The organism is Pseudomonas azerbaijanoccidentalis (assembly GCF_019145495.1).
Taxonomy (GTDB): domain Bacteria; phylum Pseudomonadota; class Gammaproteobacteria; order Pseudomonadales; family Pseudomonadaceae; genus Aquipseudomonas; species Aquipseudomonas azerbaijanoccidentalis.
The window spans coordinates 1-54,292 of sequence record NZ_JAHSTU010000008.1 but is presented as its reverse complement, the minus strand read 5'-3'; the positions used below and the strand labels follow the sequence as shown (position 1 = coordinate 54,292).

The 54,292-nt window shown below is 58.6% G+C and carries 59 protein-coding genes, 5 tRNA genes and 1 pseudogene (1 of these 65 cut by a window edge); 48 read left to right on the top strand and 17 right to left on the bottom strand.

From position 1 onward, the window contains the following. The 14 genes from KVG88_RS23210 to KVG88_RS23145 form a co-directional block, all read left to right on the top strand. A protein-coding gene (locus tag KVG88_RS23210; protein WP_150701206.1) for a phosphoribosylanthranilate isomerase crosses the window boundary here: on the top strand, positions 1 to 173 show its 3' portion. Its footprint begins 445 nt before the window's first position; the window shows 173 of its 618 coding nt (coding positions 446-618); its start codon lies off the left edge, out of view; the stop codon is at positions 171 to 173. Positions 174 to 378: 205 nt separating this feature from the next. Then, positions 379 to 1,299, top strand: a complete 921-nt coding sequence (accD, locus tag KVG88_RS23205; RefSeq protein ID WP_217872859.1) for an acetyl-CoA carboxylase, carboxyltransferase subunit beta — start codon at positions 379 to 381, stop codon at positions 1,297 to 1,299. After that, complete coding sequence (folC, locus tag KVG88_RS23200) at positions 1,296 to 2,603, top strand: bifunctional tetrahydrofolate synthase/dihydrofolate synthase (RefSeq protein ID WP_150701207.1); 1,308 nt, start codon at positions 1,296 to 1,298, stop codon at positions 2,601 to 2,603. Before accD ends, folC begins: the two co-directional genes overlap by 4 nt. Next, positions 2,587 to 3,246: an SPOR domain-containing protein gene (locus KVG88_RS23195; protein ID WP_150701208.1), complete on the top strand. Its 660-nt coding sequence runs from the start codon at positions 2,587 to 2,589 to the stop codon at positions 3,244 to 3,246. Before folC ends, KVG88_RS23195 begins: the two co-directional genes overlap by 17 nt. A 249-nt stretch (positions 3,247 to 3,495) precedes the next feature. Beyond that, positions 3,496 to 4,056: a CvpA family protein gene (locus tag KVG88_RS23190; RefSeq protein WP_150701209.1), complete on the top strand. Its 561-nt coding sequence runs from the start codon at positions 3,496 to 3,498 to the stop codon at positions 4,054 to 4,056. Between the two features lie 41 nt (positions 4,057 to 4,097). Then, positions 4,098 to 5,603, top strand: a complete 1,506-nt coding sequence (gene purF / locus KVG88_RS23185; RefSeq protein ID WP_034150926.1) for an amidophosphoribosyltransferase — start codon at positions 4,098 to 4,100, stop codon at positions 5,601 to 5,603. A 74-nt stretch (positions 5,604 to 5,677) separates the two neighbouring features. Continuing rightward, positions 5,678 to 6,889, top strand: coding sequence for an O-succinylhomoserine sulfhydrylase (locus tag KVG88_RS23180; protein WP_217872858.1), 1,212 nt, complete (start codon positions 5,678 to 5,680; stop codon positions 6,887 to 6,889). Next, positions 6,886 to 7,659, top strand: coding sequence for an SDR family oxidoreductase (locus KVG88_RS23175; RefSeq protein ID WP_150701211.1), 774 nt, complete (start codon positions 6,886 to 6,888; stop codon positions 7,657 to 7,659). Before KVG88_RS23180 ends, KVG88_RS23175 begins: the two co-directional genes overlap by 4 nt. Positions 7,660 to 7,788: 129 nt before the next feature. After that, positions 7,789 to 7,864 (top strand) — tRNA-Val (locus tag KVG88_RS23170). Positions 7,865 to 7,917: 53 nt separating this feature from the next. Further along, positions 7,918 to 7,994, top strand: a tRNA-Asp gene (locus KVG88_RS23165). 94 nt (positions 7,995 to 8,088) lie between these two features. Continuing rightward, positions 8,089 to 8,165 (top strand) — tRNA-Asp (locus tag KVG88_RS23160). Between the two features lie 246 nt (positions 8,166 to 8,411). Next, a complete protein-coding gene (locus tag KVG88_RS23155) occupies positions 8,412 to 8,921 on the top strand; it encodes a sigma-70 family RNA polymerase sigma factor (protein WP_150701212.1) in 510 nt (169 codons plus the stop codon). Beyond that, complete coding sequence (locus tag KVG88_RS23150; RefSeq protein WP_217872857.1) at positions 8,918 to 9,862, top strand: FecR domain-containing protein; 945 nt, start codon at positions 8,918 to 8,920, stop codon at positions 9,860 to 9,862. The genes KVG88_RS23155 and KVG88_RS23150 overlap by 4 nt, the downstream gene beginning before the upstream one ends. 66 nt (positions 9,863 to 9,928) lie before the next feature. After that, positions 9,929 to 12,352: a TonB-dependent receptor gene (locus KVG88_RS23145; RefSeq protein ID WP_217872856.1), complete on the top strand. Its 2,424-nt coding sequence runs from the start codon at positions 9,929 to 9,931 to the stop codon at positions 12,350 to 12,352. A gap of 180 nt (positions 12,353 to 12,532) precedes the next feature. On the opposite strand, the gene aldA is transcribed toward KVG88_RS23145, so the two are convergent. Genes aldA through KVG88_RS23125 form a run of 4 tightly spaced genes read right to left on the bottom strand, consistent with a single transcriptional unit; the run spans position 12,533 to position 17,314 of the window. After that, positions 12,533 to 13,966, bottom strand: coding sequence for an aldehyde dehydrogenase (gene aldA / locus KVG88_RS23140; RefSeq protein WP_150705504.1), 1,434 nt, complete (start codon positions 13,964 to 13,966; stop codon positions 12,533 to 12,535). A gap of 19 nt (positions 13,967 to 13,985) precedes the next feature. Then, entirely contained in the window at positions 13,986 to 14,786 is an 801-nt protein-coding gene (locus KVG88_RS23135; RefSeq protein WP_217872855.1) for an aldolase/citrate lyase family protein, read from the bottom strand. A 14-nt stretch (positions 14,787 to 14,800) separates the two neighbouring features. Beyond that, on the bottom strand, positions 14,801 to 15,985 hold the full coding sequence (gene rhmD / locus KVG88_RS23130) for an L-rhamnonate dehydratase (RefSeq protein WP_056853692.1): 1,185 nt from the start codon (positions 15,983 to 15,985) through the stop codon (positions 14,801 to 14,803). A 33-nt stretch (positions 15,986 to 16,018) separates the two neighbouring features. Then, positions 16,019 to 17,314, bottom strand: coding sequence for an MFS transporter (locus KVG88_RS23125; protein ID WP_150705502.1), 1,296 nt, complete (start codon positions 17,312 to 17,314; stop codon positions 16,019 to 16,021). A gap of 124 nt (positions 17,315 to 17,438) precedes the next feature. Between KVG88_RS23125 and KVG88_RS23120 the strand changes: the two genes are divergently transcribed. The 5 genes from KVG88_RS23120 to KVG88_RS23100 all read left to right on the top strand — a co-directional run bounded on the left by KVG88_RS23120 (position 17,439) and on the right by KVG88_RS23100 (position 24,133). Beyond that, entirely contained in the window at positions 17,439 to 18,380 is a 942-nt protein-coding gene (locus KVG88_RS23120) for a LysR family transcriptional regulator (protein ID WP_150705501.1), read from the top strand. Between the two features lie 175 nt (positions 18,381 to 18,555). Beyond that, complete coding sequence (locus KVG88_RS23115) at positions 18,556 to 21,387, top strand: xanthine dehydrogenase family protein molybdopterin-binding subunit (protein WP_217872854.1); 2,832 nt, start codon at positions 18,556 to 18,558, stop codon at positions 21,385 to 21,387. Next, positions 21,380 to 21,919 carry a (2Fe-2S)-binding protein gene (locus KVG88_RS23110; RefSeq protein ID WP_150705499.1) on the top strand — a complete coding sequence of 180 codons (540 nt, stop codon included), beginning with the start codon at positions 21,380 to 21,382 and terminating at the stop codon, positions 21,917 to 21,919. Before KVG88_RS23115 ends, KVG88_RS23110 begins: the two co-directional genes overlap by 8 nt. Positions 21,920 to 21,921: 2 nt before the next feature. Further along, the gene (locus tag KVG88_RS23105) at positions 21,922 to 23,160 is read left to right on the top strand and encodes a c-type cytochrome (protein ID WP_217872853.1); all 1,239 of its coding nucleotides are present in this window, start codon (positions 21,922 to 21,924) and stop codon (positions 23,158 to 23,160) included. Position 23,161: 1 nt separating this feature from the next. Beyond that, positions 23,162 to 24,133: an XdhC family protein gene (locus tag KVG88_RS23100; RefSeq protein ID WP_217872852.1), complete on the top strand. Its 972-nt coding sequence runs from the start codon at positions 23,162 to 23,164 to the stop codon at positions 24,131 to 24,133. Positions 24,134 to 24,222: 89 nt separating this feature from the next. Here the strand turns inward: KVG88_RS23100 and KVG88_RS23095 are convergent, their stop codons facing one another. Continuing rightward, entirely contained in the window at positions 24,223 to 25,506 is a 1,284-nt protein-coding gene (locus KVG88_RS23095) for an NAD(P)/FAD-dependent oxidoreductase (protein WP_217872851.1), read from the bottom strand. A 183-nt stretch (positions 25,507 to 25,689) separates the two neighbouring features. Between KVG88_RS23095 and KVG88_RS23090 the strand changes: the two genes are divergently transcribed. After that, positions 25,690 to 25,766, top strand: a tRNA-Val gene (locus tag KVG88_RS23090). Positions 25,767 to 25,966: 200 nt separating this feature from the next. Here the strand turns inward: KVG88_RS23090 and KVG88_RS23085 are convergent. Further along, the gene (locus KVG88_RS23085) at positions 25,967 to 26,161 is read right to left on the bottom strand and encodes a hypothetical protein (RefSeq protein WP_217872850.1); all 195 of its coding nucleotides are present in this window, start codon (positions 26,159 to 26,161) and stop codon (positions 25,967 to 25,969) included. An 842-nt stretch (positions 26,162 to 27,003) separates the two neighbouring features. Here KVG88_RS23085 and KVG88_RS23080 point away from each other — a divergent pair. Together KVG88_RS23080 and KVG88_RS23075 are read left to right on the top strand one after the other, a co-directional pair. After that, a complete protein-coding gene (locus tag KVG88_RS23080; RefSeq protein ID WP_217872849.1) occupies positions 27,004 to 27,198 on the top strand; it encodes a hypothetical protein in 195 nt (64 codons plus the stop codon). A gap of 195 nt (positions 27,199 to 27,393) precedes the next feature. After that, the gene (locus tag KVG88_RS23075; protein ID WP_150705177.1) at positions 27,394 to 27,849 is read left to right on the top strand and encodes a DUF2214 family protein; all 456 of its coding nucleotides are present in this window, start codon (positions 27,394 to 27,396) and stop codon (positions 27,847 to 27,849) included. Between the two features lie 115 nt (positions 27,850 to 27,964). Here KVG88_RS23075 and csrA read toward each other — a convergent pair whose 3' ends face one another. Then, complete coding sequence (gene csrA, locus KVG88_RS23070) at positions 27,965 to 28,159, bottom strand: carbon storage regulator CsrA (protein WP_007938114.1); 195 nt, start codon at positions 28,157 to 28,159, stop codon at positions 27,965 to 27,967. A 250-nt stretch (positions 28,160 to 28,409) separates the two neighbouring features. On the opposite strand from csrA, the gene KVG88_RS23065 reads away from it, so the two are divergent. Continuing rightward, positions 28,410 to 28,775 (top strand): SPOR domain-containing protein, encoded by a 366-nt coding sequence (locus KVG88_RS23065; RefSeq protein ID WP_217872848.1) that lies wholly within the window; start codon positions 28,410 to 28,412, stop codon positions 28,773 to 28,775. An 84-nt stretch (positions 28,776 to 28,859) separates the two neighbouring features. Here KVG88_RS23065 and KVG88_RS23060 read toward each other — a convergent pair whose 3' ends face one another. From KVG88_RS23060 to KVG88_RS23050, 3 genes are all read right to left on the bottom strand, one after another. Next, positions 28,860 to 29,549, bottom strand: coding sequence for an endonuclease (locus KVG88_RS23060; protein ID WP_217872847.1), 690 nt, complete (start codon positions 29,547 to 29,549; stop codon positions 28,860 to 28,862). A 4-nt stretch (positions 29,550 to 29,553) separates the two neighbouring features. After that, positions 29,554 to 29,823 carry a DUF1654 domain-containing protein gene (locus tag KVG88_RS23055; RefSeq protein ID WP_191630573.1) on the bottom strand — a complete coding sequence of 90 codons (270 nt, stop codon included), beginning with the start codon at positions 29,821 to 29,823 and terminating at the stop codon, positions 29,554 to 29,556. A 186-nt stretch (positions 29,824 to 30,009) separates the two neighbouring features. Further along, positions 30,010 to 31,098, bottom strand: coding sequence for an asparaginase (locus KVG88_RS23050; protein WP_217872846.1), 1,089 nt, complete (start codon positions 31,096 to 31,098; stop codon positions 30,010 to 30,012). A gap of 325 nt (positions 31,099 to 31,423) precedes the next feature. Between KVG88_RS23050 and KVG88_RS23045 the strand changes: the two genes are divergently transcribed. From KVG88_RS23045 to KVG88_RS23010, 8 genes are all read left to right on the top strand, one after another. Continuing rightward, the gene (locus tag KVG88_RS23045) at positions 31,424 to 31,864 is read left to right on the top strand and encodes a hypothetical protein (protein ID WP_150705182.1); all 441 of its coding nucleotides are present in this window, start codon (positions 31,424 to 31,426) and stop codon (positions 31,862 to 31,864) included. Positions 31,865 to 32,039: 175 nt separating this feature from the next. Beyond that, positions 32,040 to 32,999, top strand: coding sequence for a sugar ABC transporter substrate-binding protein (locus KVG88_RS23040; protein ID WP_150705183.1), 960 nt, complete (start codon positions 32,040 to 32,042; stop codon positions 32,997 to 32,999). Positions 33,000 to 33,054: 55 nt separating this feature from the next. Continuing rightward, complete coding sequence (locus KVG88_RS23035) at positions 33,055 to 34,608, top strand: sugar ABC transporter ATP-binding protein (protein WP_217872845.1); 1,554 nt, start codon at positions 33,055 to 33,057, stop codon at positions 34,606 to 34,608. Continuing rightward, the gene (locus KVG88_RS23030) at positions 34,605 to 35,582 is read left to right on the top strand and encodes an ABC transporter permease (RefSeq protein ID WP_150705185.1); all 978 of its coding nucleotides are present in this window, start codon (positions 34,605 to 34,607) and stop codon (positions 35,580 to 35,582) included. The genes KVG88_RS23035 and KVG88_RS23030 overlap by 4 nt, the downstream gene beginning before the upstream one ends. A 3-nt stretch (positions 35,583 to 35,585) precedes the next feature. Continuing rightward, complete coding sequence (locus tag KVG88_RS23025) at positions 35,586 to 36,605, top strand: LacI family DNA-binding transcriptional regulator (RefSeq protein ID WP_150705186.1); 1,020 nt, start codon at positions 35,586 to 35,588, stop codon at positions 36,603 to 36,605. A gap of 35 nt (positions 36,606 to 36,640) precedes the next feature. Beyond that, positions 36,641 to 37,558: a ribokinase gene (gene rbsK / locus KVG88_RS23020; protein WP_217872844.1), complete on the top strand. Its 918-nt coding sequence runs from the start codon at positions 36,641 to 36,643 to the stop codon at positions 37,556 to 37,558. After that, positions 37,555 to 37,959, top strand: a complete 405-nt coding sequence (rbsD, locus tag KVG88_RS23015; protein ID WP_217872843.1) for a D-ribose pyranase — start codon at positions 37,555 to 37,557, stop codon at positions 37,957 to 37,959. The genes rbsK and rbsD overlap by 4 nt, the downstream gene beginning before the upstream one ends. 43 nt (positions 37,960 to 38,002) lie before the next feature. Beyond that, on the top strand, positions 38,003 to 39,031 hold the full coding sequence (locus KVG88_RS23010) for a nucleoside hydrolase (protein WP_217872842.1): 1,029 nt from the start codon (positions 38,003 to 38,005) through the stop codon (positions 39,029 to 39,031). Between the two features lie 31 nt (positions 39,032 to 39,062). On the opposite strand, the gene KVG88_RS23005 is transcribed toward KVG88_RS23010, so the two are convergent. Further along, complete coding sequence (locus tag KVG88_RS23005) at positions 39,063 to 39,272, bottom strand: hypothetical protein (protein WP_150705190.1); 210 nt, start codon at positions 39,270 to 39,272, stop codon at positions 39,063 to 39,065. Positions 39,273 to 39,402: 130 nt separating this feature from the next. Between KVG88_RS23005 and KVG88_RS23000 the strand changes: the two genes are divergently transcribed. Continuing rightward, on the top strand, positions 39,403 to 39,708 hold the full coding sequence (locus KVG88_RS23000) for a hypothetical protein (RefSeq protein WP_150705191.1): 306 nt from the start codon (positions 39,403 to 39,405) through the stop codon (positions 39,706 to 39,708). Between the two features lie 165 nt (positions 39,709 to 39,873). Further along, positions 39,874 to 40,194: an I78 family peptidase inhibitor gene (locus tag KVG88_RS22995; protein WP_150705192.1), complete on the top strand. Its 321-nt coding sequence runs from the start codon at positions 39,874 to 39,876 to the stop codon at positions 40,192 to 40,194. 71 nt (positions 40,195 to 40,265) lie between these two features. Here KVG88_RS22995 and KVG88_RS22990 read toward each other — a convergent pair whose 3' ends face one another. Both KVG88_RS22990 and KVG88_RS22985 read right to left on the bottom strand, forming a co-directional pair. Further along, positions 40,266 to 40,478, bottom strand: coding sequence for a cold-shock protein (locus KVG88_RS22990; protein WP_003179963.1), 213 nt, complete (start codon positions 40,476 to 40,478; stop codon positions 40,266 to 40,268). Between the two features lie 292 nt (positions 40,479 to 40,770). After that, positions 40,771 to 41,070: a hypothetical protein gene (locus tag KVG88_RS22985; protein WP_217872841.1), complete on the bottom strand. Its 300-nt coding sequence runs from the start codon at positions 41,068 to 41,070 to the stop codon at positions 40,771 to 40,773. Positions 41,071 to 41,443: 373 nt separating this feature from the next. Between KVG88_RS22985 and thrS the strand changes: the two genes are divergently transcribed. The 9 genes from thrS (at position 41,444) to KVG88_RS22940 (ending at position 48,900) form a co-directional block, all read left to right on the top strand. Then, a complete protein-coding gene (gene thrS, locus KVG88_RS22980) occupies positions 41,444 to 43,366 on the top strand; it encodes a threonine--tRNA ligase (RefSeq protein WP_150705194.1) in 1,923 nt (640 codons plus the stop codon). Beyond that, complete coding sequence (gene infC / locus KVG88_RS22975) at positions 43,366 to 43,917, top strand: translation initiation factor IF-3 (RefSeq protein WP_169843736.1); 552 nt, start codon at positions 43,366 to 43,368, stop codon at positions 43,915 to 43,917. The genes thrS and infC overlap by 1 nt, the downstream gene beginning before the upstream one ends. 60 nt (positions 43,918 to 43,977) lie before the next feature. Beyond that, entirely contained in the window at positions 43,978 to 44,172 is a 195-nt protein-coding gene (rpmI, locus tag KVG88_RS22970) for a 50S ribosomal protein L35 (RefSeq protein WP_002553160.1), read from the top strand. A gap of 28 nt (positions 44,173 to 44,200) precedes the next feature. Beyond that, entirely contained in the window at positions 44,201 to 44,557 is a 357-nt protein-coding gene (gene rplT, locus KVG88_RS22965) for a 50S ribosomal protein L20 (RefSeq protein WP_007905879.1), read from the top strand. A 109-nt stretch (positions 44,558 to 44,666) separates the two neighbouring features. Further along, the gene (pheS, locus tag KVG88_RS22960; protein WP_056853666.1) at positions 44,667 to 45,683 is read left to right on the top strand and encodes a phenylalanine--tRNA ligase subunit alpha; all 1,017 of its coding nucleotides are present in this window, start codon (positions 44,667 to 44,669) and stop codon (positions 45,681 to 45,683) included. Between the two features lie 26 nt (positions 45,684 to 45,709). Then, a complete protein-coding gene (gene pheT / locus KVG88_RS22955) occupies positions 45,710 to 48,091 on the top strand; it encodes a phenylalanine--tRNA ligase subunit beta (protein WP_217872840.1) in 2,382 nt (793 codons plus the stop codon). Positions 48,092 to 48,094: 3 nt separating this feature from the next. Then, positions 48,095 to 48,397, top strand: a complete 303-nt coding sequence (gene ihfA / locus KVG88_RS22950) for an integration host factor subunit alpha (RefSeq protein ID WP_002553164.1) — start codon at positions 48,095 to 48,097, stop codon at positions 48,395 to 48,397. Further along, positions 48,378 to 48,734 (top strand): MerR family transcriptional regulator, encoded by a 357-nt coding sequence (locus KVG88_RS22945; RefSeq protein ID WP_003179985.1) that lies wholly within the window; start codon positions 48,378 to 48,380, stop codon positions 48,732 to 48,734. The genes ihfA and KVG88_RS22945 overlap by 20 nt, the downstream gene beginning before the upstream one ends. A gap of 89 nt (positions 48,735 to 48,823) precedes the next feature. Next, positions 48,824 to 48,900 (top strand) — tRNA-Pro (locus KVG88_RS22940). An 82-nt stretch (positions 48,901 to 48,982) separates the two neighbouring features. On the opposite strand, the gene KVG88_RS22935 is transcribed toward KVG88_RS22940, so the two are convergent. From KVG88_RS22935 to KVG88_RS22930, 3 genes are read right to left on the bottom strand one after another with little or no spacing between them, the layout of a single operon-like run. Next, positions 48,983 to 50,137 (bottom strand): tyrosine-type recombinase/integrase, encoded by a 1,155-nt coding sequence (locus KVG88_RS22935; RefSeq protein ID WP_225934129.1) that lies wholly within the window; start codon positions 50,135 to 50,137, stop codon positions 48,983 to 48,985. Further along, positions 50,038 to 50,439 (bottom strand): hypothetical protein, encoded by a 402-nt coding sequence (locus tag KVG88_RS31125; RefSeq protein ID WP_225934120.1) that lies wholly within the window; start codon positions 50,437 to 50,439, stop codon positions 50,038 to 50,040. Before KVG88_RS31125 ends, KVG88_RS22935 begins: the two co-directional genes overlap by 100 nt. Positions 50,440 to 50,442: 3 nt before the next feature. Then, positions 50,443 to 50,817, bottom strand: a complete 375-nt coding sequence (locus KVG88_RS22930; protein WP_217872838.1) for a hypothetical protein — start codon at positions 50,815 to 50,817, stop codon at positions 50,443 to 50,445. 592 nt (positions 50,818 to 51,409) lie between these two features. Between KVG88_RS22930 and KVG88_RS22925 the strand changes: the two genes are divergently transcribed. The 6 genes from KVG88_RS22925 to KVG88_RS22900 all read left to right on the top strand — a co-directional run bounded on the left by KVG88_RS22925 (position 51,410) and on the right by KVG88_RS22900 (position 53,864). Further along, positions 51,410 to 51,613: a hypothetical protein gene (locus KVG88_RS22925; protein WP_217872837.1), complete on the top strand. Its 204-nt coding sequence runs from the start codon at positions 51,410 to 51,412 to the stop codon at positions 51,611 to 51,613. Positions 51,614 to 51,751: 138 nt separating this feature from the next. After that, complete coding sequence (locus KVG88_RS22920; RefSeq protein WP_217872836.1) at positions 51,752 to 51,937, top strand: hypothetical protein; 186 nt, start codon at positions 51,752 to 51,754, stop codon at positions 51,935 to 51,937. Between the two features lie 11 nt (positions 51,938 to 51,948). Then, positions 51,949 to 52,380, top strand: coding sequence for a type II toxin-antitoxin system YafO family toxin (locus KVG88_RS22915; RefSeq protein WP_217872835.1), 432 nt, complete (start codon positions 51,949 to 51,951; stop codon positions 52,378 to 52,380). A 136-nt stretch (positions 52,381 to 52,516) separates the two neighbouring features. Beyond that, the gene (locus KVG88_RS22910; RefSeq protein ID WP_217872834.1) at positions 52,517 to 52,762 is read left to right on the top strand and encodes a hypothetical protein; all 246 of its coding nucleotides are present in this window, start codon (positions 52,517 to 52,519) and stop codon (positions 52,760 to 52,762) included. Positions 52,763 to 53,044: 282 nt separating this feature from the next. After that, positions 53,045 to 53,332 carry a hypothetical protein gene (locus KVG88_RS22905; RefSeq protein WP_217872833.1) on the top strand — a complete coding sequence of 96 codons (288 nt, stop codon included), beginning with the start codon at positions 53,045 to 53,047 and terminating at the stop codon, positions 53,330 to 53,332. 10 nt (positions 53,333 to 53,342) lie between these two features. Then, entirely contained in the window at positions 53,343 to 53,864 is a 522-nt protein-coding gene (locus KVG88_RS22900; RefSeq protein WP_217872832.1) for a hypothetical protein, read from the top strand. A 27-nt stretch (positions 53,865 to 53,891) separates the two neighbouring features. Here KVG88_RS22900 and KVG88_RS22895 read toward each other — a convergent pair. Beyond that, positions 53,892 to 54,292: pseudogene (locus KVG88_RS22895) on the bottom strand (hypothetical protein); the annotation flags it as partial.

Genomic DNA, 54,292 nt, shown 5'->3' with positions numbered 1-54,292 from the left:
AAGGTTTGAGCAAGCCGATTATCCTGGCCGGCGGACTGACCCCGGATAACGTTGCCGAGGCCGTGGCGCGGGTTCGTCCCTATGCCGTGGATGTCAGTGGCGGGGTAGAGGCGAGCAAGGGCATCAAGGATCACGCAAAGATTCACGCATTCATCAAGGCTGCAATCTGTTGATGTGACGGCTGGCACACTGCCGCCGTCTTTAACTTCACTTGCAAAAAGCAGGCATGGCTGAGGGTTTTTCGAAGGGTACGCAGGTCAAGTTTCGCGCTGACCGTGGCCATTCATTGACCATCGCCACACATATGAATTTAGCTCAAGGGCATACGCGGGGCTGCGAACCAGAGCGTTCGGGCCGCCGGTACTGGAGAAAGAAAGCATGAGCAACTGGTTAGTAGACAAACTGATCCCTTCGATCATGCGTTCCGAGGTCAAGAAGAGCTCGGTGCCTGAAGGTCTTTGGCACAAGTGCCCGTCTTGCGAGGCTGTGCTGTATCGTCCGGAGCTGGAAAAGACCCTGGACGTTTGCCCTAAGTGCAACCACCACATGCGTATCGGCGCTCGCGCCCGTATCGACATTTTCCTCGACGTCGAAGGCCGTACCGAGTTGGGTGCGGACCTGGAGCCGGTTGACCGTCTGAAATTCCGTGACGGCAAGAAGTACAAGGACCGCCTGACCGCTGCGCAAAAGCAAACCGGCGAAAAAGACGCACTGGTGTCCATGAGCGGTACGTTGCTGGGCATGCCGGTAGTGGTGTCGGCGTTCGAATTCTCCTTCATGGGTGGTTCGATGGGCGCCATCGTCGGTGAGCGCTTCGTGCGCGCCGCCAACTACGCCCTGGAAAAACGCTGCCCGATGATCTGCTTCTCCGCCTCCGGTGGTGCGCGGATGCAGGAAGCGCTGATCTCCCTGATGCAAATGGCCAAGACCTCTGCGGTGCTGGCGCGTCTGCGTGAAGAAGGCATTCCGTTCATCTCCGTACTGACCGACCCGGTCTACGGTGGTGTTTCCGCAAGCCTGGCGATGCTGGGTGACGTGATCGTCGGCGAGCCGAAAGCCCTGATCGGTTTCGCCGGTCCGCGCGTCATCGAACAAACCGTGCGCGAAAAACTGCCAGAAGGCTTCCAGCGCAGCGAGTTCCTGCTGGAGCACGGCGCAATCGACATGATCGTTCACCGTCAGGAGCTGCGTCCGCGCCTGGGCAACCTGCTGGCACAAATGATGGGCCTGCCGACGCCTAAGTTCGTCGCTGCGCCAATCGAGCCGATCGTCGTTCCGCCGGTGCCTGCCAACATATGACCCAACGTACCCTTGGCGAATGGCTCGCCTACCTTGAGCAGTTGCACCCTTCGGCCATCGACATGGGCCTTGAGCGCTCGCAACAGGTAGCGTCCCGCATGGGACTGGGCAAGCCGGCGCCTCGGGTAATCACAGTCACCGGCACCAACGGCAAGGGCTCCACCTGTGCGTTCGTGGCTTCATTGCTGCGCGCACAGGGCCTGAAAGTCGGTGTCTATAACTCCCCGCACCTGCTGCGCTACAACGAGCGGGTGCAGGTCAATGGCGTCGAAGCCACTGACGCCGAGCTGTGTCAGGCCTTCGCTGCCGTGGAGGCCGGGCGTGGCGACACGTCCCTGACTTACTTCGAAATGGGCACCCTGGCGGCGTTCTGGCTGTTTCAACAGTCCGCGCTCGATGCCGTGGTGCTGGAAGTCGGTCTGGGCGGGCGTCTGGACACGGTCAACGTGGTCGATGCCGACATGGCGCTGGTCACCAGCATTGGTGTCGATCACGCGGATTACCTGGGTGATACCCGTGAATCCGTGGCCTTCGAGAAGGCCGGCATCTTCCGCCAGGGAGCGCCTGCGCTCTGTGGCGATCTGAATCCTCCGCAACCCTTGCTGGACAAAGCGCGCGAGCTTGATTGCCCGTTTTTCCTGCGTGGGCGCGATTTCGACCTCGGTACCACCGACCACAACTGGCAATGGCGCGGCCTTGACGCCCAGGGCCGTGTGGTTGAATTGCGTGATTTGCCGCTGCTCGATCTGCCGATGGAAAACGCCGCGCTGGCCCTGCAGGCTTACCTGTTGCTCGGTTTGCCTTGGGTGGATTCGCAGATAATTCAGGCACTGCAAGCCACGCGGGTGGTCGGTCGTCTCGATCGCCGGCAGTTCAACTGGCAGGGCAAGCGTCTTAATTTGTTGCTGGATGTGGGGCACAACCCCCATGCGGCGGAGTATCTGGCCCGACGCCTGGCCAGTCGTCCGCCGGTCGGCAAGCGTCTGGCGGTGTTCGGATTGTTGGCCGACAAGGATCTGGATGGTGTTGTTGACGAGTTGAGTGCTAGTGTCGAGCACTGGGCCGTTGCACCACTGGATTCGCCGCGAGCACGGCCGGTTAACGATTTGCAGGAAGCGTTGCACAAGCGCGGCGCCTCAGTAACATCCTATGACAGCGTGGCTGCCGCCCTGGAAGGGCAGAGCGCGCTGGCAACGAGCGACGATGAAATATTGTTGTTCGGATCATTTTATTGTGTCGCCGAGGCCCTTGAGTGGCTGGCTCGGCGCTCCACGGAGGAAGCGGCAAATGGCATTGCTGGATAAGGCCTACAAACAGCGCATGGTTGGCGCGCTCGTACTCGTTGCACTGGCCGTGATTTTCCTGCCGATGCTGTTCTCCCGCCAGGATGAGCAGCGCCAGGTCACGGTCGAAGCCCCGGCGGCGCCTCAGGCACCGGCGATGCCACAGGTTCAGGTTGAACCGGTAGTGGTGCCTGAGCCGCAAGCCTTGCCGCAAGAGCCTGTGCCGAGCGACGACGAAATTGCCCAACAGGAAGCTCCGGCCGCACCGGTCGCTACGACGCCTGCAGCAAAACCGGTCACGCCCCCGCCTGCTCCGGCACCGGTTCCGGCATTGGCCGCTAAACCAGCGACGGCGCCATCCCAGCCAATCAGCGCCGCACCGGGCAAGCCGGATACCACTCAAAGCCGCGTCGACGCCAATGGCCTCTCGGTAAGCTGGTCGGTGCAATTGGCCAGCCTGGCCAACCGTGAAAGTGCGGAAAAACTGCAGAAGACCTTGCGCAGCCAGGGTTACAACGCCTACATCCGCACCGCCGATGGCAAGAATCGCGTGTTTGTCGGGCCGCTGATCGAGCGTGCCGAAGCCGATCGTCTGCGCGACTTGCTCAATCGCCAGCAGAACCTCAAAGGCTTTGTCGTGCGCTTTCAACCAGAGCGCGGCTGAATCCCCCCATTCTTTGTAGAAGCTGACGAGCCCGCGAGGCTGCGTTCGGTGGCGAAGCCGCCGCTATCGGTGCCCGCATTCACGACGGCTACGCCGCCGAACGCAGGCTTCGCCAGCGGCTACAAAGGCTGTATGCGGTCTCGGCAAAGAAAACTATCGCACCGATTTGAAATGCACTGACAATCGCAGCTTACCGATAAGCATGGGCTCTGCTAAAATGCGCCGCCTTATCCGTCTGTAGGCTGCACTGTGCCATTTACCTGGGTTGACTGGGCGATCGTTGCAATCGTCGCCATCTCCGCATTGATCAGTCTGAGCCGCGGCTTCGTCAAAGAAGCACTGTCGCTGCTGACCTGGATCATCGCAGGAGCCGTTGCCTGGATGTTTGGTGGCTCATTGTCCGAGTACCTCGCCGGATATATCCAGACACCATCGGCTCGCGTGATCGCGGGCTGTACCATCATGTTTGTCGCCACGTTGATCGTAGGCGCAATGATCAATTATCTGATCGGCGAATTGGTACGCGTCACCGGGTTGTCCGGGACCGATCGATTCCTCGGCATGGCCTTCGGCGCCGCGCGTGGCGTGTTGCTGGTGGTCGTGGCGGTCGGGCTGTTGAGCCTGGGGCCGGTACAGCAGGACGAGTGGTGGCAGCAGTCGCAACTCGTGCCAAAATTTCTATTGGTCGCCGACTGGTCCAAAAACCTGATCCTCGGGTGGAGCAGTCAGTGGCTTGCCAGCGGAATCAGCGTACCCGCTGATATTCCGTTCAAGGAGCACCTCTTGCCGACGGCCAAAACGCCTCAGTGAGTTGTGTTCAGTTCAGATCCATTAAGTAGGGGTTGCGTCGCATGTGTGGCATCGTCGGTATCGTCGGTAAGTCGAACGTCAATCAGGCGCTGTATGACGCGCTAACCGTCCTCCAGCACCGCGGCCAGGACGCTGCCGGTATCGTGACCAGCCATGATGGCCGGTTATTCCTGCGCAAGGACAACGGCCTGGTACGTGACGTGTTCCATCAGCGTCACATGCAGCGCCTGGTCGGTCACATGGGCATTGGCCATGTACGCTATCCGACCGCAGGTAGCTCGACTTCGGCCGAAGCTCAACCGTTTTACGTCAACTCGCCTTACGGCATCACCCTGGCGCACAACGGTAACCTGACCAACGTTGAACAACTGGCCAAGGAAATTTACGAATCTGACCTGCGCCACGTCAACACCAGCTCCGATTCGGAAGTGCTGCTCAACGTGTTCGCTCACGAGCTGGCCCAGCGCGGCAAGTTGCAGCCAACCGAAGAAGACGTTTTCGCTGCCGTTACTGACGTGCACAACCGTTGTGTCGGCGGCTACGCCGTCGTGGCGATGGTGACCGGCTACGGCATCGTCGGTTTCCGCGACCCGCACGGCATCCGCCCGATCGTGTTCGGCCAGCGTCACACCGACGAAGGCGTCGAGTACATGATCGCTTCCGAAAGCGTTTCCCTCGACGTGCTCGGTTTCACCCTGATTCGCGACCTGGCACCGGGCGAAGCGGTCTACATCACTGAAGACGGCAAGCTGCACACCCGTCAGTGCGCGACCAACCCGTCCCTGACGCCGTGCATCTTCGAACACGTCTACCTGGCGCGTCCGGACTCGATCATCGACGGCGTTTCGGTGTACAAGGCCCGTCTGCGCATGGGCGAGAAGCTCGCCGAGAAGATCCTGCGCGAACGTCCAGAGCATGACATCGACGTGGTCATCCCGATCCCGGACACCAGCCGCACCGCGGCCCTGGAGCTGGCGAACCACCTGGGCGTGAAATTCCGCGAAGGCTTCGTGAAGAACCGCTACATCGGCCGTACCTTCATCATGCCGGGCCAGGCTGCGCGGAAAAAATCCGTACGCCAGAAGCTCAACGCCATCGAGCTGGAATTCCGCGGCAAGAACGTGATGCTGGTGGACGACTCCATCGTTCGCGGCACCACGTGCAAGCAGATCATCCAGATGGCTCGCGAAGCCGGCGCCAAGAACGTTTACTTCTGCTCCGCAGCGCCAGCGGTGCGTTTCCCGAACGTCTACGGCATCGACATGCCGAGCGCCCACGAACTGATCGCCCACAACCGTTCGACCCAGGACGTGGCTGACCTGATCGGCGCTGACTGGTTGATCTATCAGGACTTGCCTGACTTGATCGAAGCGGTCGGTGGCGGCAAGATCAAGATCGACAAGTTCGATTGCGCGGTGTTCGACGGCCAGTACGTCACCGGCGACGTCGATGAGGCTTACCTGAACAAGATCGAGCAGGCACGCAACGATGCCTCCAAGGTCAAGACGCAGGCAGTCAGCGCGATCATCGATCTGTACAACAACTGAGTTTCTACCGGCCCTGAGGGGCCGGTTTTGTATCTGGCTTTTAATTGACGAGAATTAGGGAAAGGAGTGACAGCATGAGTCAGGATTGGGATGCCGGTCGGTTGGACAGCGACCTCGAAGGCGTAGCGTTCGACACCCTGGCCGTACGTGCCGGTCAGCACCGGACGCCGGAAGGCGAACACGGTGATCCGATGTTCTTCACTTCCAGCTACGTGTTCCGCACCGCTGCCGACGCCGCCGCGCGTTTTGCCGGGGAAGTGCCGGGCAACGTTTACTCGCGCTACACCAACCCGACCGTGCGCGCCTTCGAAGAGCGCATTGCCGCTCTGGAAAGCGCCGAGCAAGCCGTGGCCACTGCCACCGGCATGGCGGCAATCATGGCGGTGGTCATGAGCCTGTGCAGCGCTGGTGATCATGTGTTGGTGTCGCGCAGCGTCTTCGGTTCGACAATCAGCCTGTTCGAAAAGTACTTCAAGCGATTTGGCATCGAAGTCGATTACGTAGCCCTGGCGGATTTGTCCGGTTGGGATGCGGCGATCAAGGCCAACACCAAATTGCTGTTCGTCGAGTCGCCCTCCAACCCGCTGGCCGAGCTGGTCGACATCGCCGAACTGGCGAAAATCGCCCACGCCAAAAATGCGATGCTGGTGGTCGACAACTGCTTCTGCACGCCGGCGTTGCAGCAGCCGCTGAAAATGGGCGCGGACATCGTCGTGCACTCGGCGACCAAGTTCATCGACGGCCAGGGGCGTTGCATGGGCGGTGTGGTGGCCGGTCGCAGCGAGCAGATGAAAGAAGTGGTGGGTTTCCTCCGTACCGCCGGGCCGACCCTTAGCCCGTTCAACGCGTGGATCTTCCTCAAGGGCCTGGAAACCCTGAACCTGCGGATGAAGGCGCATTGTGCCAACGCTCAGCAACTGGCCGAGTGGCTGGAGCAGCAGGACGGCATCGAGAAGGTTCATTACGCCGGCCTCAAGAGCCACCCGCAGCACGAACTGGCGCTGCGTCAGCAAAAAGGTTTCGGCGCGGTGGTGAGTTTCGAGGTCAAGGGTGGCAAAGAGGGCGCCTGGCGCTTTATCGATGCGACTCGCCTGATTTCGATCACCGCCAACCTGGGTGACAGCAAAACCACCATCACGCACCCGAGCACCACCTCCCACGGCCGTCTGGCGCCACAAGAGCGTGAAGCCGCGGGCATTCGTGACAGCCTGATCCGCGTTGCGGTCGGTCTGGAAGACATAGCAGACCTGCAAGCCGACCTGGCGCGCGGGTTGGCTGCCTTGTGATCGAGCTGTCTACGCCAAGCGGCTCCAATGGCCGTGTAGCGCTGGTGACCGGCGCTGCGCGGGGCATTGGCCTGGGAATTGCGGCCTGGCTGATCAGCGAAGGCTGGCAGGTGGTGCTGACGGATCTGGATCGTGAACGCGGTTCGAAAGTGGCGAAGGTGCTCGGCGACAATGCCTGGTTCATCGCCATGGACGTCTCGAATGAAGGGCAGGTAGCACTCGGCGTGGCTGAAGTACTGGGGCAGTTCGGGAGACTGGATGCACTGGTGTGTAACGCGGCGGTAGCCGACCCGCATAACATCACTCTGGAAAGCCTCGATCTGGCCTACTGGAATCGGGTGTTGGCGGTGAATCTCAGTGGGCCGATGCTGTTGGCCAAGCACTGTGCGCCGTATCTGCGCGCCCACAATGGGTCGGTCGTCAATCTGGCCTCGACCCGTGCCGGGCAATCCGAACCCGATACCGAGGCTTACGCGGCGAGCAAGGGCGGCTTGCTGGCCCTGACTCATGCGCTGGCCATCAGCCTTGGCCCGGAGATCCGGGTCAACGCCGTCAGCCCCGGCTGGATCGATGCGCGTGACCCTTCGGTACGCCGTGCCGAACCGCTGACCGACGCCGATCATGCCCAGCATCCGGCGGGGAGGGTAGGGACGGTCGAGGACGTGGCGGCGATGGTGGCCTGGCTGCTATCGAAGAATGCCGGTTTTGTCACAGGGCAGGAGTTCGTGGTGGACGGTGGCATGACCAAGAAGATGATTTACAGCGAGTAACTCCAGCGGTCTGACTGTTGGCGGCATTGTCCGGATTGAAACGATTTTGTCTTTTTCAGAAAAACTTCAATCCTGCTATTGACTTAGGTTCGCTACCTGCGTAAATTTCGCGGCCTCGGAGATGCAAACGGGTGATTAGCTCAGCTGGGAGAGCGTCTGCCTTACAAGCAGAATGTCGGCGGTTCGATCCCGTCATCACCCACCACTCCCGAGAAACTTGCGAAAGCAAGAAGGAAGCTGAAATGCCTCCACCGACGCGCAGCGGTAGTTCAGTCGGTTAGAATACCGGCCTGTCACGCCGGGGGTCGCGGGTTCGAGTCCCGTCCGCTGCGCCATTATTTACGAAGCAGATTTTGGTCTGGTTCGCGATTGAAAAGCACCGAAGCTTTCAGTCAAACGAGTTACTTGGATGAAAGTCCAAAGCGATACGCAGCGGTAGTTCAGTCGGTTAGAATACCGGCCTGTCACGCCGGGGGTCGCGGGTTCGAGTCCCGTCCGCTGCGCCATATCTGCAACAAGGCCCACTGAACGCCTTGATGCTACGAAGAAACCACTGGTTTACTTCGCGTCGATAGCAAAGACCCTGGTCGAAAGACCGGGGTTTTTTGTGTCTGAAATTTGGCTTTTTTCTCCCTATCCACGCTTGTCGCCCAATCTTTCTGCACATCCGCTGCATAAAGCACTTGGTTCGCCGTCACAACATTAATTAGAATCACTCTCATTTACGATTCCTTGGCACAGGGCTTCTTGAGATGAGTGACGCAGCGATGCCGAAGGAGCAAACCCTTCACGAGCTGTACCGCGATCACCGTGGCTGGCTCGAAGGCTGGTTGAGGCGGCGCATGGGCAACGCGTGCGATGCGGCGGACCTGAGCCAGGATACGTTTCTGCGTTTGCTTGCCAGCTCTCAACGGATTGCGGATCTGCAAGAGCCCCGTGCCTATTTGCTGACAGTGGGCAAACGCCTGCTGAGCAACTTCTACAAACGCCGCAGTCTGGAACAGGCCTACCTGAGTGCGCTGGCAGCGTTGCCGGAGGAGTGCGTGCCATCCCCGGAACAGCGCTGGCTGCTGTTGGAAACCCTGCAAGCACTGGATGAGCTGCTCGACGGACTGCCGAGGGCGGTACGGCGGGCGTTTCTCTGGAGTCAGCTCGAAGGCTTGAGCTATCAGCAAATCGCCGAGCGCCTGTCGGTCTCCGAACGCACGATCAAACGCTACATGGCGCAAGCCTACGAGCATTGCCTGTTGGTGGAACTGTGAACAGCGCCGCGCCCGACGCCCGTCAGGTAGTGCGAGCGGCCGCGCAATGGCTGGCGTTGCTGGAGTCCGGCGGTGCCACCGAGCAGGATCGCGCGAACCTGCAACGATGGCGCGACACCTCGGCCAGTCACGAACACGCCTGGCAGAAGGCTCAGGCCTTGCGCCAGCGCTTTGCCGATCTGCCCTCAGCGTTGGCCCTGAGCAGTCTCGATCGCCCTGATCCCGGTCGGCGCGTGGTGCTCAAGCGTGCATTGGGTGCTGTTGCGTTGGTCCCCGCAGCCTGGCTGATCAGCCGGCAATTGCCGCTGGACGTTTGGCGTGCCGATTTGCACACCGCCACAGGCGAGCGCAAGCAGGTGCAACTGGCGGATGGCAGCTCCCTGCAACTGAATACCGCCAGCGCCGTTGATGTCGATTTGCCGAACCGTCGCGTGAAGCTGGTGGAGGGCGAAATGTCGCTGAAGGTGTCGGGCAACTCGCCACTGACCATCCAGACCCGCTTCGGCCAAGTGATGGTCAGCCAGAGCGAAGTCTGCGTGCGCCAGGATGCCGTTGGTTGCCGGGTATCGGTATTTAACGGCGCCGTGCAGTTGCAACCCTTGCAGGGTGTCGCACTGACGTTGCGCGCGGGGCAGCAGATCAATCTGCAAGCGGCAGGCGCCGGTGAGGTTCAGGCATTTGATGTACTGCAGCCCGGTTGGCGCGAAGGCGTGCTGATGGCAAATAACCAGCCGCTGGGGGATTTCCTGCGTGAACTCGACACCTATCGACCAGGTGTTTTGCGCTGGGAGCCGGAGCTTGAAGCGCTGCGCGTCACCGGCAGTTTCCGCCTGGACGATACCGATCGCATTCTCGCCTTGCTGGCCGCCAGCCTGCCGTTGGAGGTGCAAATGCGCACCCGCTATTGGGTAACGTTGCTGCCGCGTAAAAAAGTTGTCTGAAGTTTGTCCCCTTTTTTCGACTCGCTTGTCATTCAAGGCAACTGAACGCACAAGAGAGCTTTTTCAATGTCCGCAGTAAAGCCTTGCTGTCCACACCCGGCGTCGTCCGGTCTGCGCCCGTTGTTGCGCCTGAGCCTGATGCTGAGCCTCAGCGCCAGTCCGTTTTTCATCACCAACAGCTGGGCCGAAGACGCCACCCGTCGCAGCTACCAGGTGCCTGCCGGCAGCCTGAGCGATGCGTTGACACGGTTCGCAGGCTTGGCCGGGGTTAACTTGTCAGTGGATCCGGCACTGGTCAGCGGTCGCAGCAGTGCCGGGTTGTCCGGTGATTTCGGCGTGGAAGAGGGCTTTGCCCGGCTGCTGCAAAACTCCGGCCTGCAATTGCAGCCGGTGGGCGAACAGGCCTACATCCTGATGCCGGCGCCAAGTGGCGCCAGCCTGCAACTGGGCGCGACTTCGATTCTCGGTGCAGTCGATACCGAACATGGCGATCCGTATGCCGGTGGCCAGGTCGCGCGCCGTGGCTCGCAAGGTTTGCTGGGCTCGCAAGATTTCATGGAAACGCCGTTCAGCATGACGACTTACACCAGTGAAACGGTGAAAAACCAGCAGGCCCGTACTTTGGGCGACTTGGTCGCCAGCGATCCTTCGGTGCGCGCCACCAATCCGGCGGGCGGGCGTTACGAGCAATTCACCATTCGCGGGCTCAGCCTGTTCAACAGCGATGTTTCCTACAACGGCCTGTACGGCGTCTTGCCGACTTATACGATCGATATGGAAATGGCCGATCGCGTCGACATCCTCAAAGGCCCGAGCCAGTTGATCAACGGCATTTCGCCGCGAGGCAGCGTCGGCGGCGGCATCAACGTGGTGCCCAAGCGTGCGACCGATCAGCCGATCACCTCGTTCACTGGCAGCTACGCGTCCAATAATCAGCTCGGCGGTGCCATTGACGTCGGCCGGCGTTTTGGTGAGGGCGACATGTTCGGCATTCGATTCAACGGCGTGAAACAGTCCGGTGATACCGAATGGGATCACCAGAGTGTCGACCGTGAGATGGCCGTGCTGGGCCTGGATTTTCGCGGTGAGCGCCTGCGGCTTTCGACCGACATCGGCCACACCGAGCGCGATACCGACGCCCCGCAGGAGCGCGTGCAGGTTAACGCCAATGCGAAGGTGCCAAGCGCAAACGACGTCCGCCACAACTATGCGCAACCTTGGAGCCAGGCCCGGACCACGGACACGTTCGGCACGGTCAATGGCGAATTCGATGTCAGCGATTCGGTCATGCTGTACGGCGGCGTGGGGGCGCGCAAAAGTAATCATGACTTTCTTCGGCATGCCGTGGCCGTCACCAATGACGCTGGCGACTTCAGCGTGCAGCCGCGTGACTTCACCCGTGATGAAAATGTCCGCACGGCCACGGCGGGCGTGCGCAACTGGTTCCATACCGGCCCGGTGAGCCATCAGGTCAATCTGGCTGCCAGCTATTTCTACATGGACTTCGAAAATGGTGGCGCCCGTTATGCTGCGGCGCCCAGCAATCTCTATAACCCAAGGGAAACACCTACGCCTGTCCGGCCGACGCGTTTCGATCCAGAGGTCTACACCGAAAACCGCTTCAGCAGCGTGGCGTTGTCCGACACCCTGGGCTTCTTTGACGACCGTTTGTTGCTGACCCTCGGTGGTCGCTGGCAGCGGGTCCAGGTCGACGACTGGTCCGATGACATCAAGGGCGACACCACCTATGACGAGGAAAAGTTCTCGCCATCGGGCGGCATCCTGTTCAAGGCGACCGATAAGTTGTCGCTGTACGCCAACTACATGGAAGGTTTGAGTCAGGGGAAAATCGCGCCGTCGACTTCGGTGAACGAGGACGAAATCTTTCCGCCATTCATCAGCCGACAGGTTGAAGTCGGTGCCAAGTATGACGCTGGTGCATTTGCCGTCACTGCCGCCGTGTTCCGCATCAAGCAGCCAGCCTACGAGACCAACGCCACGACGCGGGTCTTTGGCCCGAACGGCAAGCGCAAGAACGAAGGGGTGGAGTTGAGCGTCTTCGGCGAACCGCTCAAAGGGTTTCGACTGCTGGGTGGTGTGATGTACATCGACAGCGAATTGACCGACACCACCAATGGCACGTTCGACGGCAACCGCGCGCCTGCTACGCCGAAATACAACGTCAATCTGGGCGCCGAGTGGGATGTGCCGACGGTGCAAGGCTTGACCCTGACCAGCCGTGGCATTTATTCCAGCTCGCAGTATCTGGATCAGTCCAACAACAAGGACATCGATTCGTGGGAACGTTTCGACGTGGGCGCACGCTATGCCTTCAGGGTCGACGAAAAGACCGTCACCGTGCGGGCCAACGTCGAGAACGTGGCGGACAAGCGCTACTGGAGTTCGGCGGGCGCTTCGGATGACAGCGAGCCAGGGCTGACGCTGTCGACGCCGCGGACTTACCTGCTTTCGGCGACAGTGGATTTTTGATCATCCTCTGTAGCAGCTGTCGAGCCCCAGCGAGGCTGCGTTCGGCTGCGCAGCAGTCGCAAACCGGACACCTCGGGCTTCCAGATGAACCCGCGTTGAATGGTTTTGGCGACTGCTTCGCAGCCGAACGCAGCCTCGCTGGGGCTCGACAGCTGCTACGGGTGGTACGTGCCTATTTGATCAGCCTTGGAGATACACCGCATGCGTATGGGTGTACTCATACAATCCATGCTTGCCATCCGCACCGCCAATTCCCGATTTACGCACGCCGGCATGGAAGCCTTGCATCGCTTCGAAGTTCTCGCGGTTGACGTAGGTTTCACCAAAATCCAGCTCGCGCATGGCGTGCAGGGTTTTGTTCAGGTCGCGAGTGTAGATTGATGAGGTCAGGCCATAGTCGCAGTCGTTGGCCAGGGCGATGGCTTCGTCGAGATCGTCGATGATCTGGATCGGCAGCACCGGGCCGAAAATCTCTTCGCGCATGATCTCCATGTCGGCGCGGCAACCGGCAAGCACCGTGGGCTGAAAGTGGAAACCGTTCGGCAGGTCAGCGATTTGCCCGCCACTGATCAGGCTTGCGCCCTGGCTCAACGCCGTGCGGACTTTACGATTGACGCTGTCCAGCCCCTGGCGGTTGATCAGTGGTCCCATCTCGACGTCAGGTTGGGCAATCGGGTCGCCATAACGGGTCGCGCTCATGGCCGCCGCAATGCGTTCGATAAATTGATCCGCGACCTTGCGCTCGACGTACACCCGCTCGGCGCAGTTGCACACCTGGCCACTGTTGATGATGCGCGAATCGCGGATGGCTTTGACGGCGAGATCGAGGTCGGCATCGGCCAGCACTATCGCTGGCGCCTTGCCGCCCAACTCCAGATTGAGCTTGGTGATGTTCGGTGCGGCGGCAGCCATGATTCGCGAACCGGTGGCGACGCTGCCGGTGAAGCTGATCATGTCCACGCCTTGGTGCGCGCTCAGTGCCGCGCCAACCTGGCCGTCACCGCAGACCACGTTGAACACGCCGGGCGGCAGATCGGTTTCAGCCACCAATCGGGCGAATTCGAAGCAGTTGTTCGGCGTCTCTTCGCTGGGCTTGATGACGATGGTGTTGCCGGTCAACAGCGCCGGGGCCATCTTGCGGGCGATCAGGAAAAACGGGAAATTCCACGGCAGGATCCCGGCCACCACGCCCAACGGTTTGCGGAACAGGAAGATGTTTTCGTTCTGGCGGTCGCTGGTGATGATTTCGCCTTCGATGCGCCGCGCCCATTCGGCCATGTAGTCGAGGTAGTCGGCGGTGAAGTTGACTTCGACTTCGGCCAGGCCGCTGATCTTGCCTTGTTCCAGCGTAATGGTGCGCGCCAGGTGTGGCGCGTTTTCCCGCAGCTTGGCGGCGATGCGGCGCAAGTAGCCGGCGCGATCATTCGCCGGCTTGCGCGCCCAATCCTTCTGCGCCGCTCGGGCAGCAGAGAGCGCGCGTTCGACGTCGTCGGCGGTCGAGGCCGGGACTTTCGACAACACGGCACCGGTGGCCGGGTTGATCACATCGAGGTGCGCAGCACTGGCCACGAACTGGCCGTTGATGAAGTTTTCGTAAACAGGCACGGACGGCATGGGACGACTCCTTGGCAGATCAATAAGTGCGTGACGGCGCTGGTGTGCTGGCCGGTTCGCGGTAGCGAGCGAGGGTGGCCATGGCGCTCTGGCGCAGCAGGCTGATGTCGATGGCCACGGCGATGAACTGGCAACCCCAGCTCTGGTAGCGACGGGCATCTTCTTCGTTGGGGGAGAGAATTCCGCAGGCCTTGCCCGCTGCGAGCGTGGCGTTCACGGCGTGATGAATCCGCTCCTGAACTTCCGGATGACCAGGATTACCGGCATGGCCCAGGCCAATCGACAAATCCGCTGGGCCGATAAACACCGCATCGACGCCTTCGACGGCGGCAATCGCTTCGACGTTTTCCACGCCGATGCGCGATTCCACCTGCACGATCAGACACAATTGTTCATGGGCGGTATTCAGGTAATCGGGCACACCGTCCCAGCGCGTGGCGCGGGTCAGGCCGCCACCGACACCGCGAATGCCGTGGGGCGGGTAGCGCATGGCACGCACCAGCGCCTGGGCCTGTTCGGCGGTTTCAACCATCGGGATCATCAGCGTCTGCGCGCCGATATCCAGCAGTTGCTTGATCAGGTTGGCGTCGCCATTTACCGCGCGCACGACTGGCGCGGTGGAGTAGGGCGCCACGGCCTGCAACTGCGCGAGTACGCCGGGCACGGTGTTCGGTGCGTGTTCACCGTCGATCAGCATCCAGTCGTAACCGGTGGTGGCGACGATTTCGGCGGCGTAGCCGGTGGCGAACCCGGCCCAGATGCCATATTGGGTCGCCGGTTTTTTCAGTGCGGCTTTGAAAGCGTTGTGCGGCATGTTCATGTCGAGCTCCTGTCTCAGCGGCTGTACGGCCGATGCAGTTGGCATTCCGGGTTGAGCGTCACGCCGAAGCCTGGCTGGTCCAGCTCGGACAGGCGCATGCGGCCATTGACCGGCACCGGTTCGCCGAGCAGTTGCGGATGGAACATCGGCACCACTTCGTCGGCTTTCGGCGCCATCATCAGGAATTCGGCGAACGGGCTGTTATGCCGGGTGGCGACAAAGTGATAGCTGTACACCGACGAGCCGTGGGGAATGACCAGCGCGTTGTGGGCATCGGCCAGGGCCGAGATCTTCACCAGTTCGGTGAGGCCGCCGCACCAGCCGACATCCGGCTGGATGATGTCGCAGCAACCCATTTCCAGCAGCATGCGGAAACCCCAGCGCGTGGCTTCGTGTTCGCCGGTAGTCACCAACATGCCTTTTGGCACGTTGTTGCGCAGGGCCGCGTAGCCCCAGTAATCATCCGGCGGCAGGGCCTCTTCGATCCATTTCAAGCCATGTTCGTGGGCACCGACCGCCAGTTTGGTGGCGTAGTTGAGGTCCAGGCTCATCCAGCAATCGAGCATCAACCAGAAGTCCGGGCCGACGCGTTCGCGCATGGTCGCCAGTTCTTCGAGGTTCTTGCGCAGGCCTTCTTCGCCTTCGGCGGGGCCGTGGTGCAGCGGCATCTTGCCGCCGATGAAACCCATTTTCTGCGCCAGGTCCGGACGGGCGCCGGTGGCGTAGAACTGCAATTCGTCGCGCACCGCACCGCCGAGCAGTTGGTGCACCGGTTCCTGGCGGATCTTGCCGAGCAAGTCCCACAGCGCCAGGTCAACGCCGGAGATCGTGTTGATCACGATACCCTTGCGCCCGTAATACAGGGTCGATTGGTACATCTGATCCCAGATCTTTTCGATGTCGGTGACGCGGGCACCTTCAAGGAAGCGCGCCAGATGTTTCTCGACGATGTAGGCGGCAGGTTCACCGCCGGTGGTCACGGCAAAACCGACCGTGCCATCGCTGGCTTCAATCTCTACCACCAGCGTGCCGAGCACGTTGATGCCGAAGGTGCGGCGACTCTGGCGGTACTCCGGGTATTTGCTCATCGGTGTGGCGATGTGGTCGTCGATCCAGTGGCCGTCGGCCTGGTCGTGATAATCCGCGCCGCCGCCTCGCAGAGTGAAAGCGCGGACGTGTTTGATGGTTGGAATGCCCATGGTGTGATTCCTTTTGTTAAACGGCAATCAGGTTTAAACGGTGGCCGGTTTGTTCGAGGCTTTATGGCCGGGGGCGCGTACGCCCAGCACCAGCAACGCGGCGATGACGGTGGTAGCGGACAGCACGTACAAGCCGGCTGCCGGTGAATGGAAGGCACCTTCGGCCCAGTTCTTCAGCACCGGCGCGATGAAGCCGCCGAGGGCGCCGAACGAGTTGATCAGGGCGATCCCGGCTGCAGCGGCGCTGCCGGCGAGGTAGCTGGAGGGGAAGGTCCAGAACACCGGTTGCACGGCGATGAACCCGGAGGCGGCGAAGCACAGGGCGATGATTCCCAGCAGCGGGTTGCTGAAGGTCACCGAGCAGGCGATCCCGGCAGCGGCCATGAGCAGCGTCAGGCACGCGGTGCGGCGGCGTTCGCCGGTGCGGTCGCTGTAGCCGGGGATCAGGTAGGCGGCGATCAAGGCGCAAATCCATGGAATCGCGGTGACCAGTCCGACCATCAGGCCGACCTTGGTGCCGAGCAGTCCGCCAACCTGGGTCGGCAGGTAGAACACCACGCCATAGACGCTGGCCTGGATCAGCAGGTAAATCAGGCACAGGTACAGCACCGAAGGTTGGCAAATCACGTTCAGCAGGCTGCGGCCGTGGTTCTGTTTATGGCTGTCTTCCTGATCGAGCAGGCTCTGCACTTGCTGGCGTTCCTCGACGGTCAGCCACTTGGCATCGGCCGGGCGATTGTCCAGGTACCAATAGGCCCAGATGCCCACCGCGGTCGCCATCAAACCTTCAACGGCGAACAGCCACTGCCAGCCGTGGAAGCCGGCAAAGCCATCCATTTCCAGCAGCAGGCCAGACAGCGGACTGCCGAAGATGAACGCCAGCGGCGCACCGAAATAGAAAAAACCCATGGCTTTGCCGCGTACGGCGCTGGGGAACCAGTAGGTGAGGTAGAGGATGACGCCGGGGAAGAAACCGGCTTCGGCCACGCCAAGCAAGAAGCGCAGGACGTAGAAGGTGGTTTCGTTGTGGGCGAAGACCATGGCCGCCGAGACGAGGCCCCAGGTGACCATGATCCGGCACATCCACAGACGGGCGCCGACGCGGTGCAGGATCAGGTTGCTAGGGACTTCGAGCAGCGCGTAACCGACGAAGAACACCCCGGCGCCGAAGGCGAAGGCGGCATCGCTGATATTGGTGTCGGCTTGGAAGGCTTGCTTGGCGAACCCGACGTTGGCGCGGTCGAGGAAGGCCATGATGTACATCAGAAGTAGAAACGGCAGCAGCCGCCAGGAAATTTTGGCGAGCAGAGGCGCAGGTAGAGTCTTCATCGCAGTTTTCCTTTGGTAGGGCATTTGTTCTTATGGGGAAGACTGTACGGCCGCTGAGCGATGCGTTACAAATCGAATCTAGCTCACAACTGATACCTTCAGGGTATCGATAAAAAGGCCCGCCATGACCACGCCGACCATCTCTCGTAGCTTGCTCAATCGCTTGCGCTACAAGCATCTGCACATGCTGGTGACACTCAGCACCAGCCAGAACCTGCACCGTGCTTCGCAAAGCCTGAACATGTCACAACCGGCCGCCACCCGCATGCTCCATGAGATTGAAGACATGTTTGGCTGCGACCTGTTCGAACGTTTGCCGCGCGGCATGCGCCCGACGGCGCTGGGCCAGGAGTTGATTCGTTTTGCCGAGTCGGCCCTCAGTGGTCTCGACCGTTGTGCCGAGGACCTGATGGCGCGCCAGCAGGGCGGTTATGGCTACCTGTCGATCGGTACCATCATGGGCGCGGCGCCGGATCTGGTGATGGATTCGATTGCCGAGATCAAGTCGCTTAATCCGCAACTGCGAATTCGCATCATGGGTGACACCAGCGACCAGGTGATCCAGTTGTTGGAGCAGGGCCGCATCGACCTCGCCATCGCCCGGCGCAATGCCGCCACCGACAGCGAGCATTACGTCTTCGAGCAACTGGGCAACGAACGCTTGCTGGTGGTGGTGCACGCCGGTCATCCGCTGGCGCGGCGCAAGAAGCTGGAAATGGCGGAACTGGTCAACGGCTGGCCGTGGATCCTGCAACCGGAAACCAGCCCGGCGCGCATCGGTCTCGATCAAGCCTTGCAGCGCCTGGCCTTGCCGCTGCCGGCGGACATCATCGAATGCAGCTCGGTGTATTCGATGCAGCAGCTGATTCAACTGACCGACGCGATCATGGTCCTGTCGGAAACCGCATTGCGCGACTACCTTAAAATGGGGCTGGTGGTGGCGCTTCCGGTGGAACTGGATGTGCAACTGGCGCCGTTCGGGCTGTTGTTGCGCAAGGGTGAGCACATAAGTCGCGAGCTGGGATTGTTCATCGATCTGCTGCGTCGAAAAGCCGCGGTTTTTTGATTTCCTGGTCAGTTTTTTGTTTTCCGCGAGCGCATAAACCTTTAAAGTTAACCTTTCGGTCAGCTTTGCACTGTCAACACAGCCCCTTGCATCGTCAAAAGGGGCTTCTGCAAGACTCGAGATTCCCAGTACATAACCAGAAGGGCGGACCCCATAACCGCCCAGAGGATGATCCATGTCCAACCGTGATATATCCCGGCGCTCGTTCCTTCAGGGCGGGCTGGTAGCGGGTGTGAGCGTAACGCTCACGCCATTGAGCAGCCAGGCGCTGGCCGCCTTGATGGAAAACAGCGTGACCGTGCCATCCGAGCAATGGCTCGGCAACAACGGCAAGGCGCGCGCCCGTAACGATGCCTTGTCCAAGGTCTGCGGCAGCAAGGTGTTTGCCCGCGACATCCGCGCCAAGGACATGCCGGGCTGGCCGCAACAGCAAGGCCACGCCATGCTGCTGAAAACCATCAAGGCCGATCACCTCTTCGCAGGCATCGACCTGGCCTGGCTTGGCGCCGAGCTGCAGCCGGACCGCATCGTCACGGCCGAAGACCTGGTCAAGGACGGTATCGTGTTCCCTGAAGAGCACGCGCCTGATCCGCTGCTGCCAGCCGGCAAGGTGCCGATGTTCATCGGCCACCCGGTGGCGATCCTGATCTGGAATGACTTCGAACGTTTCCGCAAAGCCAAGGCTCAACTCAAGTTCAACGACAAGGCGATCCGCTACGGCGAGAAAGTGCCGTTCTACGAAGGTGATCCTTACGGCAGCTTCCGCTACGTGCGCGTCGGCGGTGCGACCTCGGCAGACGAAGACGAGTTTGCCAGCCTCAAGGATTCGATCCTGTTCCCGATGCTGAAAAACCGTCGTCCGGTGTGGAACTCCCAGCCCAACCTGCACGGCAACCTGACCGAGCGCGGCCTGTTCTACGCCGAGCGCATGAAGCAGCAGATCGACACGCCGCCGGACAACTGGCTGGTGTTCGATGAGCGCTACAAGACGCCGTCGATCGAACCCGCCGCGATGGAGCCGGACAACGGTAACGGCTGGTACGACCCGGCGACCAAGACCCTGCATTTCGTGGTGGCGACACAGTGCCCACTGGAAACCGCGACCGAGACTGCGAAGATGATCGCGCCGTCGCGTTTTGGCCTGGCCAACCTGAACATGCACCCGGGCTACACCGTCGGCTACGGCTCGAAAGACCACAACATTTTCGTCTACTACGCCGCCCTTGCAGCGTTGTATGGCGCCGGTGTGCCGGTGCGTTTGGCCAACGACCGCTACGAGCAGTTCCAGAGCGGCATCAAGCGTCACCCGTTCGATATCCGCTACCAACTGGCGGTGGACAAGACCGATTACAGCTTCAAGATTTTCCGCGCCGAGATGAGCGTCGACGGTGGCGGCCGGGTCAACTACAGCCCGTCCGTGGCGGCGGTTGGCGCCACGGCGGCGCAGTCGATCTACTACATGCCGCAGAACGATTTGCAGGTGACGGCTTATCACTCCCGCGCCGTTGAAGCCGGGTCGATGCGTGGCTACGGCACCCTGCAAAGCATGGCGTCCACCGAGATGATGGTCGACGAAATCGCCGATCGCCTCGGTGTCGATGCCATCGACCTGCGCCGCAAAAACGCGCTGCGTTCGGGCATGAAAAACACCCAGGGCGCGGTGCCTGCCGGTGCCTTGCGCCTGCACGAGATTCTCGACAAAGCGGCCGTTCACGACACCTGGAAAAACCGCAACGCGATCAAGCAACAACGCGAAGCCGCCGACCCGGATAACTGGTACGGCATCGGTTTCGCCATCTGCCAGAAAGACTTCGGCACCGGTTCCGAAGCGCCGATGGCCAGCATCGAGTTCACCGCCGAAGGCCGCATCAATCTGCGCCACATTGGTATCGAAATCGGCACCGGCATGTCCACATCCCAAGCGATGGTGGTGGCCGATTTCCTCGGTAGCCCTGCGCACGAAGTGAAGACCGGCGAAACCGAATGGAAAGAGTTGCAGCTGATCAGCGGCGGCAACCCGTACATCATGAGCCAGGCCGAGCAGGACAACTTCCTGCGTAATCCGCGTTGGGTCGGCAAGGTCGCTTCGGCCTCCTCCGCGACCAACTCGGCTTACTACTTCAGCCATGCCACCCGTGAAGCGGCGCGCGTGTTGTTCAACCACGGCTTGTGGCCAGCGGCGCTGGAAATCTGGCGACAAGGTCCTTTTGGCGGCCAGGCCAACCCTTACGTGGTGCGCCGTGAAGACGCCCATTGGGTCGACGGCAAGCTCACCGCCAACGGCATGGAGCCATTGCCTTTCGCCGTGCTGGCCAAGCGTGCCCATGAGCGCGGCCTTGTGACTGGCGCGACCGTGCACGGTTTCAACCGCTGGAGCTGGGCCGAGGCCGAGTACAGCATCGACGGCGTGCGTGAGCGTTTGCCACTCGATGGCTTGGCCGTGAAGTACGGCGACGGTGCTCCGAGCGCCAAGAAAGCGCAGATGAACAGCGCCGGTTTCCATCTGCTGGACCGACAGAACATCGCCTACCCGGCGACCCAGTTGAACAACGCGGCGGTGACTTACTACAGCCCGGTCGCGACGCTGGTGGAAGTGAAGGTCAACAAAGGTTCGAACGAAGTGTCGGTGCTCAACCACCATTCGTGGGTCGAGTGCGGTCGGGTGCTGGTGCCGGAACTGGTCAAGGGCCAGCTCGAAGGTGGCATCGCCATGGGCATCGGCCATGCGCTGATGGAAGAAATGCCGTTGTACGAAGGTGGGCCGGGGGAGGGTGACTGGAACTTCAACCGTTACCGTTTGCCGATGGCGCGTCACGTTGCGGTGTGGAAACAGACTGCGGAAATCCTCCCGCCATTGTCGCCGAGTGACCCGTCCAAAGGCATCGCCGAAGTGGTGATGATCCCGGTGGTCGGCGCCATCGGCAACGCCGTGGCTCACGCCATCGGTAAACGTGTTCGCGACCTGCCTATCACTTCTGCACGCATCAAGGAGGCCCTCAATGGCTAACCGTCCGCTTCAACTGACCCTCAACGGTCAATCCGTCGGCCCGGTGGAGATCCCTGATGACCTGCCGATGATCGACTACCTGCACGAATACAAGAACCTCACCGGTTCGCGCCTGGGCTGCGGCCAGGGCATCTGCCACGCCTGCGTGGTGATCGTTGATAACCCGGACGGCACCAGCGAAGAAGTGCGCACCTGCATCACCGGCGCGCACTACTTCGAAGGCAAGAAAGTACGGACCATCGAAGGCCACGCGACCCGCGATGAGCAGGGCAAGGTCACCGAACTGAACCCGATCCAGCAGCGTTTCGTCGACGAATTCGCCTTCCAGTGCAGCTACTGCGCACCGGGTTTCGTCAACGCCGCGACGGTGCTGGTCGAGAAGCTGCAACGCCAGCCCATCGTCAAAAGCCAGCTGGAAAAAGTCATCGAGGACAGCCTCGGTCATCACATCTGCCGTTGCACCGGGTACGTGCGCTACTACAGCGCCACGCGCAACGTGCTGACCGATCTCGGCCTGGTCAAGGAGGGTTAAGCATGAAGCAACTACTTAGCCGTCTGGCATTGACGGTCGGCCTGGCTGCGCCTGTGTTGGCGGCTCATGCCGATGATGCGCAGGTCAAGCAAGGCGAATACCTCGCCCGCGCCGCTGACTGCATGGCCTGCCACACCGCACCGGGTGGCGCGCCGTACGCGGGCGGTCTGCCGATCGTCTCGCCGTTCGGCACGATCTATGGCACCAACATCACCCCGAGCAAAGAGCACGGCATTGGTTTGTACAACGATGACGAATTCTTCGCGGCGTTGACCGCCGGCAAGCGTCGTGATGGCGCGAACCTGTACCCGGCGATGCCCTACACCTCGTATCACCTGATGCCGCGCGCGGACTCCGATGCGATTCACGCGTACCTGAAAACCGTCGCGCCCATCGAACGCCCCGCGCCGGTCACCAGCCTGACTTTTCCGTTCAACGTGCGTCCGGGCCTGATCGGCTGGAACATGATGTACGGCAAAGACGTGAAGCTGGAGTCCGCCGAAGGCAAGAGTGAAGCCTGGAAGCGCGGCCAGTACATGGTCGACGTGCTCGGCCACTGCGGCGAATGCCACACGCCACGCGGCCTGCCTGGCGCGATGCAGATGGACAAGCGCATGACCGGCGGCATCCTCAATGGCTATCTGGCGCCAAGCCTGCTGGCCACTGACCTGGCGGCTCGCGGCTGGAATCATCAGGACCTGAGCTCGTTCCTCAAGCACGGCATGAGCGCCCAGGGCACGATGTTCAACGAGATGTTCCCGGTATTCCACAACAGCACCCAAGGCCTCACCGATCCGGACCTGGCCGCCATGGCGACCTTCCTGCTCGGCGATCAGCCGCCCGCAGCCAAAGTGCTTTCTGACGTGCCGTTGGACAAGCTCAGCGCCAGTGCCCAACGCGGTCGTCAGGATTATCTGAACGTCTGCGCCGGTTGCCACGCAGTGGGTGGCGAAGGCAAACCGCACATCGCCGTGGCCATGCGCGGTAACACGACGCTGCGTCTGGAAGATCCGCGCAACCTCGTACGGGTGATTGACGACGGGATCGGTGAGCAGAAATTCTCCGGGTTCGAGCACATGCAGCCAATGCCGGGTTTCGTCGAGAAACTCAGCGACGCACAGCTCACCGACCTGGTGAATTACCTGCGTCAGGGTTGGGGCGGTCTGCCGGGTGACCTGGCGGTGAGCGAAGTGCAGAAGCTGCGCGCAGATGCGCCGCCGCTTGAGCACAAGGTCCACTGATATGCAGCATCTGGATCTGCAAGTAGTGCGACGGGCGTTGGAGTGGTCCTTGGCTGGCCAGCGTGTCTGGCTGTGCACGGTCCTCGCTACCTACGGCTCGGCCCCTCGCGCGCCGGGTTCGTTGTTGGCGGTGAACGCCGATGGCCAGTGGATCGGTTCGCTGTCGGGCGGCTGTGTCGAAGAAGATTTTCTTGAGCGCGTCGCCGAAGGCGCGTTTGAGGAATCCGTCAGCGTTGTGCGTTACGGCGAAGGCGACGACCCGCGCTCGCGCGTCAGCCTGCCCTGTGGTGGCGTGCTCGATGTGCTGGTGGAGAAGCTTGAATCGGTTTGCGACGTGCAGGCGCATTTGCGAGCGCTGGAGTCGGCGCTGTTGGGCCGACGTCGGTTGATCCGTGAAGTCGATCTGGTCAGCGGTGCGCGCAGTCTGCTCGATGACCGCGAGCAGGGTGTGCGCGTCGAGCGCGAAATCGACCGGGTGCGGCTGCGCATCGGTGCCGCTCAGCGTTTGTTGTTGGCTGGATATTCCAGCGTGGCGCAAGCCTGCGCGGAGTTTGCCGTGGGCCTTGGGTTCGAGGTGATTCTTTGCGATCCACGGGACGATGTGCTGGAAGGCGTCGTGCTCGACAACGTGGAGATTCGTCGCCAACTGCCGTCGGTGTTCATCGCCGATGGCGGCTGCCACAGCGACACGGCCGTGGTGGCGCTGACCCACGACCCGCGCATCGACGATCTGGCGATGATGGAAGCAGTGCGCACCGAAGCGTTCTACATCGGCGTGATGGGCTCCATGCAGACCTCGCAAAAGCGCTTCGAGCGCTTGCGCCGTATCGGTGGTTTGGGCGATGCCGAACTGGCGCGGATTCATGCGCCGATCGGTCTGAACCTGGGCAGCAAGACACCGGCGGAGATTGCCTTGGCGGTGCTGGCGGACATTCTGCGGATCCGCAGCGGTATCCCACGGGATCGACTTTAAGATCAAAAGATCGCAGCCTTCGGCAGCTCCTACACGGATTGCGCATTTCTGTAGGCGCTGCCGAAGGCTGCGATCTTTTGTTTTATCGGTCAGTACCCAAACTTATCCCGCAACCCGTAATACCACGCACCCAACGCCGCAAACGGCGTGCGCAGCAACTGGCCGCCGGGGAACGGGTAGTGGGGCAGGTCGGCAAACGCATCGAAACGCTCGGCTTGGCCGCGCAACGCTTCAGCCAGGACCTTGCCCGCCAGATGCGTGTAAGTCACGCCGTGGCCACTGCATCCCTGGGAGTAGTAGATGTTATCGCCCAGTCGTCCGACTTGCGGCAGACGCGACAACGTCAGCAGGAAATTACCGGTCCAGGCGTAATCGATCTTCACATCCTTGAGCTGCGGGAAAGCCTTGAGCATCTTCGGTCGAATGATTGCTTCGATGTTCGCCGGATCCCGCGCGCCATACACCACGCCACCACCGAAGATCAGGCGTTTGTCGCCCGTCAGACGGTAGTAGTCGAGCAAGTAGTTGCAGTCTTCCACGCAATAATCCTGAGGCAGCAGGCATTTCGCCAACTCGTCGCCCAAAGGCTCGGTGGTGATCACCTGGGTGCCGCAAGGCATCGACTTGGCGGCCAGCTCGGGCACCAGATTGCCCAGATACGCATTGCCCGCCACGATAATAAACTTTGCCCGGACCTTGCCCTGCGGCGTGTGCACCACCGGACTCGCACCGCGCTCGATGCGCACCGCGGGTGACTGCTCATAGATGATGCCGCCCAACGACTCAACCGCTGCGGCTTCACCCAGCGCCAGGTTCAGCGGATGAATGTGGCCACCGCTCATGTCGAGCATGCCGCCGACATACTGATCACAAGCCACCACCTCGCGAATACGCCGCTGATCCAGCAGCTCCAACTGCGTATGGCCGAAACGTTCCCACAGGCGCTTCTGGGACTCGAGGTGACCCATCTGTTTGGCGGTGAGGGCGGCGAACACGCCACCGTCCTTCAATTCGCACTCAATGTTGTACTTGGCGACTCGCTCACGAATGATCCGCCCACCCTCGAACGCCATCTGCCCCAGCAACTGCGCTTGCTTGGGGCCGACACTGCGCTCGATCACGTCGATATCGCGGCTGTAACTGTTAACGATCTGGCCACCGTTGCGCCCGGACGCGCCAAAACCGACTTTGGCAGCTTCCAGCACCGTAACGTTGAAACCGTTCTCCAGCAAAAACAGGGCAGAGGACAGACCCGTGTAACCGGCGCCGATTACACAGACATCAGTCTCAACCTCATCCTGCAACGCCGGACGCGGCGGAACCGCATTGGCTGATGCGGCGTAGTAGGACTCTGGGTAGGGGGTGTTCGCCATCCTGCAGCCTCTGTTTAATATATTTTACGAGTGCATCGATCCTACCCGAGTTAAAAAACCACCGCCAGCCACCGGAAAATCTTCTTCGCAGCAGCAAAATTAAATATTTTGCATATTCATAGGGTTAGCGCGAAAAAAGGTGTTGACACCCCTCCGGAATTCCGTAGAATGCCGCCTCACAGCAGGCACGTAGCTCAGTTGGTTAGAGCACCACCTTGACATGGTGGGGGTCGTTGGTTCGAGTCCAATCGCGCCTACCAAACAAAATCCGCTCTGCTGGGCGGTCTAGAGGGGCTCACCGAAAGGTGAGCCCTTTTTTGTCGTCTGCGATTTGCAAAACTTTTGCAGAACGTCCCACCTCAGAACGCCAATCGGCGCCTACCTCCAGAGTGAACTCCGTGGACCGGTAGATCCAGCCATGTCTGTCGCCGGCGCTGATGCACCTGGTTGGTAATGCGCTTCACGAAGGCCCCTGGAACAGGATGTTGTTCTCGCAGGCGATGAGCCGGGCGCGTTTGGTTTCCATGCTCATGACCCTGGCCGCTTCGATGACTGTGCGTTCGGCTTCGGCGAAGTCTTCACGAGCGGCCTGGGTGCGAATCGACAGCACGCCGAGGGCGTCCCGGCGTTGTTGCAGCAATGGCTGCATATGCATGGCTGATCCCTAGGGTTTGATGTAACTCACCAGTGAATCATTGAACCGACTCACGGTCTTATCGCGGACTTTAGCTTTTAGGACGTTCAAATGAAGCGTGTAGTAATAATGTTCATGGCCATTTCAGGCTCTCTCCTGCTGGCAGGTTGCGGGCCTCACTGGCACGACGGAGATAGGTACGGTCGTGATCGAGGTTATGATCATGATCGTGGCTACGACCGAGGGCATGACGATGATCGAGAGCACTACCGCAGACATGATCGTCGCTACGATGATCACGGGTATGAGCGCAATCGCGATCGTGATGACGATAGAGACGACTAACTCGCTCTGATCCTACTATCCCTCCACCAAGTCTGATCTGTGAAAACCCCAGGCCAGCATCGCTTACCCTTCTTGGCTGCAGCGGCTTTTGGCTAACGTCCGCATCGGGGTGGTTCAGTTGTCATCCCGCTGCCCACTCAGTGAAGGGGCAGAAGGTTGAGTCAGGGCTTTTTGATCAGTGGCCAGATCAGCAGCAAGATCAGCAACACGTCTCAGCGAGCGTGCCTGCACGCCGAATGCAAATCATTTTCACTGAAGGTTGAACTATCCCCGCTGAGCCAAATCCAACCAGAACAGTTGGCTCAGGCGACTGTTCTGGGTCATGAGGCAGGAGATGATGGATGGGGAGGCGAACGATGATGCGGTTTTTTGCGGCTTATTTGTCCATTTGCCTTCTGCTTCAATGGACTGTGGTTGAAGCCTCGCCCTGGATTGCCACGCATGTACTTCTGAGATGGATCCTGTAAAGCAGTGCTCAAGCCTGAGTCGGCACTGCACCTGATCTAAAGGAGTCGTCTATGATCTCCGACCAAGCGAACGAGCAGTCATCGGTAAACAAGGCTGTCTGGGATCAATATTTTTGCGCTGCGTTGATTGCCGAGAGCAATCTGACGGCACCTGTTGTCGGTGGAGCTACGCACGACGACAGGCAGAATCTGTTGATCGAAAGGGCAAAGGCCCTCGCCGATAAAATGATGGAAAACAGAAAGTGACCAGAGCCCAGCCATTGCGCTGGGCTCTTCGTATTTGGTGTTTACAGTCTGATTCAGGCAATCAGTTCGACTTCGCCGTTCGCCAGGCGATCGATGCCGCCGACTATTTTCAGTTTTCTCTTTGCGAGTGCAATCCATTGATTGATGGGCTACTACTGACAGGTTGATTCAACTCGTCCTGACAGGAGTTTCTCGATGCTGATTCACTGGTTTCTTGCGGCAGTTCATCTTCTAGTGGTTGTGCTGGGGTTCTGGGCGGTATTGGTGCGCGGTACTAACTTTCGACGTTTGGCGGCTGGCACGGGCGAAGTTCGTAGCGTGTTGATCGCGGATAACCTTTGGGGGATTTCGGCGCTCATTTTGTTGGTAACCGGCGGGATGCGAGCGTTTGGCGGATTTGAAAAGGGTACGGATTACTACCTGCAACAGCCGTTGTTCCATTTGAAGATGACGCTGTTTGTGCTGATTCTGCTACTGGAAGTGGCGCCCATGGTGACGCTGATCAAATGGCGGATAGCGCTCGCACGCGGCACGGCTATCGACACAGGGCGAGCGAAGCTGTTTGCACGCATCAGTCATGTTGAAGGGTTGTTGATGCTGCTGATGGTCATCGCGGCCACTGGCATGGCGCGTGGCGTGACGTTTGGATAGCGAGTGCACTTCAAGAAGTGTAGAGACGGGTGAGCGAACGGCGGTGCGGTGCGAGAATCTTTAGCCAGCCGTCGTTCCGGGGAGTGAACGGGCTGGCTACTGACTGCAGCAGGATTCAGGGAGTCTGCGGTTTGTCCGGAGCGGTCAGGCCAGCCTGAATGCGCTGATAAATCTCTTCGCGATGCACCGCAACGTCTTTCGGGGCGTTGATGCCAATTCTGACTTGTTGGCCGCTTACGCCGAGGATGGTGATCGTAATGTCGTCACCAATGTTTATGCTTTCACCGACTTTGCGGGTGAGTATCAGCATGGTCTTCTCCTTGATTGCTTTCTGGGGCACCTGATTCGGACAGTGCAGAGGTCGGTGGTATGTATAGATTAGTGCGAAGTCTCACGGTTTGGGTGCCTCTTTCTGACGCGCAGATGCAGCATTAATTCCCAAGGTGTAACTATACAGAGGCCGCAACCATCATTCTCGTTGTTTTGAGCCCATTTTGCGGCACTCGAGAAGTATTCATGAGTGTTAAAATCCGTGCTTTCAGCATTCAGAGGGAAACGCAGTGCGCAAAATGGTCTTGGTGATTGCAGTATTGGCGCTGGCGGGATGCGGTGAAGGCAAGCAGGTCGATGCGCCAAAGCCGCAGGTGACAGCGGCGGCCGCCCCGACGCAGGTGTCTGGGCCACAGTGGGATCTGGAAGTGCGAGGCGAGACGCCGCAAGCGGTCAGCGACCTCAGCGGCTGGCTGATCGAGCACAGCTTCATGTCCAACGTCATCCGCGAAAATGGCAAGACCCGGATTCTGATGGGGCCTTACAGCTCGAAGGCTGAAGCCGATGCCAAGCAGGCGCAAGTGAACGCCGCGCTGGTCAAGGCGAAGAAGCAGAACATTGAAGTGCTGGTTCTCGAACGCCCGGCAGTTCAGTAACGCCGCTACAACAAAGTCAGCGGCAAGAAACGAAAAAGGCCTCGGATGTGGAATCCGAGGCCTTTTTTGTTGTTCGGAAAACCCTTAACCGCAGGCTTTCATGTTTACCGGGCCGACAAATTCATTGCCGCGCCCCATCACGCACGCCACGCTTTGATTACGCTGACGCTCCCAGGCCTGGACCGGATAGGTTTTGTCCCAGGCCTCGTACAATTGTCGATCCTGTTTCGACAGGCGCAAACCGTACTGCTTGCTCATGTAGAAGTAAGTCCGGGCGATCATCCCGCGAATGGACGGGCGTGGCATGACCTTCTTCGCCTTGAAATCAACCTGGGTCAGGCACGAGCCATATTGTCCCGATTGCTCCGGCAGCCAGCCGAAGCTGAAGTTGCTGCGGTCGCCATTGACCTCGCCGATGCTTGGCACCAGGTTGTGCAGGTCGGCCTCGGCTTTTTGATACGTGGGGTCGTAGCGTGTGCAGTTCTTGCGACCGCCTTCCTGCCAGCACTGGCGCTGATGGCCAATTTGCCAGGCCGGCACAATGTGTTCCCACTCGATACGCGACGCCCGCTTGGCGTTTTTGCGCGGCACATACCCGCAGGCGGCCAGGTTCACGCGGTTGCCCGTGTATTTGCAGCCGCAATAAAACTCGGTGGACTGCGGCGCATACAGCTTCCAGGCGACTTTCTTGGCTTCGTTGAAGGTGCGTGGCGCATCGGCCTGGGCGCCCATGGCGAACAACAGAAACAGCAAAGCAAAACAACGGACACTCATTGACTCAGTCTTCCTTCGGCACAACCCAGAAAATCTGCACACCGCCGTCATCGCGATAGGCGAGGGTGACGTTGTCGTTTTCATCGATTTCTTCGAGCAATTGCTCCCACTCATCCACGGGTTCATCCGGAAGACGGAAGATCAGCGCAGCCTTGGCTTTTTGAGCGGTGGGGGAGTTGATGATTTTCTGAACGCGCGTGCCCATGCGTACATAGGAGTCAGGTGAGGCAGAGGTGGTGTCCACGGGATTATCCTTATTAAGCTGTACGTGCATACAGTATTTAACTGTAGGCAATTTCGCAACTGCTTAAAATTCAAGAAAATCCTCTGACAGCGGTTTGTCCCATTTGGTGTAGGACGAACGGATATTTTTTTGTCAGGCGAAAGACGTGAGCCACTCGCCAAGGCTGGCGAGTGGTGAAAGCGGTGCCCGACCGGATTCGGTCGGGGCGAGGGCGAATCAATATTCCCAGAACATCCGCTGCAGCTCTTTGCTGTCGTTGGTCTTGGTCAGCGCGACCATCGCCAGGATGCGGGCCTTTTGTGGGTTCAGGTCATGTGCCACGACCCAGTCGTACTTGTCGTCAGGCTGTTCAGCGTTGCGCAGGACAAAGCCACCGGCGTTGACGTGGGAAGAACGGATGATTTGCACGCCATCCTTGCGCAGGGCTTGCAGGCTAGGCACGACTCGCGAAGAGACCGAACCGTTGCCGGTGCCGGCGTGAATGATGGCTTTGGCGCCCGATTGAGCCAGCGCCTTGTAGGCGGTATCGCTGACGTTGCCGTAGGAGTAGGCGATTTCGACATCAGGCAGGCTCTTGATGTTTTTGATGTCGAATTCCGAATCCATGGTGTGGCGCTTGGCTGGCAGGCGGAACCAGTAGGATTTGCCCTCGACCACCATCCCGAGTGGACCCCAGGCGCTTTTAAACGCTTCGGTCTTGATGTTGATCATCTTGCTGACATCACGACCCGACTGGATTTCATCGTTCATGGTCACCAGCACGCCTTTGCCGCGCGCTTCTTTGCTGCTGGCCACTGCCACTGCGTTGTACAGGTTCAGCATGCCGTCGGCCGACATTGCAGTGCCCGGACGCATGGAGCCGACGACGATGATCGGCTTGTCAGTCTTTTCCACCAGGTTCAGGAAGTAGGCGGTTTCTTCCAGGGTGTCGGTGCCGTGGGTGATCACGATGCCGTCGACGTCTGCGCTATCGGCCAGTTCGGCGACGCGGCGGCCCAGTTGCAGCAGGTTTTCGTTGGTGATGCTCTCGGACGCGATCTGCATCACTTGCTCGCCGCGAACGTTGGCCACTTGGCTCAGTTCCGGAACGCCGGCGATCAATTTGTCGATACCGACTTTCGCGGCTTGATACGTCGCGCTGTTGGCGGCGCTGGCGCCCGCGCCGGCAATGGTGCCGCCGGTGGCCAGAATCACCACATTGGCCAGTTTCTGTTGGGTTTGAGCTTCTTTCGCCTGAAGGGCGGTAGGCAGGAGAAGGAGGAGGGCCAAGGCGCCCGGAACAAAGGTCTTGAAAGCAGATGTCATTATTTTTCTCTCTAGTAGTGACGGTGCTGATGCAGTTCATCTAGATGCGCCCCCAGCGGATCTGAACGCGGGGGTTCTTGAGAGGAGCAGAATCTGTACCAATCACACTTTGTATTGAGAAAATCTCACAAGTGACTGATTTTTTTAAGTATTTAAACGAGATTTCAACACCTTTGAGTTTGCAGACGTCCGGGATTCCGACTGATTTCCGATTTTCCGTTCGGCTGTCCGAAAATTTGTTTGAGCCTTGGTCCTCGGCGCGCGCTAAAGAAAGCGCTGCGCAGGCCGATTGTTCTTGGAGGAATCACTTTTTCAGGGAGTTCACATGTCGTTGTCCGTCGGTTTTCCAAGTGCGTCCGTGATCAATATCGGTGGCAAAGCGCCGTCGACTGTCGAGGCATTGAGCGACGCGTCGGCTGAAACTTCAACGCAGCGCCTGGGCCTGGAAGGGGATGACAAAAAGACTGTGAGCCTCGGTGGCGGCACCCAGGGAAGCGAAAAAGCTGAAAGCGCTGGCAGCCAGCAAAGTATTGCGGTGCAGATGTTGCTCAAGCGCATGCAGGAGTTGCAGCAGCAACTACGCGAGCAACAACAGCAATTGGCGGCCACGCAGGCCGCGTCGTTCCAGTCGGCAGAGGCCAAGGCCACGGCGGTCATGTCAATTCAGGCGCAAATTGCCGATACGTCTGCCGCGCTGATGCAAGTGGCGGCCGCGTTGGCCAAAGAGCTGACAGGTTCCGGAAACGTGGTCAGTACCACGGCGTGAAATTCGCTTGTAACAGCGTTTTCTCATCATTGACAAATCTCAACAAGATTCGCATAGTCCGGTCTACGCAAACGTTTGCGCGGCTCTGCTGACGGGTAAAACCCATCAGCCAAGGCCATGCAGCTTACGCCAGCGCAAGCGTTGCTCACAATAATCATAAGATCGGAGTGAACCCATGAAGCTGCCATTCGCTGGACGTCTTCTCGCTGTCGCAATGCTGGCTGCCGTATCTGCCGCACTGCCTGTCTCTTCGGCGTTCGCCGAAACACCTGAAAAACCAAAAGTCGCCCTGGTCATGAAATCCCTGGCCAACGAATTCTTCCTGACCATGGAAGACGGCGCCAAGGCCTACCAGAAAGAACACGCCAGTGAATTCGACCTGATTTCCAACGGGATCAAGGACGAAACCGATACCGCTGGCCAGACTCGCATCGTCGAGCAAATGATCCTCGCCAAAGTCAACGCGCTGGTGATTGCCCCGGCAGATTCCAAGGCCATGGTTCCGGTGATCAAGAAAGCGGTCGATGCCGGTATCACCGTGATCAACATCGACAATCAGCTCGATCCGGCGGTGGTCAAAAGCAAGAACATCAACGTTCCGTTCGTAGGCCCGGACAACCGCAAAGGCGCGCGACTGGTGGGCGAGTACCTGGCCAAGCAGCTCAAGGCCGGTGACGAAGTCGGCATCATCGAAGGTGTGTCCACCACTACCAACGCCCAGGCCCGCACCGCAGGTTTCAAGGATGCGATGGAAGCGGCGCAGATCAAGGTTGTGTCGGTCCAGTCCGGTGACTGGGAAATCGATAAGGGCAACAAAGTCGCTGCCTCCATCCTCAGCGAATACCCGAATACCAAAGCCCTGCTGGCCGGTAACGACAGCATGGCGGTCGGCGTTGTGTCTGCCGTGCGTGCCGCCGGCAAGGCTGGCAAGGTTCAAGTGGTTGGTTACGACAACATCAACGCCATCAAGCCGATGCTCGCAGACGGTCGCGTGCTCGCCACGGCTGACCAGTTTGCTGCCAAGCAAGCCGTGTTCGGCATCGAGACCGCACTGAAGATCATCAAGGGCGAGAAAGTCGACAGTGGCGCCAACGGCGTGATCGAGACGCCGGTAGAGCTGGTTACCAAAAAGTAGTCTTCTGGCGACACAACGGTGCTCGCCCGCCTGGGCGAGCGCATGGAGAGTTTTTATGTCCGTTCGCGACCCGAACGCTGTCCTCTCGGTCAGCGGTATCGGAAAGACCTACGCCCAACCGGTTCTGCACGACATCGACCTGACGCTGATGCGCGGTGAAGTGCTGGCGCTGACCGGTGAAAATGGCGCAGGCAAAAGTACGCTGTCGAAGATTATTGGCGGGCTGGTCACACCGACCACCGGCCAGATGCAGTTTCAGGGGCAGGATTACCGCCCCGGCAGCCGCACCCAGGCGGAAGACCTGGGCATTCGCATGGTGATGCAGGAACTCAATCTGTTGCCGACCTTGTCGGTGGCGGAAAACCTGTTTCTCGACAACCTGCCGAGCCACGGCGGCTGGATCAGCCGCAAGCAACTGCGCAAAGCGGCGATTGAAGCCATGGCCCAGGTCGGGCTCGATGCGATCGACCCGGACACGCTGGTCGGCGAGCTCGGCATTGGTCACCAGCAAATGGTCGAGATCGCCCGCAACCTGATCGGCGATTGCCACGTATTGATCCTCGACGAGCCGACCGCGATGCTGACGGCCCGTGAAGTCGAAATGTTGTTCGAGCAAATCACCCGCCTGCAGGCGCGGGGCGTGTCAATCATCTACATCTCCCACCGTCTCGAAGAGCTGGCCCGGGTCGCCCAGCGCATTGCGGTACTGCGCGACGGCAATCTGGTGTGCGTCGAGCCGATGGCCAATTACAACAGTGAGCAACTGGTCACCTTGATGGTCGGTCGTGAGCTGGGCGAACACATTGATATGGGCCAGCGCAACATCGGTGCTCCGGCATTGACGGTCAATGGCCTGAGCCGCGCCGACAAGGTCCGTGATGTGTCGTTCGAGGTGCGCGCCGGCGAGATCTTCGGCATTTCCGGTTTGATCGGGGCAGGGCGCACTGAGTTGCTGCGGCTGATCTTCGGCGCCGATACGGCGGACAGCGGCACCGTGGCGCTGGGCTCTCCCGCGCAAGTCGTCAGCATTCGCTCACCGGTAGATGCCGTCGGCCACGGCATTGCCCTGATCACCGAGGACCGCAAAGGCGAAGGCCTGCTGCTGACTCAGTCGATCGGCGCCAACATTGCCCTGGGCAACATGCCGGCTATTGCCAGCGGCGGGTTCGTCAATCAAAGCGACGAAGCTTCGCTGGCCCAGCGGCAAATCGATGCCATGCGCATCCGCAGTTCCGGTCCGGCGCAATTGGTCTCCGAGCTGTCCGGCGGTAATCAGCAGAAAGTGGTGATTGGTCGTTGGCTGGAGCGCGATTGCTCGGTTTTGCTGTTCGATGAACCGACCCGAGGCATCGACGTCGGTGCCAAGTTTGATATTTATGCATTGCTCGGCGAATTGACCCGCCAGGGCAAAGCGCTGGTGGTGGTGTCCAGTGACCTGCGCGAATTGATGCTGATCTGCGATCGGATCGGCGTGCTCTCGGCGGGGCGTTTGATCGACACGTTCGAACGCGACAGCTGGACCCAGGATGACTTGCTTGCCGCCGCTTTTGCCGGCTACCAAAAACGTGATGCGCTGCTCAACGAAGCCGCGCCTAGGGACCTTCCATGAAAACCGTATCTAGCGCCGGTAAACGCAGTGGCAATTTCTACGGCCTGGGCACCTATCTGGGCCTGGCCGGTGCCTTGCTGGCGATGGTCGTGCTGTTCTCGATCCTGAGCAGCCATTTCTTGTCTTATGACACCTTCAGCACCCTGGCCAACCAGATTCCCGACCTGATGGTCCTGGCCGTTGGCATGACCTTCGTGTTGATCATTGGCGGCATCGACCTGTCGGTGGGTTCGGTGTTGGCACTGGCTGCCTCCACGGTCAGCGTGGCGATACTCGGCTGGGGATGGAGCGTCCTGCCCGCCGCGTTGCTCGGCATGGCGGCCGCCGCGCTGGCGGGGACCATCACCGGTTCGATCACCGTGGCGTGGCGCATTCCATCGTTCATCGTGTCCCTGGGCGTGCTGGAAATGGCCCGCGGCGTGGCGTACCAGATGACCGGCTCGCGCACGGCCTACATCGGTGATGCCTTCGCCTGGTTGTCCAACCCCATCGCCTTCGGCATTTCACCTTCATTCATCATTGCCCTGTTGATCATCTTCATCGCTCAGGCCGTATTGACCCGCACGGTGTTCGGTCGTTACCTGATCGGCATCGGCACCAATGAAGAAGCGGTGCGGCTGGCCGGTATCAATCCAAAGCCCTACAAGATTCTGGTGTTCAGCCTGATGGGATTGCTGGCCGGTATCGCCGCGCTGTTCCAGATTTCGCGACTGGAAGCGGCCGACCCGAATGCTGGCTCCGGCCTGGAATTGCAGGTGATCGCCGCCGTGGTCATCGGCGGGACCAGCCTGATGGGCGGGCGTGGTTCGGTCATCAGCACCTTCTTCGGTGTATTGATCATTTCGGTACTGGCGGCCGGGTTGGCGCAGATCGGTGCCACCGAGCCGACCAAACGCATCATCACCGGCGCAGTCATCGTGGTGGCGGTGGTGCTCGATACCTACCGCAGTCAACGCGCAAGTCGGCGGACCTGAGTCATGGCAACGATCAAAGATGTAGCAGCGCTCGCCGGTATCTCCTACACCACGGTTTCCCACGTGGTGAACAAGACCCGGCCCGTCAGCAAAGAAGTGCGGATCAAGGTGGAGGAGGCGATCAAAACCCTCGACTACGTGCCCAGTGCCGTGGCGCGTTCGCTGAAGGCCAAAACAACGGCCACCATTGGTTTGCTGGTGCCCAACAGCCTTAACCCGTACTTCGCCGAACTCGCTCGGGGTATTGAGGATTACTGCGAGCGTAACGGCTATTGCGTCATCCTCTGCAACTCCGACGACAACCCGGACAAGCAGCGCAGCTACCTGCGTGTGCTGCTGGAGAAACGTGTCGACGGGCTGATCGTGGCTTCGGCGGGTGGCGACAGTGGCTTGGCACAGGGCCTGGCAGGCGTGCGTACGCCCATGGTGATCGTCGACCGTGGGCTGGAAGGCGTCGATGCGGACCTGGTGCGTATCGATCACGAGTACGGCGCCTATCTGGCGACCCGTCACCTGCTGGAGCTGGGGCATCGCGATATCGCCACCATCAGCGGCCCGGCCACCACCAGCGTGGCACAAATGCGTTTGGCCGGTTTTTGCCGCGCCCTTAAAGATGCAGGTCTTGAAGTACCCCGTGAGCGCATGCTGGAAAGCGATTTCACCAGCACCGGCGGTTACAACGCCGCGGCAATCTTGCTTGAGCGCAACCCGCCCAGCGCGATTTTTGCCGCCAACGACATGATTGGCATCGGCGTGCTGCGAGCGGCGGCCGAGCGCAATATCCGTGTGCCGACGCAACTGTCGGTCATCGGCTTCGACGATATCCAGATGAGCCGCTACGTCTACCCAGCGTTGACCACCGTGGGCCAGTCAATTCTGCAGCTTGGCGAAATGGCCGCCGAAGTGCTGTTGCGCCGGATCGCGACGCCGGATCTGGCCACCCGGCAGCGCATCGTTACACCGAGCATCGTCATGCGCGAATCGACTGCGCCGCTGACCGGTCTTTTCGCGCAGTTCCGATAACGCACCGCTGAAATTGAATTTATGAGTAGTGATGTATGCCAGCAAAAGTAGTGGTAATAGGCAGCCTCAACATGGACCTGGTGACTCGTGCGCCAAGGTTGCCGCGTGGCGGCGAAACGCTGATCGGTGAGTCGTTTGCCACGGTTTCCGGTGGCAAGGGCGCTAATCAGGCAGTGGCCGCCGCGCGCTTGGGCGCACAGGTATCAATGGTCGGTTGCGTGGGTAGCGATGCCTACGGCAACGAGTTGCGCGAGGCCTTGCTGGCCGAGCAGATCGACTGTCAGGCGGTCAGCACCGTTGAGGGCTCCAGTGGCGTGGCGCTGATTGTGGTCGACGACAACAGCCAGAACGCAATCGTGATTGTCGCCGGCGCCAACGGTGCGCTGACGCCTTCGCTGATCGGCTGTTTTGATGCGGTATTGCAAGCTGCCGATGTCATCATTTGTCAGCTCGAAGTGCCGGATGCCACGGTCGGCCATGCGCTCAAGCGTGCTCGTGAACTGGGCAAGGTCGTGATTCTCAATCCGGCGCCCGCCAGTCGGCCGTTGCCGGCGGATTGGTACGCGAACATCGACTACCTGATTCCCAACGAAAACGAAGCGTCGGCGCTGAGTGGCTTGCCCGTGGACTCGCAACAAAGCGCGCAAGCCGCCGCCACCCGTTTGATTGAAATGGGTGCCGGCAAGGTGATCATTACGCTCGGTGCCGAGGGATCGCTGTTCGCCGATGGAAAAGGCTATGCGCATTTTTCGGCGCCGACGGTGAAGGCGGTTGATACCACAGCGGCCGGCGATACATTCGTGGGCGGTTTCGCCGCTGCCCTGGCCGCCGGCAAAAGCGAAGCTGAAGCGATTCGCTTTGGTCAGATTGCTGCAGCGTTGTCGGTGACCCGTGCCGGTGCGCAGCCCTCTATTCCCACCTTGTCCGAAGTACAGGCATTCAAAACACCATGAAAAAAACACCGCTGCTCAACGTTGCGCTGTCGCGCCTGATCGCCTCACTGGGCCATGGTGACATCGTGGTAATCGGCGATGCCGGTCTGCCGGTGCCGCCCGGCGTTGAACTGATTGACCTGGCCCTGACTCATGGCGTCCCGGATTTCGTCAGCACCCTGAAGGTTGTGCTCAGCGAAATGCAGGTTGAAAGCCATGTTCTGGCGCAGGAAATCCTCGAGAAAAAACCATCGGCACTGACCACGCTGGATCAGCTCAATGCCGAAGGGGCGCTGGGCCGACGCGATCTGCTCAGTCATGAGCAATTCAAAGTTCTCAGCCGACAGGCCCGGGCGGTCGTTCGTACCGGGGAATGCCAGCCGTACTGCAACATCGCGTTGGTCGCCGGGGTCACGTTTTGATCCGTCAATGATTCTCTGATCTACCCTGCACAAGGAGTGCGCCATGTACCGCTACATTCTTGAATTACCCTATCTGCTTCGGAGTTTGCTGCTTTTGACCGTGATGACCGCCACCGGCGCCCAGGCGGCGGAAAAGATTGACCTGATCATCGACACCGATCCCGGCGCCGACGATGTTGTGGCCTTGTTGTTTGCGCTGGCATCACCGGATCAATTGAACGTCCGGGCGTTGACCACCGTCGCCGGCAACGTACGCCTGGACAAGACTTCGCGTAACGCACGGTTGGCCCGAGAGTGGGCAGGGCGCGAGGAAGTGCCGGTGTACGCCGGAGCGCCGAAACCGCTGATGCGCACGCCAATCTACGCCGAAGACATCCACGGCAAGGAAGGCCTCTCGGGTGTCGCGGTGCACGAACCGAAGAAAGGTTTGGAGCAAAGCAGTGCCATCGAGTACCTGATCGATACGCTGATGTCGGCCAAACCCCACAGCATCACCCTCGCCATCCTGGGGCCGCAGACCAATCTGGCACTGGCGTTGATCCAGGAGCCGGGAATCGTTCAGGGCATCAAGGAAGTGGTGATCATGGGCGGTGCGCATTTCAACGGTGGCAACATTACGCCCGTGGCCGAGTTCAACTTGTTCGCCGATCCTCAGGCTGCCGAAGTAGTGCTAAAGAGCGGCGTGAAACTGACGTACCTGCCCCTGGACGTCACCCATAAAATCCTCACCAGTGATGCACGCCTGAAACAGATTGCAGTGTTGAACAACCATGCCAGCAAACTGGTGGGCGACATTCTGAATGAGTACATCAAGGGCGATATGGAGCATTACGGCATACCGGGTGGCCCCGTACACGACGCCACGGTGGTCGCCTACCTGCTCAAGCCCGAGCTGTTCAGCGGTCGTTCGGTGAATATAGTGATCGACAGCCGTGAAGGTCCGACCTTCGGTCAAACCATCGTTGATTGGTACGACACGTTGAAGGCACCCAAGAACGCTTTCTGGGTTGAAAGCGGCGATGCCCAAGGCTTTTTCGATCTGCTGACCGAGCGGTTGGCTCGGTTGAAATAGACCTCATACCCTCAGGTTTTGCCTGGGGGTATTACGTCCTTGCCGCTTCCGCGTTTTTTTGGTCTGCCAGGTGCTTCTCGAAAACCTGCTCGATGAAGGATTGGGCTGCATCAGCCCCCAGGTCTCGGACCAAGAGATCGATGCCGATGATTGCAAGCTCTTCCGTAGTTCCCGGGCTGTAGGAACTATGGCCGTCCTGCCACTTTGCTTTGATGTCGGCGTCGATACTTACAGTGGTCATGATGAGGCTCGTTCGGTCGAGAGTCTAAGCGTCGAGTTAACCATTTTGCGGCGCTTTTGGCACTCCGACTTAGGCATGAGGGGAGGGCTATGCGACACTTGGTCTTTGATCACTTTTCAAGGAGTGCGCTGTGCAGATTGATTTGAACACTCCGGACGGCTTGACCCTTGATGCCGTGCGCCGACTGCTGGCGGCGGCCAGCGACGATGAACATACGCAGTTGCGTGTGACCAAGGGCGGCATCGCCTATATTTCATCGGGTGTTGTCGGCGGTGCCGATATCGACGGATTGCTGTTTCGCCTGGAAACCTGGGCCAAGGGCTCCGGTTATGTCGGGCGAGTGGCAGCGAGTGACGAGGTGTGGGTCATGCAGATCTTCAATGCGTTGAAAGAGAACTGGCCGAAGCCGGCGTTCGATTACATCGACGTTTACTGAGTGCCGTTCATATTCAGTCACGATTGAAGGGAGAAGGTGAGGGCGATGCTCAGGCAAACTTGCCGTTTTTGCGCACCGAGGGCGGTTCACCGGAAGGACTGTGAAACCAAACGCCGGAATGGCGGTCGCACGATCTCAGTTTAACTATCGAAAAAAGGAGGCTTCATGCCTTGGAAGCTCGCGTCATTGGGTACTTTGTTGGCCGTTGCCACCTTGGCCGGTTGCAGCACTGCCACCACTGAGTCGGCAACAGACCCTGTAACGACGACTGACACAGGTCACAGCCGTTGCGAAGCGAAAGCCGCCGAATTCACCATCGGGAAACAGGCTTCGCCACAATTGCTGGAGCAGGCGCGTACTCGCGCGGGTGCGCAGAACGCGCGGTTCCTGCAACCTACGGACATGGTCACGCTGGAGTATCGCTCCGACCGCCTGAACCTCAACACCGATGCCAATCGTGTGGTCACCCGCGTCAACTGCGGCTGATCGTTCAAGCTTTTGTGTTGCCCATAAAAAACCCCGTCACATGGACGGGGTTTTTTTAGTGCGCCTGGAAATTACTCTGGGCGAACTTGAGCAGCTTGCATACCCTTTTGGCCTTTCTCAGCCACGAAGGAAACGGTTTGGCCTTCTTTCAGGCTTTTGAAACCGTCGCTTTCGATAGCTTTGAAGTGTACGAACAGGTCGTCACCGCCACCTTGAGGAGTGATGAAGCCGAAGCCTTTTTCATCGTTGAACCATTTAACGGTGCCGGTTTGGCGATTAGACATGGTGTATCTCCAAGAAACATATATTTTCAGTAGTACTGTGCTGCTCAGGCCAACTGGGCACACCGGGGTATCATAGTCGAAATGTGCGCTTTGGGAGCCCCCCACCGGTGCTGTTTGCCCTACAGTCACGCTTTCTTTGTTGCCTGATATGGCTGAAAGCCCCGATTTAAAAGGCTTTCAGCCGAAAGTAAAGACGATAAAAAAAGCTGTAAAACCTGCATAAATTGTCGGAAAAGGCGATTATCAGAGGCTTTTCACCGGCTGAAATCGCATTTTCAGCACGTTTTCAGGCTTATTTTTTCGCCGGATTTGCCTTGCACTTGGAAATCTGGGTCAGGGCCTGTTGTTTCAACGCATCGCTGGCCGAATTGTCCATCAAGGCCTGCAGGTCTTTGGCCGGGTACGATTTGATTGCATCGGCACCGCACGCACAGTGGGCTTTGGCAGCAGCGTCGCCGATCTGCTGAGCGGCCGCAGGAACGCACTGCGCCATGTATTTCTCGCGCTCACCTTTCGGCCATTCAGCGTGCGCGGCCAGCGGCAACAGCAGGACGATGGGGGCGACTACAGCGAACAAACGATTCAGACGCATGCCGGGATGCTCCTTGTGGGTCAATGTCTTTTATCTGAGGGGTAAAGCAGGGATCTAGTTCAGCACTCTGGCACAAAATCTCCGGATTTGCCTTGGCAGAAAACCTGCACACCGCCACGACCGTTCATCTGTGCTAGCATGCCCCGCTCGGGCCTTTGCAGGCTCCGGTCGACCTTCAGTCCCGGATGCGGCAATGGCGCGAATAACCCTGATTTGAATCCCAGTCACTCTGGTTCGGTTTTCCGGTTGGCCGCAAGGCTCCTGCCGCTGTAAGGCAGGCGTTCGTCATTGAATGGCCTGGATCGGATCTTGTACTGGCTCATCCCAACCCACGTGACCTTTGGTAGGGGTCACCACTAGGAGAGGAGGCGCCATGCCAACTATTACTCTTCCCGACGGCAGTCAACGTTCATTCGATCACCCGGTTTCCATCGCCGAGGTCGCCGCATCCATTGGTGCCGGTCTGGCCAAGGCCACCGTGGCCGGCAAGGTCAATGGCAAACTGGCCGACGCCAGTGACATCATCGACAGCGACGCTACGCTGCAAATCATCACGCCAAAGGATGAAGAGGGGCTGGAGATCATTCGCCACTCTTGCGCCCACCTGGTTGGCCACGCGGTCAAGCAGTTGTACCCGACGGCCAAAATGGTCATCGGTCCGGTCATCGATGAAGGCTTCTATTACGACATCGCCTTCGAGCGTCCTTTCACTCCGGACGACCTGGCTGCCATCGAACAGCGCATGCAGCAGCTGATCGAGAAAGATTACGACGTGATCAAGAAAGTCACTCCGCGCGCCGAAGTGATCGAAGTGTTCAAGGCCCGTGGCGAAGACTACAAGTTGCGTCTGGTCGAAGACATGCCGAACGAACAGGCCATGGGCCTGTACTATCACGAAGAATATGTCGACATGTGCCGCGGTCCGCACGTGCCGAACACCCGTTTCCTGAAATCCTTCAAGCTGACCAAGTTGTCCGGTGCCTACTGGCGCGGCGACGCCAAGAACGAGCAATTGCAGCGCGTTTACGGCACCGCATGGGCAGACAAGAAACAACTGGCTGCGTACATCCAGCGCATCGAAGAAGCCGAAAAACGCGATCACCGCAAGATCGGCAAGCGCCTGGGCCTGTTCCACACCCAGGAAGAGTCGCCGGGCATGGTGTTCTGGCATCCGAATGGCTGGACGCTGTACCAGGTGCTTGAGCAGTACATGCGCAAGGTTCAGCGCGACAACGGCTACCTCGAGATCAAGACCCCTCAGGTCGTTGACCGCAGCCTGTGGGAGAAATCCGGGCACTGGGCCAACTACGCCGACAATATGTTCACCACTCAGTCGGAAAACCGCGACTACGCCATCAAGCCAATGAACTGCCCTTGCCACGTGCAAGTGTTCAACCAGGGCCTGAAGAGCTACCGCGAGCTGCCGATGCGTCTGGCCGAATTCGGTGCTTGCCACCGTAACGAGCCATCGGGTGCGTTGCACGGCATTATGCGCGTGCGTGCGTTCACTCAGGACGACGCACACATTTTCTGCACCGAAGAGCAGATGCAGGCCGAGTCCGCAGCCTTCATCAAGCTGACCATGGACGTCTACGCCGATTTCGGCTTCAAAGACGTCGAGATGAAGCTGTCCACTCGTCCGGAAAAACGCGTGGGTTCCGACGAATTGTGGGATCGCGCCGAAGCGGCATTGGCTGCAGCCCTTGATAGCGCTGGCCTGCCGTACGATCTGCAGCCGGGTGAGGGTGCGTTCTACGGTCCGAAGATTGAGTTCTCGCTGAAAGATTGCCTCGGCCGCGTCTGGCAGTGTGGTACCCTGCAGCTCGATTTTAACCTGCCTGTCCGTTTGGGCGCCGAATACGTCTCCGAAGACAACAGCCGCAAGCATCCGGTGATGTTGCATCGGGCGATCCTGGGCTCCTTCGAACGATTCGTCGGAATTCTGATCGAGCACTACGAGGGTGCATTCCCTGCGTGGCTGGCTCCGACCCAGGCAGTGATCATGAATATCACTGATAAACAGGCAGATTTTGTTGCCGAAGTAGAAAAAACTCTCAACGAAAGCGGGTTTCGTGCCAAGTCTGACTTGAGAAATGAAAAGATCGGCTTTAAAATCCGCGAGCATACCTTGCTCAAGGTTCCCTATCTCTTGGTTATTGGAGATAAGGAAGTCGAGATGCAGACTGTCGCTGTGCGTACTCGTGAAGGTGCTGACCTGGGCTCGATGCCCGTCGCCCAGTTCGCCGAGTTCCTCGCGCAAGCGGTTTCCCGGCGTGGTCGCCAAGATTCGGAGTAATTATTATTAAGCGTGAAATGAGACAAGATAAACGAGCTGCACCGAAAGCCCCGATCAACGAGAATATCTCGGCACGCGAGGTTCGGTTAATTGGCGCTGACGGCGAGCAGATTGGCATCGTCTCGATTGATGAAGCGCTTCGTATTGCTGAAGAAGCCAAGCTTGATCTGGTAGAAATCTCCGCCGACGCAGTCCCGCCAGTTTGCCGGGTGATGGACTACGGCAAATCGATCTTCGAAAAGAAGAAGCAGATTGCGGCAGCGAAGAAAAACCAGAAGCAGATTCAGGTAAAAGAAATCAAGTTTCGTCCAGGGACGGAGGAAGGGGATTACCAGGTAAAACTGCGCAACCTGGTACGTTTCCTGAGTGACGGGGACAGGGCCAAGGTATCCTTGCGATTCCGCGGCCGTGAGATGGCCCACCAGGAGCTGGGGATGGAACTCCTCAAGCGAGTTGAAGGTGACTTGCTCGAGTACGGTTCGGTCGAACAGCATCCTAAGATGGAAGGACGCCAGCTGATTATGGTCATCGCCCCGAAAAAGAAGAAGTAATCAACAGGGCACGGCAGGCCTTCTGATTATGTTTATCAACTGAATGCGGAGTATCCGAACATGCCAAAAATGAAGACCAAAAGTGGTGCTGCTAAGCGGTTTCTGAAAACTGCTAACGGTATCAAGCACAAGCACGCTTTCAAGAGCCACATCCTGACCAAAATGTCGACCAAGCGTAAGCGTCAACTGCGCGGTAGCAGCTTGCTGCATCCGTCTGACGTGGCAAAAGTCGAGCGCATGCTGCGCCTTCGTTAATTTTAGTCAAGAATAGAGGAAGTAACTCATGGCTCGTGTAAAGCGTGGCGTCATTGCCCGTAAGCGTCACAAAAAAATTCTGAAACTTGCTAAAGGCTACTACGGCGCACGCTCCCGCGTATTCCGTGTTGCCAAGCAAGCGGTAATCAAGGCAGGCCAATACGCCTACCGTGACCGTCGTCAGAAAAAACGTCAGTTCCGCGCTCTGTGGATCGCTCGTATCAACGCTGGTGCTCGTATCAACGGTCTGTCCTACAGCCGTTTCATCGCCGGCCTGAAAAAAGCGTCCATCGAGATCGACCGTAAGGTTCTGGCTGATCTGGCAGTGAACGAAAAAGCGGCGTTTGCTGCGATTGTCGAGAAAGCTAAAGCCACCTTGGCTTAAGTACCCCCGACAGTCACCCGGCCTCACCTCTGTGGGGCCAGGTGTTAAACGTCATAAATAGGGGAAGAGCCTTCAAGCTCTTCCCCTATTTTGTATCTGGAGTCTGTACATGGAAAACCTGGATGCGCTCGTCTCTCAAGCACTAGAGGCTGTGCAAAGCGCTGAAGATATCAATGCCCTGGAGCAAATCCGGGTTCACTACCTTGGCAAAAAAGGTGAATTGACTCAGGTGATGAAGACCCTGGGGAATTTGCCGGCAGAAGAGCGTCCGCAAGTCGGTGCGCTGATCAACGTTGCCAAGGAGCGTGTCACAGACGTTCTCAATGCGCGCAAGGCGTTGTTTGAAGAGGCCGATCTGGCCGCCAAACTGTCCGCCGAGTCCATTGACGTGACCCTGCCGGGCCGCGGTCAGACCTCCGGTGGTCTGCATCCGGTTACCCGCACTCTGGAACGCATCGAACAATTCTTCACCCACATTGGCTACGGCATCGCCGAAGGCCCTGAGGTCGAAGACGATTACCACAACTTCGAAGCGCTCAACATCCCAGGCCATCACCCGGCCCGGTCGATGCACGACACCTTCTATTTCAATGCCAACATGTTGCTGCGCACCCATACCTCGCCGGTACAGGTCCGCACCATGGAGTCAAAACAGCCGCCGATCCGCATCGTCTGCCCAGGCCGTGTGTACCGTAGCGACTCGGATATAACCCACTCGCCGATGTTCCACCAGGTTGAAGGCCTGCTGGTCGATCGCGACATCAATTTTGCCGACCTCAAAGGCACCATCGAAGAATTCCTGCGCGTGTTCTTCGAAAAAGAACTGGCGGTGCGTTTCCGTCCTTCTTACTTCCCGTTCACCGAGCCATCCGCTGAAGTCGACATGGAATGCGTGATGTGCAGCGGTAAAGGCTGCCGTGTCTGTAAGCAGACTGGCTGGCTGGAAGTCATGGGCTGCGGCATGGTTCACCCGAACGTGCTGCGCATGTCCGGCATCGATCCGGAAGAGTTTTCGGGCTTTGCCTTCGGCATGGGCGTTGAGCGTCTGGCCATGCTGCGTTACGGCGTGAACGACTTGCGTCTGTTCTTCGACAACGACTTGCGGTTCCTCGCGCAATTTCGCTAGTCGTAACGAATTCTTAGGAGAGCAGGATGAAATTCAGTGAACAATGGCTGCGTGGCTGGGTTAGCCCGCAGGTAAGTCGCGACGAGCTGGTTGCTCGTCTGTCGATGGCCGGTCTTGAGGTCGATAGCGTTACGCCGGCCGCCGGTGTATTCAGCGGTGTGATCGTGGGCGAGGTGCTCAGCACCGAACAGCACCCCGACGCCGATAAGCTGCGCGTTTGTCAGGTCAGCAATGGTTCGGAAACTTTCCAGGTCGTGTGCGGTGCGCCAAACGTGCGCCCGGGCCTGAAGATTCCTTTCGCTACCATTGGTGCCGAACTGCCGGGCGACTTCAAGATCAAGAAAGCCAAGCTGCGTGGCGTTGAGTCCAACGGCATGCTGTGCTCGCAAGCCGAGTTGCAAGTGGGCGAAGGCAACGATGGCCTGATGGAGTTGCCGGCCGATGCGCCGGTCGGTCAGGACATTCGTGAGTACCTGAACCTGGAAGACGCCAGCATCGAGGTCGACCTGACCCCGAACCGCGGTGACTGCCTGTCCCTGGCCGGTCTGGCCCGTGAAGTCGGCGCGCTGTATGCCGCTCAGGTTACTCGTCCAGCGGTTGCCAGTGTTCCGGCGGTGCACGACGAAGTGCGTTCGGTAGAAGTACTGGCACCGGCTGCGTGCCCGCGTTACCTGGGTCGTGTGATCCGTAACGTCGACCTGTCCAAGCCTACGCCGCTGTGGATGGTTGAGCGTCTGCGTCGTGCTGACGTGCGCAGCATCGATGCTGCCGTCGACATCACCAACTACGTGATGCTCGAACTGGGTCAACCGCTGCACGCTTTCGATCTTGCCGAAATCAACGGCGGCATTCGCGTGCGCATGGCCGAAGAAGGCGAAAAACTGGTACTGCTCGACGGTCAGGAAGTCAGCCTGCGTAGTGATACGCTGGTGATCGCCGACCACACCCGCGCACTGGCCATTGCCGGCGTCATGGGTGGCGAACACAGCGGCGTCAACACCGCGACCACTCGCGATATCTTCCTGGAAAGCGCGTTCTTCGACCAGATCGCCGTCGCTGGCAAGGCCCGTTCCTACGGTCTGCACACCGATGCATCGCACCGCTACGAGCGTGGCGTCGACTGGCAGCTCGCCCGTGAAGCCATGGAGCGCGCTACTGGCCTGCTGCTGGAAATCACTGGTGGTGAAGCCGGCCCGATCATCGAAACCGTGAGCGAGCAGCACCTGCCGTCGATCGCGCCGATCACCCTGCGCGCCCAGCGCATCACCCAGATGCTGGGCATGGAAATGGATTCGGCTGAAGTCGAGCGTCTGCTCAGCGGTTTGGGCCTGACCATAACCGCGGACGGGGCAGGGCAGTGGCGCGTTGAGGTGCCAAGCCATCGCTTCGATATCAGCCTGGAAGTCGACCTGATCGAAGAGCTGGCGCGGCTCTACGGCTACAACCGCCTGCCGGTTCGTTACCCGCAAGCACGTCTGGCCCCGCAAGCCAAAGCAGAGGCGCGTAGCGACCTGCCGGAGTTGCGTCGCCTGCTGGTTGCTCGTGGTTATCAGGAAGCGATCACCTACAGCTTCATCGATCCGAAACAATTCGAACTGTTTAATCCGGGTGTTGAGCCGCTGTTGTTGGCCAACCCGATTTCCAACGACATGGCAGCCATGCGTTCGTCGCTGTGGCCGGGTCTGGTGAAGGCGCTTCAGCACAACCTGAACCGTCAACAGGACCGCGTGCGCCTGTTCGAAAGCGGCCTGCGTTTTGTTGGTCAGCTCGAAGGCCTCAAGCAAGAGCCGATGTTGGCCGGTGTGGTTTGCGGTAGCCGTCTGCCGGAAGGCTGGGCACAAGGTCGCGATACCGTGGACTTCTTCGACGTCAAGGCTGACGTAGAAGCGGTGCTGGGCTTCGCCGGTGCGCTGGATGCATTCTCGTTCGTACCGGGCAAGCACCCGGCCTTGCATCCGGGTCAAACCGCGCGCATTGAACGTGATGGTCGTCTGGTGGGCTTCATCGGTGCGATTCACCCTGAATTGTCGAAAAACCTGGGTCTGGATCGTCCGGTGTTTGTTTTCGAGATGGTTCTGGCGGAAGTCGCGTCGGGCAAAATGCCTAAATTCCACGAGTTGTCGCGCTTTCCTGAAGTGCGTCGTGACCTTGCACTGATTGCGCACAAAGACGTCGCAGCCTCGGCTGTACTGGACGTAATCCGTGAAAATGCAGGCGAATGGCTGACAGACCTCAGGCTATTTGACGTATATCAGGGTAAAGGCATTGATCCTGATAGAAAAAGCCTCGCAGTTGGCTTGACCTGGCAGCATCCATCGCGCACTCTTAATGACGATGAGGTGAATAACACGACGCAAAATATCCTCACCTCGCTCGAACAAAGGTTGGACGCCACGTTAAGGAAGTGACGTATGGGGGCTTTGACGAAAGCTGAAATGGCGGAACGTCTGTATGAAGAGCTGGGCCTGAACAAGCGGGAAGCCAAGGAATTGGTTGAACTGTTTTTCGAGGAAATCAGGCACGCTCTTGAAGACAACGAACAAGTCAAATTGTCCGGTTTCGGCAATTTCGACCTTCGGGACAAACGCCAGCGGCCTGGCCGCAATCCGAAAACGGGTGAAGAAATCCCGATCACGGCTCGCCGTGTGGTCACCTTTCGTCCAGGGCAGAAGTTGAAGGCCCGAGTTGAGGCTTATGCTGGAACCAAGTCATAACGACGAGCTACCCGTCATCCCAGGCAAACGCTACTTCACCATTGGTGAAGTTAGCGAGCTGTGTGCGGTAAAACCACACGTGCTGCGCTACTGGGAGCAGGAGTTTCCTCAACTCAACCCCGTCAAACGCCGCGGAAACCGCCGGTATTATCAGCGCCAGGACGTGCTGATGATCCGGCAGATCCGCGCGCTTCTTTACGATCAAGGGTTCACCATCGGCGGCGCACGCTTGCGCTTGTCCGGCGATGAAGCCAAAGATGACACCACCCAATACAAGCAAATGATCCGCCAGATGATCGCTGAGCTGGAAGATGTTCTGGTGGTCCTCAAGAAATAAATTCCTGCTTTTAAATACTTCCAGTTTTCAAAAGCTTGCGATATATTCTTGAGCGTTCCTCGAGATGAGGAACGAGTTTCACGCCTAGTCGGGGCGTAGCGCAGTCCGGTAGCGCACTAGCATGGGGTGCTAGGGGTCGAGTGTTCGAATCACTCCGTCCCGACCATATATTTCAACAGCTTAGCGGTCATTTCTGAACGCTGGGTTTTGAGCCCTAGTGACTTTCCGAGTGAGCTAGGGTTATTTCTTCAAGCCTGCCTCCTTTTCAGAATCGTAAGCGCTGGTGCGCGTGAGTCGGTTGCTGATACCTTATTTGCAGCCTCAATCAGTTGGTCCAGCTCTGCGGCCGAGTAGTGACTGGTGATGCTGCCGTTCTTGTGTCCGAGCAATGCTTTTCGATCTTCTTCGGTGACACCTGCTGCGCGTAGCCTTCTGCCAAAGGTGTGCTTCAGGTCGTGAACCCTGATCTTGGTGAACCCTTCATGTGGTGCTCGAAGATGCTTTTCGAGCCACTTCTTGGTCGCCCTGATCCTTGCTCGCTTCCAGGCCGAGTCGTTCATCCGATGAATCATGGTTGCCTCACCATGTTCATTGGGCATCCCAAACGGGAAAACGAAAAGCTTGTGCTGCCCGCGCTGCTTTTCGATGACCGACTTGGCCACACTGTTCAAAATCACCAAGCGTTCGTCCCGGTTCTTCACGCCGGATCGTTCGCTCCTGCCTCCAAAGCCAGCTGGGATCAGAAATACACTTGTTCCCAGTTCCGGTACCGCAATCTCCCAATCCCACTGAAGTTTGCACACCTCCTGTTCCCGGCACCCGGTGTTGACCTTGAACATCGCCATGACTTGCAAATGCGCTGGCAGCTCAGAAAACAAAATCGATTGCTCTTCCCACGAAAGCGGGTAGGGCTTGCGACTGGTCGTCTTCTCATCCAGCAGCGAGATCATCGGCACGGTATCGAGCCAAGGTCTGCGCTCATCATCTCGCCACTTCCTGGCACACAGGTTCAAAACCCGGATGACCCGCTGAAGGGCGATGTTCACCGTTCTATTCGTGACCGGCTTCTTCCCGTCCGCGGGGCTCAGCTTTGATTTGATGTACGGCGCCAAGGCTGCGTCATCTATATGGGTGATCGGCATGTCCCCTATGAAGGGATCGAGCTGAGCCATATACGTCGCCGAAATGTGGATCGAAGCTTGGTCCTTCACTTCCAGCAGGAACTTGGTGGAGGCCTCCCGCCAAGTCCTGACCTGCTTCACGCCGTAGACCTTTTGCTGACGCAGTTTCTCGAGCAGGTGGATCAGGAACTGCTCGGCTTCCGCCCGGTCACGAGTGCCAGTACTCTCTTGAATTCTTTCTCCTCGGTAGATTTTGTCGATTTTCCAGATGCCGTTCGGCATTTGCTGGAGCCCTGTGATTGCTTTTTGGGCCATGGCGTTGCTCCTTTTGCTCCGCCACGGCGCTCGCTGCGGGGCTGATTGTTGTCTTGATTGGCTACCTTTTCAATCGACTTGCGTGCGATGTACGCATCGGCCCACTCGTCGAGCTCATGCCGGTCAAAGGCGACACCCTGTTTCCCAATGGGAAATTCGCGGATATACGGGCGCACCTCGGCATCAAAGACCGCGCGACACATGCCCAGGTAAGCGGGCGCCTGCTTGGCTCGGATGAAGCGGGGGAGAAGCGCGAGATCTGCCGTCATCTTTCATGTCTCCTGATCAGCGCGACCGGCCCTCTCAGCGGCCATTTTGATTTTGAGTTCGCTTTGACGAGTCGGATATGCCTCTCCCTCCCACGGCCCGGGCTTCCCGCGAATCGCGCCATGCTGCACGTACTGACGCGGTTTCTTACTGGAAAAGAGCTTTTCGCAGGCCTCAAACAACGCCTTTTCACCCTTAGTGGCTGTCAGGGCTTGACCTGCAATCGAGCCGATCTGAATCCAGCCCGACTTGTCGCGACCGTAGTTTTCCGTCTTGAACAGCCGGTAACGGTTTCTGTGACCGGTGCTGGGCGATGAGCTTTCTGTGTTCAGGAAGAAATGAACGCCGCCTTGGCGCACCTGCAGCACTGTTTTAGCCATTGCGGACCTCTCCAGGTACCGAGCGAAGACTGAGCAATCGGATGCCGCAAGCTTTGGCCAGCTCTTGCAGATCTCGTACGGTGGTTTGCTCTCGTTTCATAGCCATACCCAGGTCTATAAGGCGCTGGCCAAACTCCGCGAATTCATTTGCTGGTGTATGTGGTTGAGTACTCACTGGGCGTCCTCTTGGAGTAAAAGTCTGCCGGCAAGGCATTTTCTGGGGCGAGCAAAGGCCTGCCGCGTTGTTGGCGTTCGCAGAAATGGTGAAGGCTCTGGGTTTGCCGTGAGGCAAATGAGGAGTAAAGATAAATTAGCACTAGCTAAATAATAGTTCAATACGAATTGCTAAATAGTATTTGTGTACGGTGCTGAGAGAGCGGCAGATGCGAGACGGCGCTACTCGTAGTGGAGATTCAATGGTGATAAATTTCGCGTCCTTGGCAAGCTGTACGGGCGAGAAGGGGACGCCTTGTTCTGGTCTCGGACGGTGGCAACAGCTTCGCCGAGATCAAGAGCGGCACGTGCTCTGGTCGGTGATGAATTCGCGCTAACAATTGAAAGGCAGAGCAATGCCCTGCAGAAGGGTTACTGAATGCCGAATGAAAAGTCGGAAAGTAAAGCAGCGGCAACTGCTGCTGAAATTGAGCGTTCTATTCAAGCTTTGAATAAAATGGCTGAACGCCTATGGGGAGATGGCCGGGAAGCCGAGGCGAAAGCTCTCCTCGATGCCTTGGATGCCTTGAACCGTGCGCTTGATCGGATCTGGATTGGAGAGAGCCGCAAGGTCCTGCACTGAATCAACGTGGACTGTACGGTTGAACAGCTATCGACCCAATTATATCAATAGCCAAAATCAACAGCCCAGGTGGTGGCACTTGATAGACTCATATCAAGCGACGCCACAAGGGGTCGCTCGAAGAAACTGGAGCTTAACGTGGACAAGACATTGCGTTTCCTGAAGAAGGAAGATACCGAGGAAAGCCTCGGCGTTCTTCGCTCGCATTCGTCTAACGCCGAAAAAATTGCGTTTGTGATGACCATCAGCGAACAAAAATCAAAAATGATCGCTAAGCGAGGTCGTGACGCCCTCGTAGCTGCGCTCAAGGAAGATCGCCTATAAGGATGTAAATTTTGGTCGAGATTTCGCCTCACTTTTATAAGTTTTTCGATTTGACCGACCATGATGAGCAAAAGATGTGTGAGGGTTTAATTGCCCTTTTCACAGCCTACATCTCCAAGCGTCAACACCCATTTGCCGGAAAAGACGTTCCTTACCACCAGCCGCCTGGAACCGTCGTCACTGACGTGAACCTCCGACATGTGCATCTCAAGCCTCTGTCGACGACCAAAACAAGCATAGAAAAATGGCAGCGCGGCGCGACATCAGATCGCTGCCTTGTTTACGCTCGCTCATCCTGTCAGCGTCACCTCCTAATTGCCTATCTGCATGAGAATGCGCACGCACAAGCGTACGACTTTGATTTTTTGAAAGCCTTAGCAAAGGTCGGAGAAAATTGGCTCTATCAGGAAAACATTTTTGCAGACCTTAATTACCCCTTTTAACGATTGCCCAGCCTAGCGCCGGGCCTTTTGTTTCTGCGTATCCCTGCCTACGCGGGTATCGCCCGTCCCCCTCTTTACACTCCGCCCTCAAAGACTAGTCTTACTCCGCTATGGGTCCCGTCAATGGAGAGGAAGCATGGACACGATGAGCAAGGGCGAACTCGAAGCAGAGCTCTCGAGTCGATTGCCACAATGCACCGTCGTTTGCTCGATAAATGTAGATGGCAGCCTGTCTCTCGAAGTGACCGGGCCAGATGGTCACCAGTTCACTATCGCCAACATAGATAGGTCGCACTATCGCGGTGAAGCCGGGATCACCAATTTGGCACGCGAGGTTCTGCAGGAAATGGTTTTTTCGCGACAGTCTTCCAACCTGACATAAGCTCATCAACTTAGAGATTCAAAATCTCAGTATTGTCACACCCATACAGCACAATGCAGTCAGCCAAATGGAATTGGCCCTGTCTTCAGACAGACCGGTCTAGCATCGGGTTTTTTATTCCACACCTTCACACATTTTTCACGCTCACGAGCATAGGGTGAAGGAAGCTCCTTATGATCCTTTCAGCCCGCGCTCCCCACGCGGGCTTTTCTTTGTCTGCGACTTCGCAGCCCGAGAGCTTTCTTGCTGGTCTACGCTTTCCTTCTCGATGGAGGAAGCGCTATGCCGAACGATCCTACTCCCGCACTGCTTTACCACATGAACCAGGACATCATGGCTCTCGGATCTGCTATCGAGGAGATCGGTATCTGGATCGATCAGCGTGGCTCCACTGAGACGTCAGATCGAATCAGCACGCATCTACAGGTACCGGAAGCCAACGCTGATGCCATTGCTGGATTGATGGCTGACCTGATAGCCAGGTGCAAGCCGGATGAAGAGGAAGAGCCGGAAGACGGACTACATTACTATCAATGCAGCAAGGGCCAGAGCCTGGCTCTGGCTTCGTAGGAGACTGATCATGACCCTACCCTCGCCGAAGGATTTGGCGAACATGAAATTGCCATCGAAGCTGTCAAAGTTTCTGAAAGCCATTGAATTTCAAAGGCCCTCAGGTGTTGATAGTCGGGAGTGGCAGCAGTTGGCACTTCTCTACAAGGTCATGAAAGATTTGGGGGAGGGAGAGGAGTTTGAGCGTTTGGCAGAAAGACTGGTTGCTCACCTCAGTCACTATCAAAAGGTAATCCGAAACGGGGCAGAGCCTTTCGTATCTCTCGCTTTGACGAGGAAGCAGCGTCGTGGAGCTAAGCGACGTGGAACGTTCAAGCCAGCAGTGACTTTCTCTGACTCACCGCAAGAAATCGCCAGAAAGAGAAATTCGACTCCGGTTATAGGGCTGGGAATGGACAGCATCCTTCCCCCGCCAAAAAAAATCCGAAGGGATCAAGTAACCTACGATGCGCAGACTGCACCGATTGAAGAGACCGATCGGCATCACGCGCTCTACGTTGCTGGTTGGTCGCTAGCTAAGGAAGAGCCTTAATCGCCAGCTTGTATCACTGCACTCAGCTTACGCTTTGGCGTTGATCTGGATTGTAAAGGGGAGGGCAGCCACGACCCCGTCCATCGTCGCCTTGTCTCGCTCAAAGTAAGCGGCACCGGCATGTGTCATCGCTAGCTGATGCTCTCCAATCTCGACGACGTCAACCAAAGCAAAAAGCGAGATCAGCTCTAACCCTTTGGCTCTACTAATTTCTGTATTCCACGAGTCATTTCCATCTTTCAACATATTGGCAAAGTCTTTGGCCTCTTCGTACGTGCCGAAGAGTTCAAGCATTTCTGTCGACCAAGTTTTACTGCGGTCGCGATACGCAATCGTCTCTGGGGATCCTGGACTCCCCAGGTAAAAGGCATGTCTGTTTGCGAGAGCTTGCGCGTCCGGATGATTGGGCCCGCGTCGAATTATCCAGG

What these genes read in the sequence shown, in the direction of transcription:
- KVG88_RS23110 (WP_150705499.1), top strand. Translation starts at nt 21,380, where the DNA reads ATGGCTAACCGTCCGCTTCAACTGACCCTCAACGGTCAATCCGTCGGC.
- KVG88_RS22990 (WP_003179963.1), bottom strand. Translation starts at nt 40,478, where the DNA reads ATGTCTAATCGCCAAACCGGCACCGTTAAATGGTTCAACGATGAAAAA.
- KVG88_RS23040 (WP_150705183.1), top strand. Translation starts at nt 32,040, where the DNA reads ATGAAGCTGCCATTCGCTGGACGTCTTCTCGCTGTCGCAATGCTGGCT.
- KVG88_RS23010 (WP_217872842.1), top strand. Translation starts at nt 38,003, where the DNA reads ATGTACCGCTACATTCTTGAATTACCCTATCTGCTTCGGAGTTTGCTG.
- rbsK (WP_217872844.1), top strand. Translation starts at nt 36,641, where the DNA reads ATGCCAGCAAAAGTAGTGGTAATAGGCAGCCTCAACATGGACCTGGTG.
- KVG88_RS23050 (WP_217872846.1), bottom strand. Translation starts at nt 31,098, where the DNA reads ATGACATCTGCTTTCAAGACCTTTGTTCCGGGCGCCTTGGCCCTCCTC.
- KVG88_RS23095 (WP_217872851.1), bottom strand. Translation starts at nt 25,506, where the DNA reads ATGGCGAACACCCCCTACCCAGAGTCCTACTACGCCGCATCAGCCAAT.
- KVG88_RS22900 (WP_217872832.1), top strand. Translation starts at nt 53,343, where the DNA reads ATGACCCTACCCTCGCCGAAGGATTTGGCGAACATGAAATTGCCATCG.
- KVG88_RS22995 (WP_150705192.1), top strand. Translation starts at nt 39,874, where the DNA reads ATGCCTTGGAAGCTCGCGTCATTGGGTACTTTGTTGGCCGTTGCCACC.
- KVG88_RS22945 (WP_003179985.1), top strand. Translation starts at nt 48,378, where the DNA reads ATGCTGGAACCAAGTCATAACGACGAGCTACCCGTCATCCCAGGCAAA.
- KVG88_RS23035 (WP_217872845.1), top strand. Translation starts at nt 33,055, where the DNA reads ATGTCCGTTCGCGACCCGAACGCTGTCCTCTCGGTCAGCGGTATCGGA.
- KVG88_RS23080 (WP_217872849.1), top strand. Translation starts at nt 27,004, where the DNA reads ATGATCTCCGACCAAGCGAACGAGCAGTCATCGGTAAACAAGGCTGTC.
- KVG88_RS23120 (WP_150705501.1), top strand. Translation starts at nt 17,439, where the DNA reads ATGACCACGCCGACCATCTCTCGTAGCTTGCTCAATCGCTTGCGCTAC.
- KVG88_RS22905 (WP_217872833.1), top strand. Translation starts at nt 53,045, where the DNA reads ATGCCGAACGATCCTACTCCCGCACTGCTTTACCACATGAACCAGGAC.
- KVG88_RS23115 (WP_217872854.1), top strand. Translation starts at nt 18,556, where the DNA reads ATGTCCAACCGTGATATATCCCGGCGCTCGTTCCTTCAGGGCGGGCTG.
- KVG88_RS22930 (WP_217872838.1), bottom strand. Translation starts at nt 50,817, where the DNA reads ATGGCTAAAACAGTGCTGCAGGTGCGCCAAGGCGGCGTTCATTTCTTC.
- KVG88_RS23100 (WP_217872852.1), top strand. Translation starts at nt 23,162, where the DNA reads ATGCAGCATCTGGATCTGCAAGTAGTGCGACGGGCGTTGGAGTGGTCC.
- KVG88_RS23005 (WP_150705190.1), bottom strand. Translation starts at nt 39,272, where the DNA reads ATGACCACTGTAAGTATCGACGCCGACATCAAAGCAAAGTGGCAGGAC.
- KVG88_RS23060 (WP_217872847.1), bottom strand. Translation starts at nt 29,549, where the DNA reads ATGAGTGTCCGTTGTTTTGCTTTGCTGTTTCTGTTGTTCGCCATGGGC.
- thrS (WP_150705194.1), top strand. Translation starts at nt 41,444, where the DNA reads ATGCCAACTATTACTCTTCCCGACGGCAGTCAACGTTCATTCGATCAC.
- KVG88_RS23030 (WP_150705185.1), top strand. Translation starts at nt 34,605, where the DNA reads ATGAAAACCGTATCTAGCGCCGGTAAACGCAGTGGCAATTTCTACGGC.
- KVG88_RS23075 (WP_150705177.1), top strand. Translation starts at nt 27,394, where the DNA reads ATGCTGATTCACTGGTTTCTTGCGGCAGTTCATCTTCTAGTGGTTGTG.
- ihfA (WP_002553164.1), top strand. Translation starts at nt 48,095, where the DNA reads ATGGGGGCTTTGACGAAAGCTGAAATGGCGGAACGTCTGTATGAAGAG.
- KVG88_RS22910 (WP_217872834.1), top strand. Translation starts at nt 52,517, where the DNA reads ATGGACACGATGAGCAAGGGCGAACTCGAAGCAGAGCTCTCGAGTCGA.
- purF (WP_034150926.1), top strand. Translation starts at nt 4,098, where the DNA reads ATGTGTGGCATCGTCGGTATCGTCGGTAAGTCGAACGTCAATCAGGCG.
- rbsD (WP_217872843.1), top strand. Translation starts at nt 37,555, where the DNA reads ATGAAAAAAACACCGCTGCTCAACGTTGCGCTGTCGCGCCTGATCGCC.
- aldA (WP_150705504.1), bottom strand. Translation starts at nt 13,966, where the DNA reads ATGCCGTCCGTGCCTGTTTACGAAAACTTCATCAACGGCCAGTTCGTG.
- folC (WP_150701207.1), top strand. Translation starts at nt 1,296, where the DNA reads ATGACCCAACGTACCCTTGGCGAATGGCTCGCCTACCTTGAGCAGTTG.
- KVG88_RS31125 (WP_225934120.1), bottom strand. Translation starts at nt 50,439, where the DNA reads ATGACGGCAGATCTCGCGCTTCTCCCCCGCTTCATCCGAGCCAAGCAG.
- KVG88_RS23025 (WP_150705186.1), top strand. Translation starts at nt 35,586, where the DNA reads ATGGCAACGATCAAAGATGTAGCAGCGCTCGCCGGTATCTCCTACACC.
- KVG88_RS23195 (WP_150701208.1), top strand. Translation starts at nt 2,587, where the DNA reads ATGGCATTGCTGGATAAGGCCTACAAACAGCGCATGGTTGGCGCGCTC.
- pheT (WP_217872840.1), top strand. Translation starts at nt 45,710, where the DNA reads ATGAAATTCAGTGAACAATGGCTGCGTGGCTGGGTTAGCCCGCAGGTA.
- csrA (WP_007938114.1), bottom strand. Translation starts at nt 28,159, where the DNA reads ATGCTGATACTCACCCGCAAAGTCGGTGAAAGCATAAACATTGGTGAC.
- KVG88_RS23085 (WP_217872850.1), bottom strand. Translation starts at nt 26,161, where the DNA reads ATGCATATGCAGCCATTGCTGCAACAACGCCGGGACGCCCTCGGCGTG.
- KVG88_RS23055 (WP_191630573.1), bottom strand. Translation starts at nt 29,823, where the DNA reads ATGCACGTACAGCTTAATAAGGATAATCCCGTGGACACCACCTCTGCC.
- KVG88_RS23180 (WP_217872858.1), top strand. Translation starts at nt 5,678, where the DNA reads ATGAGTCAGGATTGGGATGCCGGTCGGTTGGACAGCGACCTCGAAGGC.
- KVG88_RS22985 (WP_217872841.1), bottom strand. Translation starts at nt 41,070, where the DNA reads ATGCGTCTGAATCGTTTGTTCGCTGTAGTCGCCCCCATCGTCCTGCTG.
- KVG88_RS22925 (WP_217872837.1), top strand. Translation starts at nt 51,410, where the DNA reads ATGCCGAATGAAAAGTCGGAAAGTAAAGCAGCGGCAACTGCTGCTGAA.
- KVG88_RS23105 (WP_217872853.1), top strand. Translation starts at nt 21,922, where the DNA reads ATGAAGCAACTACTTAGCCGTCTGGCATTGACGGTCGGCCTGGCTGCG.
- rhmD (WP_056853692.1), bottom strand. Translation starts at nt 15,985, where the DNA reads ATGGGCATTCCAACCATCAAACACGTCCGCGCTTTCACTCTGCGAGGC.
- KVG88_RS23135 (WP_217872855.1), bottom strand. Translation starts at nt 14,786, where the DNA reads ATGAACATGCCGCACAACGCTTTCAAAGCCGCACTGAAAAAACCGGCG.
- pheS (WP_056853666.1), top strand. Translation starts at nt 44,667, where the DNA reads ATGGAAAACCTGGATGCGCTCGTCTCTCAAGCACTAGAGGCTGTGCAA.
- KVG88_RS23155 (WP_150701212.1), top strand. Translation starts at nt 8,412, where the DNA reads ATGAGTGACGCAGCGATGCCGAAGGAGCAAACCCTTCACGAGCTGTAC.
- rpmI (WP_002553160.1), top strand. Translation starts at nt 43,978, where the DNA reads ATGCCAAAAATGAAGACCAAAAGTGGTGCTGCTAAGCGGTTTCTGAAA.
- KVG88_RS23145 (WP_217872856.1), top strand. Translation starts at nt 9,929, where the DNA reads ATGTCCGCAGTAAAGCCTTGCTGTCCACACCCGGCGTCGTCCGGTCTG.
- rplT (WP_007905879.1), top strand. Translation starts at nt 44,201, where the DNA reads ATGGCTCGTGTAAAGCGTGGCGTCATTGCCCGTAAGCGTCACAAAAAA.
- KVG88_RS22935 (WP_225934129.1), bottom strand. Translation starts at nt 50,137, where the DNA reads ATGCCGAACGGCATCTGGAAAATCGACAAAATCTACCGAGGAGAAAGA.
- KVG88_RS23045 (WP_150705182.1), top strand. Translation starts at nt 31,424, where the DNA reads ATGTCGTTGTCCGTCGGTTTTCCAAGTGCGTCCGTGATCAATATCGGT.
- KVG88_RS23125 (WP_150705502.1), bottom strand. Translation starts at nt 17,314, where the DNA reads ATGAAGACTCTACCTGCGCCTCTGCTCGCCAAAATTTCCTGGCGGCTG.
- accD (WP_217872859.1), top strand. Translation starts at nt 379, where the DNA reads ATGAGCAACTGGTTAGTAGACAAACTGATCCCTTCGATCATGCGTTCC.